This is a genomic window from Enterobacter sp. Sphag1F (assembly GCF_014193275.1).
GTDB classification, from domain to species: Bacteria; Pseudomonadota; Gammaproteobacteria; order Enterobacterales; family Enterobacteriaceae; genus Pantoea; species Pantoea symbiotica.
Genome location: NZ_JACHZD010000002.1, coordinates 630,769 through 687,550, shown reverse-complemented (window position 1 = coordinate 687,550; position 56,782 = coordinate 630,769). Strand labels below are relative to the sequence as shown.

The window sequence follows — 56,782 nt, the reverse complement described above, 5'->3', positions numbered from 1 at the left end:
AGTTCCCCATTAACACGCCGTTAACCTCGATCAGGCAACTCGCCAACCAGGGTAAGGGCACACATAATGTTCAAAACAACACAATCCCGTTTCACCGCGACACTTGTCGCCTTTTTTGCCGGTCTGATGCTGGTTACCGTGCTGGTAATCAACCAGTTCATCGCGCCGCAACTCTCACACAACGAAAGTCGTCTGGTGCGTTACGAAGTGGACGGCCTGGCCGGTCGCATTGTCGAGCAGATGAACCGCGTACAGGCGCAGCAGCGCGCCATTACCGAAGCCGCAGGCGTGATGGACAGCGCAGCCATCGATACCTTGCTGCCCGCCTTAGTTAACCAATATCAGGACAGTAATGTGTTCGGCGGCGGCATCTGGCCGTTACCAAACCGTCGCGATCCGGCCAAAGAGAAAAACAGCTCATTCTTTGCGCGCAACGCCAGCAACCAGCTGCAGGTCAACACCTACTGGAACTCGGATGCCGCCGACAAATACTGGGAGCAATCCTGGTATAAAGATGGTTTAGCCGCGCCTAAAGGCCAGTGCGCCTGGGCGAAAGCCTATCAGGATGCCGCCAGCCCGCAGCCGCGCACCAACTGCGCAATGGCGATCTATCGCGATGGCACCGCGTGGGGCGTGGCGACCATTGACGTGACGCTCGGCTTCTTCAACCAGCTGGCAAAACAGATGGGTGAGGCGATTCAGGGCCGCGTACTGATCGTTGAAGCTGACGGCAAAGTGGTGGGTAACGCCGCGCTGGTGGATGGCGCGCCGAAGCTGGAAAACCTCGCGGATACTCAGCTGCCGATGGCGTCCGCGCTGAAAGGTCTGTTGGCGCAGGCGGGCAGTCAGCCCGCGCAAACCACCTTTGAAGGTGAGGATGGCGAACACACGCTGTTCGTGCAGGCGATTGCCGGCAGCCCGTGGTATCTCGCCAGTGATGTGCCGTCGAGCTTGCTGGATGCACAAACCCACAGCATGTTGACGCGTCTTGGTCTGGTGCAGATTCCGCTGGCGGTGATCCTGCTGCTGGTGCTGCTTGGCTTCGTGCGCGCCATGATGAAACGTCTCGCCGTGCTGAACAGCAACATTGAAGCCTTATCGACCGGCGGTGCCGATTTGACACAGCGTCTGCCTGCCAGCAACAGCCCGGAATTCAACGCCGTGGCGCAGAGCTTCAACCAGTTCATCGCCTATCTGCAAGGCCTGATGCGTCAGGTGGGCGACAGCGCGCTGGCGATTACGGCGGCTTCGCGTGAAATCGCCAGCGGCAACGCCGATCTCTCGGCGCGTACCGAATCGCAAGCCAGTTCGATTGTTGAAACGGCGGCGTCAATGGAAGAGCTGACCGGCACGGTGCGTCAGAACGCCGACAACGCCACGCACGCAAACCAGCTGGCGGACGGCGCATCGCAGGTTGCCGCACGCGGCACCGAAGTGGTGCGTCAGGTGGTCACCACCATGGGCGCGATCAATCACTCATCGCGCAAAGTGGTCGATATCATCAGCGTCATCGACAGCATCGCCTTCCAGACCAACATCCTGGCGCTGAACGCCGCGGTCGAAGCGGCGCGCGCCGGTGAACAGGGTCGCGGTTTTGCCGTGGTGGCATCGGAAGTGCGCAACCTGGCACAGCGCTCGGCTAACTCAGCGCGTGAAATCAAGAAGCTGATTGAGGAGTCGGTGGCGAATATCGATACCGGCAGCCAGCTGGTGGAGCAGGCCGGGCAAACCATGGATGAGCTGATGCAGGGCGTCAGCAGTGTGACCACGCTGATGAGCGAAATCATGTCGGCCAGCCGTGAGCAGAGCATGGGCATCGATCAGGTGAATGTGGCGATTACTCAGTTGGATGGCAGTACCCAGCAGAACGCCGCGCTGGTCGAGCAGGTTTCCGCCGCCGCGCAGTCGATGCAGCAGCAGAGCGTGCAGCTGGAGCAGGTGGTGCAGAGCTTTAAATTGTAAGTTTTGTGGAAGCGGTCGCCATAAATGGCGACCCTACACCAATCCCACGTAAGGCCGTCATTTATGGCGTAATGCATGTCAGATAAGCAGTGCGCTGAAATCGCAGGGATTCCGCCCGCTAAGCATCTGGCAGTTTCAGCATGCCAAAAGCAGGCGGCCGGGCTAAGGTCCGAAGGCGCGGACCTTAGCAATCCGCGCCTTGCGCCGTCCTCGCTGTTCCCTCGCTTATCCCTCCGTCCTACGGACCACGCGGATTCGCCTTCCTGGCTCATACCGCGTTTTCGCCGACGTCCTGTCGGCTCATCCTGGCCGTCACTCTGCGCTCGGCGCTGCGGATGGCGCTCAACACCGCCGCCTGTGATAACCGTGCCCGAATTAGTTTTTTCGTAGGGTGCGCATTCATGCGCACCAGGTTGCCATGAATGGCAACCCTACGGGATTTATAGCGATTTTGAGTTAAGAATACACACGACTGCTGCAGCGCGGGTGTTGAGGCGACATCCTAAACCGCTGAGGGAATGAGGGATTCCAGGGCGAGCCGCATGGATGCGGCGAGAGGTGGCGCTGAGCAGGAGCGAATCGACACCGGTCCGTCAGGAATCGTGAATGAGTGAAGGCACCGCGAAGCGGCGGGTTGGGCTGGCGCAGGGCCCGGGAGTGCAGAGGGCGCGGCCAGGCGTCCTCTGCTCGGTCGCCGCACGGAGGTGCTGCAACTGCCTCAGCACGAGGCGAACGAAAGTCGCTCTGAGCTTAACTGATCGGCATTACGCCATTTATGGCGACCTTCTTACACACCGCACACATCTCCTCCATTAATGCCGTTCCCCGCCTTTTTATGCTGAATTGCCCGCCGGCTGCTACGCTTTAATGTGCCCACTTTAACGCACGGAATGTGCGCTATTTCCTCCATCAACCCTTTGGAGGTTGTGTACAATAGCTGCGAATTTTCCGAAGGAGTTGTCATGCCCGCCATTGAAGTTATTCTCGTTGACCACCTCGATCGTCCTATCGGCAAAATGGAAAAGCTGGAAGTGCATGAAAAAGGATTGCTGCATCGCGCGGTGACGGTTTACGTGTTCAATTCGCGCCATGAAGTGCTGCTGCAGCGCCGTGCCAGCAGTAAATATCACTGTGGTGGCTTGTGGAGTAATACCTGCTGCAGTCATCCCTATCCGCAGGAATCAACGCGCGACGCCGCCGAGCGCCGTTTGCGTGAAGAGATGGGCATGAATGTGGCGTTAACGCCGGTGTTTGAGCTGAGCTACAACCTGCCGCTGAGCAACGGGTTAACCGAGCATGAATATGGCCACGTGTTCTTCGCCATCAGCGACGAGCAGCCGGTATTGAATCCCGAAGAAGCCGATGCGTGGTGTTATCGTTCGATTGCGCAGATTCAGCAGGAGATGCAGGAGAATCCGGCGCAGTTCACGCCGTGGTTTTTGCACACCTTCCCGCGCATTCCCCATACGCTTGGTGAGTTTCGCCTGACGGCGTAATAAGTAGGGTCGCCATTTATGGCGACCTCTGTTAATCCATCACTCAAAATCTTCTGCATCCACGTCGTAACCCGACGGCTCCCAGCGAATCGCCAGCAGCGCCAGTAAGCCAATCAGCGGTGCAAGGAAGATCACCCAGAACACGCCGGTACCAAACGCCGCCACCAAGAGTGGGAAGGTAAACAGCGACACGGTTGAGCTGCCGCGCATCAGCGTCTGGTTGAAGCCGACGCCGACACCGCGCAGAGAAGCCGGATAGCTCAGCGAGGCAAACGTCATGGTGTGTGAGCCGGGACCAAAGCCCTGACCAAACAGGAACAGCGCCAGCATGGCAATCGCCACCGCTGCCTGTTCGCCGCCTTCCGGACGACCAATCAACGCCAATCCCAGCAGCGCCACGCACTGACAGGCGTAACCGGCCACCGACATCTTCCAAGCGCCAAGACGCGGCACCAGTCGCACCGCCAGTAAGCCGCCGACAAAGGCAAACAGCAGATTCAGCGCCAGCGACACCAGAATGGTGGTCAGCATCGATTGCGCAAAGAAGCTGGAGATAATCACCGGCAAACCAAACGCCACCGCGTTATAGGCAAACGACGAGGCAATCGAAGTGACGGTAGCCAGAATCGTACGACGGCGATAAACGCCCTGCAGCAGCGCGCCGTAGTTGCGCCAGCTTGCTTTGCGTACCGCTTTTTGCGGCGTCAGATCGGCGTCATCCGCCACCTGCGCGTTGATGTTGTAGGAGTTGCGCAGAATCTCCGCCGCGCCCTTCAGGTTGCCCTGATTGGCTGCCCAAATCGGTGATTCACTCATGTAGCGGCTGCGAATGGCGATGATCAGCAGCGCAGGTACCGCACCAAATCCCAGAATCAAACGCCACAGCCAATCGGTGTGGCTTTCGGGCAATACCGCATACAGCAGCAGGACCAGCAGATAGGAAATACTGATCGCTGCGTACCACGTCGGACACCACATCGCCACGCTGGCGGCCTTGTTACCTTGCCCGCGCAGCTTCGAAAACTCAGCGAGAAACGCCATTGCCACCGGCAAATCAATCCCCACACCAAGGCCCATCACAAAGCGCGCACCGGCCAGCACATACTCGTTTGGCGCAAACGCACAGGCTAACGCCGCCACCACGAAGAAGAACATATCGGCCATAAACACACGATAGCGGCCGATTTTGTCGGTGAGGTAGCCGCCAATCAGCGCCCCGACAATCGCACCAAAGGTAATCGCCGATGCCACCATGCCGGTGCCCGCTGGCGTAAGCTGGAACTCACGCGTCACGTCTTTGATGCCAAAGGCTAATGCGCCGAGATCGTAGGCGTCGAGGAACACGCCGCCCAGCGCAATGGCGATGACGATGCGCGCGTTGCTGCGCGATTCGTCGCTGTTATTCACTAGCCCGGAGACATCGGCCGCGCTGCGGATCCATTTGGTCTCGCCGGTTGGTGTATTCCCTGCCTGCGCGACGTGCGCCGGAGAAGCTAAGTCGGTCATGATGTTTTGTAATTTATTGTAATGAGTGGGACTGTGAGCATAAGCCGCCACCGAAGCATCGAAAATTCCATTTAATTATATGTGCTGCGTTTTGGTTATAACCGTTGCGATATTGATAGCAAAAAAAGCACGAAGTAAGCCGCTTGACCGCGCCCATCCCGATTCGCCAGGCTACGCTTGATAGTCACACAATGAAAACAAATGAGGGAAGCGAGATGATAAAGCAGGGTTTATTGGGAATGATTGCATTGGCAATGAGCGTGGGTGCAGCGCAGGCGGCGGATCCGGTCAAAGTCGGTTCCAAGATTGATACCGAAGGCTCGCTACTCGGCAACATCATCCTGCAGGTGCTGGACAAACACGGGGTAAAAACCATCAATAAAATCCAGCTCGGTACTACGCAAGTGGTGCGCGGCGCGATTACCGCCGGCGAGCTGGATATCTACCCGGAATACACCGGCAACGGCGCATTCTTCTTCAATGATGAGAAAGACCCTGCGTGGAAAAACGCCCAGCAGGGCTACGAGAAAGTGAAAAAACTCGACGCCGAGAAAAATCATCTGGTGTGGCTGACGCCCGCGCCAGCCAACAATACCTGGACCATTGCGGTGCGCGGCGACGTAGCGCAGAAGAACAACCTCAATTCGCTGGACGATCTCAGCGCCTACCTGAAAAAAGGCGGCACCTTCAAGCTGGCCGCCTCGGCGGAATTTATCGAACGCAGCGATGCCTTACCGGCGTTTGAAAAAGCCTACAACTTCAAGCTGGAGCAGGCACAGCTGCTGTCGCTGGCCGGTGGTGACACCGCCGTGACCATTAAAGCGGCAGCGCAGCAAACCTCTGGCGTGAACGCGGCGATGGCGTACGGCACCGACGGTCCGGTGGCGGCGCTTGGCCTGCAAACGCTGAGCGATCCGAAAGGCGTGCAGCCGATTTATGCGCCTGCGCCGGTAATCCGCGAAAGCGTGCTCAAGCAATATCCGGACATCGGCAACTGGCTGCAGCCGGTCTTCAGCAAGCTGGATGAGAAAACCCTGCAGCAGCTAAATGCGCAGATCGCGGTGGATGGTCAGGATGCCAGCCAGGTCGCGAAACAGTGGTTACAGACCAATAAGTTGCTGTAAGCAGTGTCGTCGTTGTTACTCAGACCGCGCCAGCAGCCGGTGCTGCTGGTGTTAATCACGCTTATTACGCTGGCGCTGTTTGCCTTACCGCTGCTGAGCTTTGCTGCCAATCGGTTGGTCTCCGGCCAGCCGCTAACGTTCTGGCAGGTGACGAACAGCGCACTGCTGTTGATTCCGCTGCTGTGGCTTTGGCAGAGCTTGTGGTGGCAGCCGCGCCGCATTCACGCGATAACGGTGCTGCTGGCGGCTGAGTTGCTGCTGGCCTTGCTTATTTGGCTGGCCGGACAGCAGGCCACGGAACTGGCGAACAGCGGCAGCCCGCTGGCACGTACCGCGTTTGGTAGCGGCTTGTGGTGCGCGGCGGCGCTGGCGCTGCTGCTGGCGGCGGAAGCGATACGGCAAATCACGCGCAGTACGCCGTGGCGCATTGTGCTCAATCTGCAAATCTGGCTGTTGCCGCTGGCGCTGTTACTCAGCAGTCATCTCGATCGTCTCTCGCTTATGAAAGAGTACGCCAATCGCACGGCGGTGTTTGACGCGGCCTTCACGCAGCATTTGTGGCTGCTGGGCGGCACGCTGCTGCCCACGGTAATCATCGGTTTGCCGCTCGGCCTGGCGATTGCGCGCCGTCCGCGCTGGCAAAACGCCGCGTTTAGCGTGCTCAATCTGATCCAAACCGTGCCGTCGGTGGCGCTGTTCGGCTTGCTGATTGCGCCGCTGGCAGGATTGGTGGCGCATTTCCCGGTTCTGGCCCGCTGGGGCATTAGCGGCATCGGCATCGCACCGGCATTGATTGCGCTGGTGCTCTACGCGCTGTTGCCGCTGGTGCGCAGCGTGGTGGCCGGTTTGCAGCAGGTGCCGCAGGAAGTGCGTGAAACCGCGCGCGGCATGGGCATGAGCGCGTGGCAACAGTTCTGGCACGCCGAGCTGCCGCTGGCGCTGCCGGTGTGGCTCTCCGGGCTGCGCGTGGTGGTGGTACAAACCGTTGGCCTGGCGGTGGTCGCAGCGCTGATTGGGGCAGGCGGATTCGGCGCCATTGTTTTTCAGGGATTGCTGAGCAGCGCGCTGGATCTGGTGCTGCTTGGCGTGATTCCGGTGGTGGCGCTGGCGGTGATTTTTGATGCACTGCTGCGTTTACTGTCGGCACTGCTGGAGAGACGTCATGATTGAATTTCACCAGGTGAGCAAAGTGTTCGCCGGCAAAGAGGCGATACGGAACCTGTCGCTGAAGATTGAGAAGGGCAGTTTTACCGTGCTGATTGGCACGTCCGGTTCCGGCAAATCGACCACGCTGAAGATGATCAATCGGCTTGTCGAACACGACAGCGGAGAAATCCGCTTCGCCGGAGAAGCCATCGAAAACATGGATGCGCGCGCGCTGCGCCGCCGCATCGGCTACGCCATTCAGTCGATTGGCCTGTTTCCGCACTGGAACGTGGCGAAGAACATCGGCACCGTGCCGTCGCTGCTCGGCTGGCCGCAGGCGAAGATCAACCAACGCGTCGAGGAGCTGCTGGCGCTGCTCAATCTCGATAGCCATCTGGCGACGCGCATGCCGCATCAGCTGTCGGGCGGACAGCAGCAGCGCGTCGGCGTGGCGCGTGCGCTGGCGGCCGATCCCGAATTGTTGCTGATGGATGAACCCTTCGGCGCGCTCGATCCGGTTAACCGTCTGGCGCTGCAACACGAGATGCTGCGCATTCAGAAAATGTCCGGTCGTACCGTGGTGCTGGTGACGCACGACATCGACGAAGCGCTGACGCTGGCCGATCAACTGGTGCTGATGGACGGTGGCGAAATCGTGCAGCAGGGCAGACCGATCGATCTGCTGACGCAACCGGTGAATGACTTTGCCCGCGAGTTCTTTGGTCGCAGCGAGCTGGGCGTGCGTTTGCTGGCGCTGGGGCGTGCGGGCAGCGCAGCGCGACGCGGTGAATGGCTCGATGCCGAACCAATTGCCGCATCGCTGACGCTGCGTGAAGCGCTGTCGCAGTTTATTGCGCGCCGCACCGACAAATTGCCGGTGATCGATCAGCATCAGCAGCCACTCGGCGTGCTGCACTTCAGCGATCTATTACGTCAGCGGGAGGCGAGTTGATGCGGCTGTTACGCGATCCGCTCTACTGGCTGCTGGCGGCCTTCCTGCTGTTGCTTTGGGGCTTGCCGCACAGCGGTCCGCTGTTTGCCCACTGGTTTCCGCAGTTGGAGCGTCCGCTCTATCAGCAGGAGAGTTTTTGGCGATTGGCGCTGGCGCATCTGGCGTTAGTGGTCAGCGGCAGCCTGCTGGCGATGCTGGTTGGCGTTGGCTGTGCGGTGTTTGCTACGCGTCACGCCGGTCGCGCCTTTCGTCCGCTGCTGGAAACCGTCGCCGCAGCCGGGCAAACCTTTCCGCCGGTTGCAGTGTTAGCGATTGCGGTGCCGGTGATGGGATTTGGCGCGACGCCCGCGGTGATGGCGCTGTTTCTCTACGGCTTGTTGCCGATTTTGCAGGGCACGCTGGCGGGCTTAGATAGCGTACCGGCCAGCAATCGTGAAATCGCGGTCGGCCTTGGCATGGGGCCGTGGCGACGCTTGTGGCAGATTGAGCTGGCGCTGGCGGCACCGGTGATTATGGCGGGCGTGCGAACCTCGGTGATGATCAACATCGGTACGGCAACCATAGCCTCCACGGTGGGCGCGGAAAGTCTGGGATCGCCGGTGATCATCGGTTTGAGCGGCTTTAACACCGCCTATGTGATTCAGGGCGCGCTGCTGGTGGCGCTGCTGGCGTTGATTTGCGATCGCCTGCTAGAGCGCGTGCAGCGCAAACTTAGTTGGTATGCACAATGAGGCTGTAGCCGACCAGCATCATGCCGCCCATGCCGCCAAGCGCCATGATGGCAAACAGGGAACCGATGAGGAGTTTATTCCAGTTCATGTGGAGACCTGAGAAAAGAAATTTAGGGCGGCATGATAACGCGCACACCACGCCAGGCAAAGGCCGTGTGTGCGATTTTTAGTTACGCGGGATCGTGCAGGTGAATGGCAAAACCTTGTGCCTGCCAGTGCTCAAACTGCTCGACCTGACGACGCGTCGGCTTTTTGCCGGTCCAGATAAACAGGTTTTGTCCGGGGAATAACTCAGGGCGCGGCATGTCCAGCGGTTCCGCCAACACGTCCATGCGCCAGCCTTGCTGCGACAAACGCCAGGCTTCCAGCCAGATGCGGGTACGATCTTCCACCGCCCAGCCAATCATCAGCGCATCTTTACCGGCTTTTTTACGCCCACCGGCCAGACAAAACGCCACATAATCAATCAGCGCGCCATCAAGCAGGCTGCACATGGTGCGCGCAGTATTTTGATCTAAACCGAGACGCTGACGAACCGGCACGAACACGTGATCGATCAGCGCATCCACCGGATGTTCCCGGCCGATGGTGGCAATTTTGACGCGCAATTTCGCCGGGCGAACGTGACGCAGCACGCTCATCAACTCTTCCTGCAGCGCCGACCAACCGTCATGTACATTGACGGTGGCGCCTTCCAGCAACGCTTTTACTTTGCCGACGGGCACGCCGCTCTCTATCCAGCGTTTTATCTCTTCGATACGCTGAACATCTTCATCATCAAACTGCCGATGACCACCTTCGGTGCGCTGGGGTTTTAACAGACCGTAACGTCGCTGCCACGCGCGAAGCGTTACCGGGTTGATTCCACAGCGTTCGGCCACATCCCCGATACTGTATAAGGCCATAGACTCCTCGAAAATACTGACCTGCATAACAACACCTTAACCCCCACGCTTGGGTTGTACAACGATTTTTTAGTTGTACAACTTGACCTTGTTGAGGATTCGTAGTGTTATCTCATATGTGAGATTTATTTCCCATAAATGAGAGGTGAAGATGTCTGCTTCTGATACTGACGATCGACTGGCGGCACGACTGGCCGAATTACGCGTACAGCGCGGTTGGTCATTAGATGATTTGGCGATGGCGACCGGCATCAGTCGGGCGTCATTGTCGCGCATTGAACGCGCTGAAACGAGCCCCACAGCCGCTTTGCTTAACCGGCTTTGCGTGGCTTACGGATTGACCATGTCGCGCCTGCTCAGCGAGGTGGAAGAGGAGGCCGCGCTGCTGCTGAAAGCAGAGCAACAGCCGGTGTGGCGCGACGACGCCAGCGGTTTCCAGCGCCGCAACGTATCGCCGCCCGCCAGCCACTTTAAAGCGGAAGTGGTGGAAGGCGTGCTGCGTCCCGGCGCGCGTATTGATTACGACGCGCCGCCGATTCAGGGACTGGAGCAACACATCTGGCTGCAATCGGGCGAGCTGACCATCAGCATGGACGATCAACACTGGACGCTGCAGGCGGGTGACTGTCTGCGCTTCCACCTCACTGGCAAATCCGCGTTTGCCGCCCATGCCGAAGGCGGCGCGCGCTACATTTTGGTGGTATGCAAACCATGATTGAAATCGAACGTCTCAGCGCCACCCAGGCGCAGCCGCTGCTGGCGGCATTATGTGATGTGCTACAGGGCTGCGTCGCCGACGGCGCCAGCGTGGGCTTTATTGATGCCAGCGATCGCGTGGCCATTGAGCGTTTCTGGCAGGACAAAATTTACAGCCTGGCGAGCGGCGATAATCAGCTGCTGGTGGCGTATCAGCAGGGCGTGATTGTGGCGACGGTGATGGTAGGTTTCAGCGCGATGCCGAACGGCCGCCATCGTGCGGAGATCAGTAAGCTGCTGGTGCATCCGCGCGCCAGACGTCAGGGCATTGCGCGCCGCCTGATGCAGCAGGCCGAACAGTTGGCGGCAGAGCAGGGCAAAACCTTGCTGGTGCTGGACACGCGCAGCGGCGATGTGGCGACGGATTTGTATTTGTCGATGGATTGGCAGATTGCTGGGTCGATTCCAATGTATGCCGAGTCAACCGAAGGTGTGCTGGATGCGACCACGGTGATGTTTAAGCTGCTGCGTTGACCTGGTCGGCATAAATGCCGCCCCTACGGTAGGGTCGCCATTCATGGCGACCTGTGCAAAACTCTGCACCAAATCAGTGCGCCGCCCCTGCCTCTGCCACGCCCAGCGCCTGCATAAACAGCCGGATAATCGGGTTTATTTTGCGGCCTTTCTTCATCATCAAACAAAACGGGTTTTCACGGCGAATCGAATCATCGCCCAACTCACACAGCTGACCACGCGCAATAAACGCGGCGGCATAATGATCCGGTAAATAACCAATAAAATGGCCGGTTAAAATCAACATGGCGACAGATTCAACCTGAACCGCCTGCGCACCGCTGTCCTGCAACGGAATGATGCGACGATCGTCGCGCGGCGTCACATATAAATGATTAATGATTTTCTGCTCACGTAATATTTCCAGTGAGATATTTTTATCACACGAGCCGGAATATAAAGGATGTGACATGGAGCAATATAATTTTGAATATTCCTTATAAAGCGGGAAGTAATCAAAATCACTTTTCATTTCATAAACCGGTGCAATACCACAATGAAAACGGCCTTCGCTGATGCCACGTTCAATATCATCTAATTGCGCGGTTTGCAGTCGAATTTGTACCTTTGGCGCTTTCTGGTGCAGCTGTTGCACCGCCGCGGTGACCGGTGATTGCGGATCCGAAATAGTGTTATCCACCACGCAAATCGCAATGTCGCCCAGCAGTTCGTTGCGGCTGTTGTGCAGCCGTTCGCGAAACAGATTCAGCGAGACGAACAGCTCCAGCGTGGCCTGATAGACGTTGATACCGTATTGCGTCAGCTCAAAACCTTCGCGTCCGCGGCTGCACAACGTCATGCCGAGACGAATTTCCAGATCGGAAACCTGTTTACTGATCGCCGCCAGACCAATATTCAATTCGTGACTGGCAGCGGTTAATCCGCCGGCTTCTACCACGCATTTAAATACCCGCAGTAATTTTAAATCGATATTACTCAGTGCCAGAACCGCATTATCGCTGCGATTATTTGCATTGTTTCCGGACTGGGAAACTTTACTTTCCATTTTTGCTATTCAACTCCGGAATAATTGCGGTGAAAGTACAGTGAACCTGAAATAGGCCCTATTTACCAGTGTAGCCATAAAATAAGTTTTTATTATCTCAATTGGCTCACCCATATCTTTTTCATATCGCTGATGATTATCTGTAAGGGGAAATAGCATGTCTGATAATGCCGAACTGTTATGGGGCGCGCGTTTTAAAGCGGCACCGGCGGCGAGTTTAACCGCGCTGTCTCGTAGCCCGGATTATTACTTTGCATTGGCACCTTACGATCTGGCGGGCTGCCGGGCGCATGCCCGTGAACTGGCGCGCGGCGAACTGCTGAGCGCCGAAGAGCTCAGCACCATGCTGGACGCCATTGACGCCTTAGACGCCGATTATCGCGCCGGTCAGCTGCATCCGATTGCCGCCGACGAAGATGTGCACACGTTTATCGAACGCGCGCTGACCGAGCGTTTAGGTGCGCTGGGCGGCAAGCTGCGCGCCGGGCGTTCGCGCAACGATCAAACCGTTAACGACCTGCGACTTTACCTGCGCGACAACGGCCGCAAAGTAGTCAGCGCCTTGCTGGCACTGCAGCAGGCGCTGGTCGAGCAGGCGGCGCAGCACACCGAAAGCGTCGCGCCTGGTTTCACGCATTTGCAGCAGGCGCAGCCGATTGTGTTCGGTCATCAACTGCTGGCCCACGCGCAATCCTTCGCCCGCGATATCGAACGCATGCAGGATTGGGATCGCCGCAGCGCGCGCTGTCCACTCGGTGCTGCGGCAATGGCCGGTTCCGCCATTGCGCGTCAGCCGGAGCAAGCCGCCGCCGATCTCGCTTATCTCGCGCCGTGCGAGAACTCCATCGATGCCGTGGCCAGCCGCGATTACGCCGCTGAATTCCTGTTTGTCACCAGCATGATCGGCATCAACCTGTCACGCCTGTGCGAAGAGGTGTGCATGTGGGCGTCCCGCCAGTTCCGCTGGGTTGAGCTGCACGACAGCTACGCCACCGGCAGTTCCATCATGCCGCAGAAGAAAAACCCGGACATCGCCGAACTGACGCGCGGTCGCTCTGGCCGCCTGGTCGGCAACCTGATGGCGCTGCTCACCACCATGAAAGCGATGCCGCTCTCCTACAACCGCGATCTCAGCGACGACAAACGCAACGTGATTGATGCGGTGGATACGCTGCTGCTGGTGCTGCCAGCGATGGCGGGCATGATGACGACGCTGAAATTCAACACCGACGTGATGCGCGAGCAGGCGCCGGACGGCTTCACGCTGGCGACCGAAGTGGCCGACTGGCTGGCGATGCGCGGCGTGCCGTTCCGCGAAGCGCATGAGATCACCGGCCAGCTGGTGCAGCTGTGCGAGCGCGAAAACTGCGGTCTGTCGGATCTCAGCGATGCGCAGCTGCACGCGGTGGATGCCCGCTTAACGCCGGAGGTGCGCAGCGCCCTGACACTGGAAGCGGCGCTGGCGGCCCGCAGCGGCTACGGCGGTACCGCACCGGCACGCGTGCGTGAGCAGTTGGCACGTCTGCAAACCCTGATGCAGGACCAGCAGCGCTGGACCGAAGATTACGCTGGCCCACGCGCCTGAGGAGAGCTCTATGTCGCAATCAACGCCGATTGAGCCGGGTTTGAACAACAGCCGCGAGCAGACGCATTACGATCTCGATCGTTATCAGGTGGTGCCGCGCCGTTATTACGGCCGCATTACCGCGTCGGCGGTGATTCTGGTGCTGCTGGCGCTGCTGGTGAACGCCTTTGCCCACGGCAATATCGAATGGTCGTTTGTCGGCCAGTTCTTTACCGCTCAGGCGATTCTTAACGGCGTGGTCAACACGCTAATCATGTCGGTGCTGGCGATGGGGCTTGGCGTGCTGTTTGGCGTCATCACCGCCATCATGTACATGTCGCCGAATCCGGTGCTGCACTACATCGCCGTGGGCTACGCGTGGATTTTTCGCGGCACGCCGCTGATTTTGCAGCTGCTGCTGTGGTTCAACCTCGCGCTGGTGTTCCCCACCATCAGCATTCCCGGCGTGTTCAGCGTGCAAACCGTCACCATCATGACGCCGTTCCTCGCCGCGCTGCTCGGTTTGAGCATCAATCAGGGCGCGTACACCTCGGAAGTGGTGCGCGCGGGCTTGCTGTCGGTGGATACCGGACAGTACGAAGCGGCGAAAGCCATCGGCATGCCGCGTTTGCAGGCGCTGCATCGCATCATTCTGCCGCAGGCGATGCGAGTGATTCTGCCGCCGGTCGGCAACGAATTTATCAGCATGATCAAAACCACCAGTCTCGCTAGCATGATTCAGTACTCCGAACTGCTCTACAACACGCAAACCATCTACTTCGCCAACGCGCGCGTCATGGAACTGCTGTTCGTGGCGGGCATTTGGTACCTGATTGTGGTCACGGTGTTGTCGTTTGGACAGAGCCGACTGGAACGTTATTTCTCACGCGGCCATCGTCAGCGTCAGTAATCAGGAGCCCAACATGAGAAACATCGTGCGCGCCGTCAAGGTGAACAAATATTTCGACCAGTTCCACGCCCTGAAGGATGTCAGCCTCGAAGTGAACTACGGCGAGGTGATGTGCATCCTCGGTCCCTCCGGTTCCGGCAAAAGCACCTTTTTGCGCTGCATTAATCAGCTGGAGAAGGTCGATAAAGGCGGAATTTGGGTCGACAACGAGCTGGCGGGCTATCGCATCGCCGGTAACAAACTGCATGCGCTGAGCGACAAGCAGATTGCGCGTCAGCGCCTGCAAACCGGCATGGTGTTCCAGCGCTTTAATCTGTTCCCACACAAAACCGCGCTGGAGAACATCATCGAAGGACCGTGTCGCGTGCTGCTGCGTCCAAGGCGCGAAGCCAGTGAAGAGGCGATGGCGCTGCTCGATCGCGTCGGTCTGGCGCACAAAGCGCACGACTATCCGCAGTCGCTCTCCGGCGGCCAGCAGCAGCGCGTGGCGATTGCCCGCGCGCTGGCGATGAAACCCAAACTGATGCTGTTTGACGAACCCACCTCGGCGCTGGATCCGGAGATGGTGGGCGAAGTGCTGGCGGTGATGCGTCAGCTGGCAAAAGAGGGCACCACCATGCTGGTGGTCACGCACGAAATGGGCTTTGCCCGTGAGGTGGCCAATCAGGTGGTGTTTATGGACGAGGGACGCATTATCGAGCAGGGCGCACCGGAAGACATTCTGCTGAACCCGCAAAATCCACGGATGAAAAACTTTATTAACGCGATTCTTCTTTAACATTACCGGGGTGAATATGAAAAAGCTGTTATTGAGTGCCATCAGTGCCGCCGTTCTGCTGCAATCCTCTGCCTGGGCAGATATCGCCGTACCTGCTGCGATCAAAGAGAAAGGGCTGACCGTGGCGATCATGCCGAACTATCCGCCGATGGATTTCAAAGATCCGGCCACTAACCAGCTGACCGGCGTGGATTACGATCTCGGCCAGGCGATTGGTGAAAAGCTCGGCGTGAAGATCAACTGGCAGGAGATCGCCTTCGAACAGATGGTGAACGCGGTGGTGACCAAGCGCGTCGATCTGGTGATGTCCGGCATGACCGACACCAAAGAGCGTCAGCAGGTGGTTAACTTTATCGACTACTTCAAAACCGGCCCGCAGTTCTACACCCAATCCGCGCGCAGCGATATCAACAGCGCGATGGATCTGTGCGGCAAGAAAGTTGGCACCAGCCGTCGCACCACCTTCCCACTGGAAATTGCCAACTGGTCAAAAGCGCACTGTGAAGCGGCCGGTAAGCCCGCGATCATCGTGGTAGGCGCCGAAGGTACCGCCGATGCGCGTACTCAGCTGCGCCAGAACCGTCTGGATGGCGTGGTGCAGGGCAGCGAAACCCTGCCGTACATCATGGATCTGGAAAAGGGCAAATATAAGGCGCTGGATAAAGCCTTCTCCTTCCAGTACACCGGCATGGCGATTGGTAAAGATGCGGGTGAGCTGACCACGGCGATTCAGGCGGCGATCGACGCGATGATTGCCGATGGCTCTTACCAGAAAATCCTCGGCAAATGGGGCCTGGCAGACAACGGCGTGGCGAAGGCTACGGTTAACCAGGGCTAAGGAGCGCGCAGATGCAACAACCGGGCGCAGTGCGCTGGCCGCAGGGTAAACGCGGCTGTATGGCGCTGGCGTTTGACCTCGACGGTCCCACCGGCGATGCCATGCTGAATGGCAGCCTGTGGTCAACGCCAGAGTATTTTACCTTTGGGGCTTACGGGCCGTACCGCGCGCTCGGGCGTCTGCTTGACCTGCTGCGCGCCTTCAATATTCCTGCCACCTTTTTTGTGCCGGCGTGGGTGGTGGAGCATTGGCCGCAGCAGTGTCAGGCGATTATCGAACAGGGCCACGAAGTGGCCTATCACGGCTATCGTCACGAATCCTTCTGGGCGATTTCACCGGATGAACAGCGTGCGGTGATGGCGAAATCGGCAGAAATTTTCCACAACATTCTCGGTATCACCGCCTGCGGTTTTCGCACGCCGTCGGGCGACTGGCATGCCGAAACGCCACAAATCCTGCGCGATGCGGGCGTGATCTACTCCAGCAGCATGCGCGGCGACGATCGTCCCTACAGCATTCCGGTGGCGGGCCATACGCCGCTGGTGGAGATCCCCGGCAAGTGGGAGATGGATGATTACGCCTCGCTGGCCTACACGCGCCAGCCCGATTTCCCCAAAGGCGGCGACCGCATCGCCAGCTATGCGCACACGCGCGATAACTGGCAGCGCGAGTTCGATGGCGCGATGGATGAAGGCTTGTGCCTCACCACGTTGTTCCACCCGAAAATCTCCGGCCAGCCGGGACGCATTTTGCTGCTCGAACAGCTGTTTGAACATATGACGGCGCGCGACGACGTGTGGTTTGCGCGCTGCGATGCGGTGGCGCAGTGGTATTTGCAGGAGCAACAGCATGACTGAACCTTCACGCTGGCCGCTGGGCTTCCAGTCGGCGGCGATCCTCACCATCGACTTCAACGACATTCACGGCATTCTCACCCAGGCACCGGCGGTAGCGGGGCGCGATAAAACGCTGTCGGTGTGGCGCTACGGCACGCTGCGCGGTGTTGATCGCTTGTTGGCGCTGCTGGCGGAAAAGCAGCTCAAAGCCAGCTGGTGTATGCCGGCGATTGTTGCCGAAGAGCAGCCGGAACTGGTGCAGCGTATGGTGGCCGACGGCCATGAAATTGCCTGCAGCGGCGATACCCATGAAGATTTCTCGCTACTCACGCTGGAGCAACAGATCGCCAGCGTGACGCGCGGATGCGACAAGCTGTCGCACATTACCGGTCGCCCAATAGTCGGCTTCCGCACGCCCGCCGGGCAGTGGAAACCGGGATTGGCCGAGGCGCTGATCGCACGCGGTATTCGCTGGTCATCCAGCTGGCGCGGCGACGATTTGCCGTACTTCCATCCCGGCACGCGCCTGGTGGAACTGCCGATGCACTACACGCTGGAAGATGAGCCTTATTTCGCCTTCAACCTCAGCCCGGCTATTCCGCCAGGGCAATCGCGTATTGCACCTTATGCGGAAACGCTGGCGAATATGACGCAGGATTTCCACGGCTTCCACCGCTTTGGTCTGTGCTACTTGCTGCGCCTGCATCCGGAAATTATCGGCACCGCCGGACGTATTGGCCTGCTGCGGGCGCTGCTCGACACGCTGCAACAGCATAATGTGTGGATCGCCACCGCCGAGCAGGCGGCGGCGCACTGGCAGACGCAGCCGGATAACGATTTCTCCCATCCGGCGGAAGTGTTTACCCGCATCATCGGAGGTGCGCATGGCGAGCACGCTTGATCAACTGGCGGCCTTTATCGCCGATACGCGTTTTGCACAACTGCCTGCGCCGCTGGTGGAGCAGGCGAAACGTCATTTGCTTGATACGCTCGGTGCTTCGCTGGCGGGCTGCGACAGCCCGATTTGGCGCGAATGTCTGGCGCTGGTGCAGGCCGAAGGTGGACGCGAGCAGGCGCAGATTTGGGGCAGCGCGCAACAGGCCAATCCGCGTCAGGCGGCGTGGCTGAACGGCGTGGCGGCGCATATGTATGAACTCGACGACACTGGCGGCTGCGATCACTCCGGCGCAGTGGTGATCCCGGCGCTGCTGGCGGCCTTGCCACTGGCGACGCAGCCGGTGGACGGACAAGCGCTGCTGGTGGCGATGGTGATCGGCTATGACGTCGGCCGCCGCGTGTTAGAGGCCTGCGGCGGTTACTCGGCGCACAACGGCGCAGGCTGGCACTCTACCGCCAGCTGCGGCGTGTTTGGTGCGGCGGCGGCGGTGTGTTCGCTGCTGCAGCTGGATCGCGTGCAGTGTGCGTCTGCGCTGGGCATTGCTGCCAGCTTCAGCGGTGGGTTGTGGGGCTTTATTCATGACGGCTCGCACACCAAAAAACTGCATGCCGCGCGCGCCGCAGAAGGTGGCGTGCAAGCCGCGCTGCTGGCACAACGCGGTATCAGCGGCCCTTCGGCGGTGTTTGAACCGCGCTGGGGCGGCTTCCTGCAAACCTTAGCGGCAGATACTCAGCAGCCGCAGGCCTTAACGGCGGATCTCGGCGACGTGTGGAAACTGGCGCGCTGCTCGATCAAACCTTACGCCTCGTGCCGTGGCACCCACGCGGCGATTGATGCGCTGGGGATCCTGCTACACCAGCATGATGTGCGCGCAGAGCAGATCGCGCGCATCGTGGTGGGCGTGAATCCGTTCCTGCTGGAGATGTGTGGCGGTCGTGAGTTACACAGCCTGGCGGCGGCGCAGATGAGCCTGCCGTATGCGCTGGTGGCGCGTGCACTGTACGGCTCAGCGGAGCTGGCGAGTTATGACGACGCCAAACGGCTGCATCCTGATGTGGAAGCGTTGCTGGCGCGTATTGAGCTGGTGATCGATGCGCAGCAGAGCCGCGACGACGAGCCGTGGGTGCGGCTGGAAACCGAGCAGGGCGCGCAGTGGCAGCAGCATGTGCCGGTGCCGTCAGGCGCGCCGACCAATCCGCTCACGCTGGATGCGCTGCTGGCGAAGTACCGCAGTTTGGCCGCGCGCGTGTTGCCGCTGGAGCAAGTCGAACGGCTCGAGGCGGTGTGTCTGGAGCTGGATGAAGTGGCGGATGTGCGGGAAGTGGTGGGGTTGTTGGCGATAAGGTAAAACCAGGTCGGCATAAATGCCGACCCTACAAAATCCACGCGATTTCGGCGTAGGGTCGCCATTAATGGCGACCGCTATTAAATCCTGCCCGCCAAACCCTCAATCCGCGCCATCGCCGCCAGCTCACGCTCAGTCAGGTCGGCATAAATGCCGACCCTACAAAATCCGCGCATTTCGCCGTAGGGTCGCCATTAATGGCGACCGCTATTAAACCCTGCCCGCCAAACCCTCAATCCGCGCCATCGCCGCCAGCTCACGCTCAGTCAGGTCGGCATAAATGCCGACCCTACAAAATCCGCGCATTTCGCCGTAGGGTCGCCATTAATGGCGACCGCTATTAAATCCTGCCCGCCAACCCCTCAATCCGCGCCATCGCCGCCAGCAACCGCGCTTCGGTCACCGCTTCGGCCATGTTCTCCATATCCGGCGCATGCACCGATTCACGCACAATCAGCGCCAGCTCATGCTCATCCAGCTCGGCAATCTCGCTCAGCGTCAGCGGCACGCCGCAGTCGCGCGCCAGGCGCATCTCATCCAGCACTTCTTCATCGGCGCGATTCTCCAGCGCCAGCAAACACAGGTTGCCGAAGCCGACCAGCAGGCCATGACCAAACTCGCGGGTTTTATCGCAGAAGGTAAAGCCTTCATAAATCGCGTGCGAAGCTGCCGCGTGTGCGCCGTTGCTCATCAGCGAGGTTAATCCTGCCCAGGTGAAAATCGCATCCAGCACTTGATCGAGCGACGCGCTGCTCTCACCGCGCAGCACTGCGGCATAGGCCGCCGGGCCGTGTTCGGCAATCACGTCATAACAAATCTGGCTGTGCGCTAGTGACGAGAGCGCATTGCCATCGCGCGCCGGATGGCGTGCGCTGACCGCGCGGAACTCGTACCACTTCGCCAGCGTATCGCCCAGCCCCGCGGCCAGCCAGCGGGCGGGCGCTTTTGCCAGCAGCTCGCTGTCGATAATTACTGCTGCCGGTGCCTGCGGCAGTGGGAAGATATCGAAGAAATTGCCGTTGTCGTCATAACGAATACTCAGCGGCGTTACCGCTGAACAGGTGGCGGCAATGGTCGGCAGCGTTACTACCGGCAAGCCGAGCTGTGCGCCAACCGCTTTCACCGTATCCAGCGATTTACCGCCGCCTGCGCCAATCAGCACCTCGGCCTGCAGTTCAGCTGCCAGCGCCGCTAAACGGTTGATGTGATTGATCGAGGTTTCGCCGCCAAACCACTCTTGCGCCAGCAGCGTGACGTTGGCCGCCAGCAGCTGCGCGCGAACCTGCGCTTCTACCGCCTGCAACGCCTGATGGCCGCCAATCAGCAGCGCACGCTGGCCCAGCCCGGCGCAGATCGCGCCTAATTGATTGATCACGCCCGCACCGCGCAGCACGCGCGCCGGGAACACCAGATTCTGTTGTGTCATCACTTGTTCTCTGTGTAACGGACGCCGGGCAACACGCACAGCATCTCATAAAGGATATTGGCCGCCAGCTGCGAGGTCATGCCGCTGATGTCATACGGCGGCGACACTTCCACCAGATCGCCGCCCACCAGATTGAGTCCACGGCAGCCGCGCACGATCTCCAGCCCTTGCATCGAAGTCAAACCGCCCACTTCCGGCGTACCGGTGCCGGGCGCCCATGCGGGATCGAAGCTGTCGATATCGTAAGAGAGATACACTGGACCGTTGCCGATACGCGCGCGCACCTCGGCCATCAGCGGCGTCATGGAGCGATACCAGCACTGCTCGGCGGGCACCAGATGGAAGCCCTGATCGACGCCCCACTGAAAATCGTCGGCGGCGTAGCCTTGCGCACGTTGTCCAATCTGTACCACGCGCTGACAGTCGAGCAGGCCTTCTTCCACCGCGCGGCGGAACGTGGTGCCATGCGCGATCTTCTCGCCAAACATCTCGTCGTTGGTATCGGTATGCGCATCAATGTGAATCAGACCCATCGGCCCATGCTTCTTCGCCAGCGCGCGCAAAATCGGCAGCGTCAGCGTGTGATCGCCGCCCAACGTTAACGGGATAATCGGCCAGTTATTCAGCTCGGTATAATAGTTTTCGATGATATCAACCGATTTCAGCAGGCTGTAGGTGTTGATCGGCACATCGCCGAGATCGCCGACGCGCAGCGAATCAAAGGGCGCGGCGCCGGTAGCCATGTTGTAAGGGCGGATCATCACGGAATCGGCGCGAATGGCGCGCGGGCCATAGCGCGTGCCGCTGCGCTGCGAGGTGCCGATATCCAGCGGAATGCCGACGAACGCCACATCCAAATTGGCCGGTGTGTCAGCGGCGGGCAAACGCATCATGGTGCCGCGTCCGGCAAAACGGGGCATCTCGTTGCCGCCTTGCGGCTGGGGGAAATCGGTCATCACGCACTCCTTCAGTCAGGTGAAACCCATCATTACCCAGCCCGCGCGCCGGAAAAATCCTTGACAGCAGATAATCACTTCAGAGATTACTTAACTTTAGTCAGCAATCACTGAAGGAAAATCGGTGCAGACGCTTCCCAATCTCAAACTTCTGCAGGTGTTCGCCAGCGTGGTGGAAAATCAGGGCTATTCGCGCGCGCAGCAGGCGCTGAACATGACCACGCCCGCCATCAGCGCCTACATGAGCGAGCTGGAAACTCAGCTCGGTTTTATCCTCTGTCAGCGCGGACGCGGCGGCTTTACTCTGACCAGCAAAGGCGAGCAGTTTTATCGCTACAGTCAGGAGATGCTGGCGACGCTGGCGGGTTGGCAGGAGCAGGTGGAAACCTTGAAAAGCGCGCAGGGCGGCACTTTTTCGCTTGGCGTGGTGGACGCCACCGTCACCGACAGCACGCTGGATCTGCCCGCTGCGATTGCGCGTTTTAATCAGCGCTTTCCGGCGGTGTTTTTCAATCTGAGCGTGCGCGATCCCAATGAGTTGCAGCAGCAGTTGCTGGAGGATCGGCTGGATTTGGCGATTGGTCACTTCCCGCTGCGCGCCAGCAATCTGGTGACCATTCCGCTGTATGAAGAGCAGCATTGGCTCTATTGCAGCCCGGAGCATCCGCTGGCTGAGGGCCATCCGGATGTGCGCACCGTACAGCAAACTGGCATGGTGACGCGGCGTTACTGGAATCAGCAGGAACTGAACAAGCGTGGCTTCCGCCAGAGCAATGCGTCGGTTGAGAGCATCGAAGCGCAGCTGACGCTGATTCTCTCCGGCCGCTTCATCGGCTATTTGCCTGAACACTATGCGCGCAGCTGGGAACAGCAGGGCGCGCTGCGCCGCCTGCTGCCGCACCATTTCCACTTCCGCGCGCCTTTCTCTTTTGCGTTCCGCCGTGGGCGAGCGCGGGAAACCTTAATCCGCGCGATGCGTGAAATTCTGAATCCAGCGCGAAAAAATAGCAGCGAAAGCTGACGCTGCGCCAATACTGTGTAAAAATACAGGCCAATTCAGCAAACAGTAACGAAAATGGCCCTGACAGCAGCGATAAAAAGCCAGATTGCGCAATGGTATAAGGCGCTGCAGCAGCAGGTTCCTGACTTTATCCCGCGCGCGCCGCAGCGCCAGATGATTGCCGAAGTGGCGAAAAGTCTGGCCGGTGACGAAGGGCGTCATCTGGCGATTGAAGCGCCAACCGGCGTCGGCAAAACCCTCTCTTATTTAATTCCCGGTATTGCGGTGAGCCGCGCCGAGGAAAAACGGCTGGTGATCAGCACCGCCAACGTGGCGTTGCAGGATCAGATCTTCACCAAGGATCTGCCGCTGCTGAAGAAAATCATCCCCGATCTTACTTTCACCGCTGCCTTTGGCCGTGGACGCTATGTTTGTCCGCGCAACCTTGCGGCGCTGGCGGCGACTGAAGATCAGCAGGGCGATTTGCTGCTCTATCTTGATGAAGAGGCGGTCACCGGCTCGAAAGAGGAGCAGAAATTCTGTGCCAAGCTGGAGAAGCAGCTTAGCAGCTACCGCTGGGATGGCTTGCGCGATCACACCGATGTCAACATTGACGACAGCTTGTGGCAACGCCTTTCCACCGACAAAGCCAACTGCCTCGGCCATCACTGCCGCTGGTATCGCGAATGCCCATTCTTTGTCGCACGTCGCGAAATTGAGCAGGCGGATGTGGTGGTCGCCAACCATGCGTTGGTGATGGCGGCGATGGAGAATGAATCGGTGCTGCCGCCGGCGAAAAACCTGATGCTGGTGCTGGATGAAGGCCATCATCTGCCGGAAGTGGCGCGCGATGCGCTGGAGATGAGTGCGGAGATCACGCCAGGCTGGAGCAGCCTACAGCTCGATCTGTTTGTGCGGCTGGTGGAAACCATCATGGCGCAGTTTCGCCCAAAATCACCGCCGCCGCTCACCAATCCAGAACGCCTGAAAGGTCACTGCGATGAAATGCGTGAGCTGCTGCAGATTCTCTGCGATGCCCTCAATCCGCTGCTGCCGGGCCATAATCAGCCGGGCGAGTTCCGCTTTGTGCTGGGTGAATTGCCGGAAGAGCTGCTGAGCCTGTGCGCGCGGCTGTTCAAACTGAGCGATGCGCTGCGTGGCCTGAGCGAAGGCCTGCTCAACGAGTTGGGCGATCAAACCGGTAAAGCTGACATCATGCGGCTGCATAAAGCGATTATTCAGCTCAATCGCCACTTCGGCTGGTTCGAATCAATCAGTAAATTGTGGCGGCTGGCGGCGATGGAGAAAGCCTCGAATGCGCCGGTGTCGAAGTGGATTACGCGTGAGGTCCGTGAAGGCCAGGCGCATCTGCTGTTCCACTGCGCGGGCATTCGCGTGAGCGATCAGCTGGAAAAAATCCTGTGGCGCAAAATCCCGCATGTGGTGGTGACCTCGGCAACTTTGCGATCGCTCAACAGCTTTAACCGTTTGCAGGAGATGTCCGGGCTGAGCGAGAAAGCCGGCGACCGCTTTGTGGCGCTGGATTCACCGTTTAACCATATCGATCAGGGCAAACTGGTGATTCCGCAGATGCAGTTTGAGCCGCAGATGGCGCAGGAAGCGGAGCACATCGCCGAGATGGCGCGTTTCTTCCGTCAGCAGATCGCCGAAGAGAAGCACAAAGGCGTGCTGGTGCTGTTCGCCAGCGGCCGCGCGATGCAGCAGTTTGTCGCGCACATTCCGGAGCTGCGTTTATCAATGCTGGTGCAAGGTGACCAGCCGCGTTCGCGCCTCGTGGCGCTGCACCGGGAACGCGTTGAAGCCGGTAAAACCAGCATTTTAGTTGGCCTGCAATCGTTCGCCGAAGGGCTGGATTTGAAAGGCGATCTGCTGTCGCAGGTGCATATCCATAAAATCGCTTTTCCGCCGGTGGACAGTCCGGTAATTTTGACCGAGGGCGAATGGCTGAAGAGCCTGAAACGCTATCCGTTCGAGGTGCAGAGCTTGCCGAGCGCCTCCTTTACCTTGATTCAACAGGTAGGACGTTTGATTCGCAGCCACAGCTGCTTTGGCGAAATCGTAATTTACGATCGCCGACTGCTCAACAAAGCTTATGGCAGCCGACTGCTGGCCGCGTTACCGGTGTTCCCGATTGAGCAACCGCCGATGCCGGAAGCCAGCAGTGACAAGCCGAAAAAAAGTCGCAGTAAGAAAATCTAACTTTGGCAGCCGCACGGCGGCGCGCCCTGGAAGCGGGAATGCCTGATGGAACTGAATAAAATCATTAAAGAGATTGGGCGCGGTAAAAATCACGCGCGCGATATCGATTTCGACACCGCGCAGGCGCTCTACAGCGCGATGCTGGCCGGTGAAGTGCCGGAGCTGGAATTGGGTGGCGTGCTGATTGCGCTGCGCATCAAGGGCGAAGGCGAAGAGGAGATGCGCGGTTTTTACCACGCGATGCAGCAGCAGATGATGCGGTTGCAGGCACCGGCTCATCGTCCGATGCCGATTGTTATTCCCAGCTACAACGGTGCGCGTCGTCAGGGCAATCTGACGCCGCTGCTGGCGCTGCTGCTGGTGAAACTCGGTTTTCCGGTGCTGTTGCATGGCGTTAGCGACGATCCCACCCGCATCACCACCGAAGCGGTGCTGGCGGCGCTGGACATCGCGCCCGTGACCTCCGCCGCACAGGCGCAGGCGAAGCTGGATAACGGCGAGCTGGCATTTATCACCATTGATCATCTGTGCGCGCCGATGGCGCAACAGCTGTCGCTGCGCTGGCGCATGGGCGTGCGTAACAGTGCGCATACGCTGGCGAAACTGGCGACGCCGTTTGCCGAACGCGCCGCGCTGCGCCTGGCCAGCGTCTCGCATCCGGAATATGTGCCGCGCGTAGGGAAATTCTTCCAGGATATTGATGCACCGGCGATTCTGCTCAACGGCACCGAAGGTGAGGTGTATGCCAATCCGCAGCGCTGCCCGGCGATTAACTACATTCGCGGTGCGGGTGCAGAAGCGGAAGTATGGGTTGAGCGCCAGCCGGAAGTGAGTGTGGAACTGCCGGAAAGCAAAAGCGCGCACGATACCGCCGCGTGGATCAATCAGGTGTTAGCCGGGGAGCGCGCGGTACCGCATGCGCTGCGTTTGCAGCTGGCGTGTTGTTTGGTGGCGACCGGGGAATCGGCCAGCATGGTGGATGCGGAAGGGCGCTTACAGCAAGCGAGAATCTGAGTTCTGCCAGGCGCATCGCAAGGTTTTCGTAGGGTCGCCATTCATGGCGACCGTAAACACGTAATCACGCCTTCGCCAGCACGCTCTCCACCAACCGCTGCCAGAAGGTAATACCGATCGGCAGCAGCTCATCATTAAAATCGTAATGGGCGTTATGCAGCGGGGCGGACGGCGTTGCGCCATCGGCACCGAGCCAGAAATAGGCGCCGGGACAGGCTTCCATCATGCATGCAAAATCTTCCGAAGCCATTGAAGGGTTCACCTGCCAATGCACCTGCGACTCGCCGAGCACATCAACCGCCACCGTACGCACCTGTTCGGCTTGCTCTGCATGGTTGGCGGTGACCGGATAACCGGGATACCAGTGAATCTCGCCGCTGACGCCAAACGGGCGCGGCAACGTAGTGACAAAATCTTCAATCAGACCGCGCACGCGATTGCGCACGTCGGTCTGCAAACATCGCACCGTGCCGCGCAACACAATCTGCTCAGGAATGACGTTAATCGCTTCACCACCGTGAATCTGCGTCACGCTCACCACCGCCGAAGCCAGTGGCGACAGACGACGCGACGGAATGGTTTGCAGCGCCAGAATCAGCTCGGCAGCGACCACCATTGGATCGGCACCGCTTTCCGGCATCGCCGCATGGCAGCTTTTACCGTGCAGCGTAATTTCGAACGAGTCGAGTGACGCCATCATCGCATCCGGGTTCACCGCCAGCGTGCCGACCGGCATGCCTGGCCAGTTGTGCATGGCGTACACCGCATCCATCGGGAAGCGCTGGAACAGACCTTCTTCTACCATCTTGCGCGCGCCACCCAGATTCTCCTCGGCGGGCTGGAAGATGAAGTGAATGGTACCTCTGAAGTTGCGCGTGACCGCCAGCTGACAGGCCGCAGCCAGCAGCATAGAAGTGTGACCATCATGGCCGCAAGCGTGCATGATGCCGGCTTTTTGCGACTTCCACTGTGGCGCGCCTTTTTCGGTGATCGGCAGCGCATCCATATCGGCACGCAGACCAATAACCGGTCCGGGACCGTTCTCTAAGGTGCCGATCACGCCGGTGCCAGCTAAGCCACGAAATACCTGTAATCCGGCATCGGTGAGTACCTTTGCAACGAGCTCGCTGGTCTGCTGCTCCTGGTAACCCAGTTCAGGATGTTGGTGTAACTGACGACGCCAGTCGAGGGCGTTTTCCAGCAGTGCAGCAGGCAGGCTCATAAAGTAAGGCTCTCCATTAGCAGCGTGAGCTGCAAAATAATGTATTTACTGTAGTGGCAAGCGCATGGCGGCGTCTATCGCGGAACGGAATAATTTGGCTATAGGCTATAGCGGAATGGAATATGCGGGTTTTAATAAAAGAGGTCGCCATGAATGGCGACCCTAAGATGATACTGCGCGAGGTGAACGTTATTTCTGCATCGGCAGGTTTAAGCCGTGTTCCTTTGCGCAGCTCTGCGCTAGTTCATAACCGGCATCCGCGTGACGCATTACGCCCGTGGCCGGATCGTTCCACAACACGCGGCCTAAGCGCGCATCGGCTTCTTTAGTGCCGTCACACACGATCACTACACCTGAGTGCTGCGAGAAGCCCATGCCGACGCCGCCGCCATGGTGCAGACTCACCCAGGTCGCGCCGCCTGCGGTGTTCAGCAGGGCATTCAGCAGCGGCCAATCGGATACCGCATCCGAGCCGTCTTTCATCGCTTCGGTTTCACGGTTCGGTGACGCCACGGAACCGCAATCCAGATGATCGCGACCAATGACGATCGGCGCTTTTAGCTCGCCATTACGCACCATCTCGTTGAACGCCAGCGCCGCTTTGTGACGCTCGCCAAGACCCAGCCAGCAGATACGCGCCGGTAAGCCCTGGAAGGCGATGCGCTCCTGCGCCATGTCGAGCCAGCGGTGCAGATTCTGGTGATCCGGGAACAGCTCTTTCAGCTTGGCATCGGTCTTGAAGATATCTTCCGGATCGCCTGACAGCGCCACCCAGCGGAACGGGCCTTTGCCTTCGCAGAACAGCGGACGAATATAGGCCGGCACAAAGCCAGGGAAATCAAAGGCATTTTTCACGCCTTCATCCAGCGCCACCTGACGGATGTTGTTGCCGTAATCCACGGTCGGGACGCCCATGTGATGGAAGTCCAGCATCGCCTGCACATGCACCGCCATTGAGGCGCGCGCGGCTTTCTCCACCGCTTTCGGGTTGCTGACACGCTCTGCTTCCCAGCGCGCCACATCCCAACCGACCGGCAGATAACCGTTAATCGGATCGTGCGCCGAAGTTTGATCGGTGACGATATCCGGCTTCATGCCGCCCGCTTTGGCACGTTTCACCAGCTCCGGCACGATTTCAGCGGCGTTACCCAGCAGGCCAACAGAAATGGCGCGCTTCTCTTTATTCGCCTGGTCAATCAGCGCCAGCGCTTCGTCCAGCGTATAGGCTTTGTGGTCAACGTAGCGAGTACGGATACGGAAATCGATGCGTGATTCCTGGCACTCAATGGCCAGCACGCTGGCACCGGCCAACACGCCAGCCAGCGGTTGTGCGCCGCCCATGCCACCTAAACCGGCGGTGAGGATCCAGCGACCGCTGAGATTACTGTCGTAATGCTGGCGACCGGCTTCGGCGAAGGTTTCAAAAGTACCTTGCACGATGCCCTGCGCACCGATGTAGATCCACGAACCGGCGGTCATCTGGCCGTACATCATCAGGCCTTTTTGATCCAGCTCGTGGAAGTGATCCCAGTTGGCCCAATGTGGCACCAGATTCGAGTTAGCCAGCAGCACGCGCGGTGCATCGGCATGCGTGCGGAACACGCCCACCGGTTTGCCGGACTGGATCAGCAGCGTCTCTTCCGGCTGCAGCGCGCGCAGCGAACGCAGGATCTGCTCAAAGCACTCCCAGTTACGCGCGGCTTTACCGATACCGCCGTACACCACCAGATCTTCCGGGCGCTCTGCCACGTCAGGATCGAGGTTGTTCTGGATCATGCGGTAAGCCGCTTCAATCAACCAGTTGGCGCAGTGCAATTCATTACCGCGCGGCGCACGGATTTCACGGGCTACAGCCTGAGTCAAAGTTTCGCTCATCATCGATTCCTTAATTAACAGTCTTACGCTGGCTTGGCAGCAGCGCGGTAAGGGATTCAGGCCATGCGGATGCGCTGGCCCACAGACGCATGGATTCGATATCCGGCGCCAGTAAACGGTCGTGATCGAGGAAGGCCACGTTCTCGCGAATGCGGCTCATCTCCTGTTCCAGCGTCGGCGAGCTTTGCAGCGGACGATGGAAATCAATGCCTTGTGCGGCGGCCATCGCTTCAATACCCACTACAGCAGCGGTGTTGAAGCACATGCTGCCGAGGCGGCGGGCTGCGTAGGTCGCCATCGAGACGTGATCTTCCTGGTTAGCGGAGGTCGGCAAGCTGTCAACGCTGCCCGGATGCGCCAGCGATTTGTTCTCGGATGCCAACGCCGCTGCGGTAACCTGGGCGATCATAAAGCCGGAGTTAACGCCGCCATCATTGACGAGGAAAGGCGGCAAACCGGAAAGACCGGTATCCAGCAGTAGCGCCAGACGACGCTCGGAGATCGCGCCGATTTCGGCAATCGCCAGCGCCAGAATATCGGCGGCGAAAGCCACCGGCTCGGCGTGGAAGTTACCGCCGGAAATCACATCGCCGCTGTCGCTGAACACCAGCGGATTATCGGAGGCGGCGTTGGCTTCAATCTGTAATACGCGCGCGGCGTGCGTCAGGTTATCCAGGCAGGCGCCCATCACCTGTGGTACGCAACGAATCGAGTAGGGATCCTGCACGCGGCCACAGTTGGTGTGCGAGCCGAGGATTTCACTGCCGGATAATAAAGAGGAGACGGCGGCGGCAACGTTAATCTGTCCCACCTGACCGCGCGCTTCGTGAATACGCGCATCGTAAGGTTTCACCGAGCCTTTAATGGCTTCCAGCGACAACGCACCGGCCATCAGGCCGGCAGCGAACAGGTTTTCCGCTTCGAACAGACCGCGCAGCGCCAGCGCGTTAGAGACCTGCGTGCCGTTGAGCAGCGCCAGACCTTCTTTAGGGCCCAACACTATCGGCTGCAGGCCAACGCGCGCTAAGCCTTCGATCGCGGGTATCAATTCGCCATCGACGCGTACCTGACCTTCGCCCAGCAGCATCAGCGACATATGCGCCAGCGGCGCCAGATCGCCTGACGCGCCAACCGATCCTTTCTCCGGAATGCACGGCATCACGCCCGCGTTGAACAGCGCCAGCAGCGCTTCAATCAGTTCGATGCGCACGCCAGAGTGACCGCGCGCCAGGCTGATAATTTTGGTGGCAACCACCAAACGCGCCACATTGTCCGGCAGCAAATCGCCCAGGCCAACGCTGTGCGACAGCACCAGATTGCGCTGAAGCTCTGCCAGCCGCGCCGAAGGGATCTGCGTCTGCGCCAGCTTGCCGAAACCGGTGTTGATGCCGTACACCACTTTGCCGGATGCGACGATGGCATCGACGGTTTCATGGGCACGGGCAATCGCTGCGCGCGCTTCATCGGCCAACGTGAGCGTTACCTTGCTTTGATAAATGCTGCGCAAGGTCGCGAGGTCCACTTCACCGGGAACGAGGCGAATTTCCTGAACCGAACCTGACATAGTCTACTCCTGTCTATACAAGTGATCTGGCATGAATTGGACGCCAATATTTTGCGATGTGGCTGTCCGATTTGCCGTGGATTGCGATGAGTGAAGCATAAGTGTCTAATCTTGTCTATACAAGTAGCAAGCGCTATGCCAGATTGTTCTTGTTCTGTGAATTGCGGCGCAAAGCGGTGAAACAGGCGCAACCGCAGCGGGATTGCACCGCAATGGCACGAAAGCTGCACCAATGCTGGGCGGATTGCACAATTAGATGTATATACATTTACCGGCTGAGACAGTAAACTTTGGGCATTATTCTTTAAAGGAACAGGAAATGGCGGAGCAAACAGCAGTAGCACAGCTGGCTGCGGCGATGGGCGATGAGCCTGCGCCGATTTACCAGCGGGTGAAGCAGGCAATCGTTAGCCAGATCCGTGAAGGCCACTGGAAAGCTAATCAGCGCGTGCCGTCTGAAAGTGAACTGGTAAACGAGCTGGGCGTCAGTCGTATGACCATTAACCGCGCGCTGCGAGAACTCACCAGCGAAGGTTTTCTGGTGCGCATGCAGGGCGTCGGCACCTTTGTCGCAGAGATGAAGGGCTATACCGCGATGCTCGAAGTGCACAACATCGCCGATGAAATTGCGCAGCGCGGTCATCGTCACAGCTGCAAGATTTTGTCGATTGGGCAGATGAAGGCCGATCCCGAACAGGCGGCGGTGCTGGGATTATCCACCGGGCAAACGCTGTTCCATTCGCTGATTGTACATTACGAAAACGATCTGCCGGTGCAGCTGGAAGATCGTTTGGTTAATCCGCTGGTGGCGCCGGATTATCTCAGTCAGGATTATCATCAGCTGACGCCGTACACCTATTTGATGCGCGTCGCCCCGCTGACCGCCGGTGAGCATATTGTTGAAGCGGTGCTGCCGGATCTGCGCCAGCGTAAGCATCTGGCGCTGGATGAACATGAGCCGTGCCTGTTGATTCGTCGTCAGACGTGGAGCGACAACAAGATTGTGACCTACGCGCGCCTGCTTTATCCAGGATCACGCTATAAGTTGCTGGGTCGCTTTAGAGGACACGGTTAAGCGTGACAAATAACAGTCTGGCATCCGACGTTTGTGGTGCCAGCTGTAACTTTTCATCCAGCCACCACATCCCTTGATCCACCGTCAGCTTTTCTCCGGCCGATGTTTGCCATGTGCCCGCTACCACCCACGCCACGCCGTTTTCACTGCTGACCGTTTCTTGCGCGATGCTCACCGCAGACCGCCAGCTGTCGCGCCGCGTCATGATATTGAAATCCTGACAGCTACCAGAAATCGTGGCTTCAATCGCCCATTCACCGGGGAACGCCCACGGCTGCAGCGGGGTTAAGCGCTGCTGAGCCTGTTCACTCTCAAGTAAAACGCTGTCACCGTGCAGCAAGGTAATCACCCGATCGATGCCGGGGAAGGGCGAAAACGGCCCGTCGGCGGAGATAGTGGCGATGCTGGCGCGCCAGGCAAACTGTGCCTCGCCCGGCGGATAGCTGACGATTTCCCGCGTTTCACCGCCGCCATTGCGCCAGCGGCTGACCGGAAGCTGGTCATAGGCAAAACGGGTTCTCATTGCAACGCCCTCATCGCCTCGGCAAAGTTCGCTGCCGCGTGCTCTTCTGCCGCATGATGGCCTGCGCTAATCACCTGTTTACCCGCCACGAACACGTCGCGGATCTGTTCGCGCTGTCCGCCAAACAGCCAGCGATTCAACAGAGATGTGCTGCTGACGCTGCTGAGGAACGCGTCTTCTGCCAGCACCAGCCAGTCGGCACGTTTGCCAACCGCCAGTTCACCCGCCGACAAACCACACGCCTGCGCACCGCCCTGTGCGGCTTGCTGCCACAGCAGATCGCCGACGGAAGGTTGATTGGGCAAGGTGATGCGGTTGCGACGACGATCGCGCAGTCGCTGACCGTACTCCAGCCAGCGCAGCTCTTCCAATGCGCTGAGCGACACGTGGCTGTCGGAGCCAATGCCCCAGCGACCGCCGCGCGCGATGTAGTCCACCGCCGGGAAAATGCCGTCGCCGAGGTTGGCTTCGGTGGTCGGACACAAGCCCGCCACCGCGCCGCTCGCCGCCATGCGCTGAATTTCATCGTCATCAAGATGGGTAGCGTGAATTAAACACCAGCGCTGATCGACCTTGAAGCGATTGAGCAGCCACGCCACCGGACGTTCGCCGCTCCACGCCAGGCTGTCGTTAACCTCTTTCTCCTGCTCGGCGACGTGAATGTGCACCGGCACATCCTGCGGGCAGGCGGCTAATACCTCTTGCATCTGCGCTTCATTCACCGCGCGCAGCGAATGGAAGCAGATGCCATGATTAAGCAGCGGCTTATCCGCGCTCCAGCTTGCCACGCGCTGCTGCTGTTGCAGATAGGCGTCGGTTTGCTGAATGAAACGGCGCTGGCCGTCGCTGGCCGGCTGCGAACCAAAACCGCTGTAGCTGTAGAGCACCGGCAGCAAGGTTTGGCCGATGCCCGCGGTTTCTGCCGCCGCCATCAACGCCAGCTGCATAGCATCATCGGCGTAGGGTTTGCCGTGCGCATCGTGGTGCAAATAGTGGAATTCCGCCACCTGGCTGTAGCCGCCTTTCAGCATATCGATGTAGAGATGCGTGGCGATGGCGCCAACCTGCTCGGGCGACAGGTGCTGCACCATGCGATACATCAGATCGCGCCATGTCCAGAAGCTGTCCTGCGGATCGCCCGCCACTTCGGCCAGTCCTGCCATCGCGCGCTGGAAGGCGTGTGAATGCAGATTCGCTATCGCTGGAATCACCGGTCCGGCAAGACGCGTGGCCTCGCCGGGCTCGCTGTTGGGCGCGAGTTGTGTGATCTGTCCGGCTGCGTTGGTGGTCATCAGCACGCGCTCATGCCAGCCGTCGGCCAGCAGCGCGCGTGGGGCAAAATAGGTTGTCATGGTTGATCCTGCATGGCGAAAGGTTGTATATACATATACATACTTTGAAGCCTGGTGTAAATCGCCGAACGCGAAGGGGAGTGGGATGGCAGAAACAGAGCAGATCGACAGCCTGTGGCTGGGGGCCGACATCGTGACGATGCGTGACGGACACTACAATCTGATTGCCGATGGCGCGCTGGCGGTCGATCAGGGAAAACTGATTTGGGTGGGGCCGCGCAGCGAATGCCCGGCTTTTGCCGCGCGTGAACAGCACCAATTTTCCGGCGGCATCATCACGCCCGGTTTGGTGGATTGCCATACGCATCTGGTGTTTGGCGGCGATCGCAGCCAGGAGTTTGAGCAGCGCCTCAATGGCGTGAGCTATGCGGAAATTGCTGCGCAGGGCGGCGGCATTCTCTCCACGGTGCGCGCCACCCGCGCCGCTTCCCAGCAAGAGCTGGTAGCGAGTGCGCGCTGGCGGCTGGATCGTCTGCTGGCGGAAGGTGTCACCACGGTGGAGATCAAATCCGGTTACGGTCTTGATGAAGCCAGCGAGCTGACCATGCTGCGCGCCATTCGTGAGCTGGCGGAAACGGTACCCGCCGATGTTCAAGCTACATGCCTGGCAGCGCATGGCTTCCCGCCGGAGTTTAAAGACAACCCGCAAGGCTGGATCGATATCATCTGCCAGCGCCTGCTGCCGCAGGTGAAAGCTGAAGGTTTGGCGGATGCGGTCGATGCGTTTTGCGAGCATTTGGCCTTTTCGCCTGAGCAAGTTCGCACGGTATTTGATGCAGCCAAAGCATTGGGCATGCCGGTGAAACTGCACGCCGAGCAGCTTTCGGCGCTCGGCGGTGCGGCGCTGGCGGCGGGTTACGGTGCGCTTTCCGCCGATCATCTGGAATACGCTACCGAATCCGATGCGCAAGCGATGGCGCAGCACGGCACCGTTGCGGTGTTGCTGCCGGGCGCGTTTTATCTGTTGCGCGAAACTCAGCGTCCGCCGGTGGCGCTATTCCGTGAACACGGCGTGCCGATGGCGCTGGCCAGCGATGCCAATCCGGGCACGTCACCGGCGCTTTCGCTGCGTCTGATGCTGAATATGGGCTGCACGCTATTTGGTTTGACGCCGGAAGAGGCGTTGGCGGGCGTGACCTTGTGGGGCGCCAAAGCGCTGGGATTACAGCACTCGCACGGTTCGCTGGAAGCGGGCAAGGTCGCGAATTTTGTTCACTGGCCGCTGGCGCGTCCGGCAGAGCTGGTTTACTGGCTGGGCGGCGAATTGCCGTGCCAGGTTATTTATCGTGGAGAAGCGCAATGACACCTTTTCATTTCACCGCCGGCAAGATTCCGCTGCTGGTCAGCATTCCGCACGCCGGTACGCAATTAACGCCAGAAGTGGATGCCGGTTTGAGCGACGCCGCGCGCGGCCTGCCGGATACCGACTGGCACTTGCCGCTGCTGTATGACTTTGTGCGCGATCTTGGTGCCAGCGTGTTGATTGGTCACTATTCGCGTTTTGTAATCGATCTTAATCGGCCGGCGGATAATCAGCCGCTCTACACCACGGCGACCACCGGCTTGTATCCGGAAACCTTGTTTGACGGCAGCCCAACCTTTGCTGCAGGTAAAACGCCGAGCGCCGAGGTGCGTCAGGGTTATCTGGACACCATCTGGCAACCGTATCATCAGCAGCTGCAACAGGAGCTGGCGCGGCTCAAAGCACAGCACGGTTACGCGCTGCTGTTTGATGCGCACTCGATCGCTTCGGTGATCCCGCGCTTGTTTGAGGGACGTTTGCCGGATCTCAACATCGGGACTAACGATGGTGCCAGCTGTTCAACGGCGGTTATCGACGCGATTAAGCAGGTTTGTAGCGAGCAGCAAGATTACAGCTGGATCGCGAATGGGCGCTTTAAAGGTGGCTACATTACCCGCGCCTACGGCCAGCCGGAGCTGGGCGTGCAGGCGGTGCAGCTGGAGCTGGCGCAGCTCAATTATATGGATGAAACTCCGCCGTTTGCCTGGCAGCAGGATCGCGCTGCGCAGCTGCAGAAGGTGCTGAAACCGCTGATGCAGGCGTTTCTTGCAGCGGGTAAACCTCAATAAAAACCACATTCGTAGGGTCGCCATTAATGGCGACCAATTAACGCTGTGAGTACATTTTAGACGGTCGCCATTAATGGCGACCCTACTGCACCATCTCAATGCATTCTCTGCTACACCACAGTGCAACATTACGTCCATTGCGTGACAATCCTCCTGATTTTGCGGCTTTGCCGATTTGGCATAGCGCTTGCTAGGTTGTATGTACAAGTAAAGACCACGCAGCGATTATTAATTTTTATACTGGCTGGCTCACAAAAAGCTTATGCCGACAATGATCTGCCGCACGCTAACTTGTATATACATGAAAGGTCATCTGCAAATATTGCACAAGCAGAGACTGACAAACTCGATTAATAGCCAGGAGAAGCCGCATGACGCACCGTGTTCAGATTCGCCGTTTTTGCCTCACGACCCTGTTTGCCAGCCTGATGATGAGCGGCATTGCCGTACAGGCGAAAGAGTGGAAATCGATCACCATCGCTACCGAAGGCAGCTATGAACCCTGGAACCTGACGCTGCCGGGCGGCAAGTTAGGCGGCTTTGAACCGGAACTGATGGAAGACCTGTGCAAGCGCATGGGCATTCAGTGCAAGCTGGTAGTGCAGAACTGGGACGGCATGATCGCTGGCCTCAACGCCGGTAAATATGACGTGATCATGGATGCGATTGTTATCACGCCGGATCGCAAAAAAGTGGTCAACTTCACCACGCCATATGCCTCAACGCCCGCCACCTTTATCACCACCAAAGACAATCCGCTACTGCCGGCCGATCACAACATCATCAAGCTGCATGACGATGAGAAAGAGATCAACGCGGCAATTGCTCCGCTGAAGGCGGCGCTGAAGGGTAAAACCATCGGTATCGCCTCCGGCACGGTTTACACGCCATTTATCGATAAGTACTTCAAAGGCGATGCTGACGTACGCGAATACACCTCGTCGGCGGATGCGATGCTCGATCTGCAATCGGGCCGTATCGATGCGGTGTTCGATGACGTGACCTTTGCGCAATCGATGCTGGCGCGCAAAGAGAACAACAATCTGATCTTTAGCGGTCCTCAGCTCGGCGGCCCAATTTGGGGCGAGGGCGAAGCGATGGGCGTGCGCATGGCGGATAACGACCTGAAGGCCAAGCTGGATGAGGCAATTCATGCCGCGCTGGCTGACGGCACGGTGAAAAAGCTCAGTGAGAAGTGGTTTAAAACTGACGTAACCCCGTAAGTGAGGTGAAAGATGATGAGCCTGCTGAGTTTTGGTGCTGATGGTTGGGGCCGCCTGATCCTGAGTGCCGCCTGCACCACGCTGCTGCTGTCGCTGGTGGCGCTGATGATTGGTGCGGTGGTCGGTTCCGGTGTGGCGGCCGCTAAATTATCGCCTCAGCGCTGGCTGCGCTGGTTGGGTGAAAGCTATTCGGTGGTGTTTCGCGGCATCCCGGAACTGCTGGTGATCTACCTGTTCTATTTCGGGGGATCAGGCCTGATTACGCTGGTTGGGCAGATGTTCGGCGCGGATGGCTTTATCGAAGCGCCGCCGTTCCTGATTGGTGCGCTGGCTATCGGGCTCATCTCTGGTTCGTATCAGGGTGAAGTGTATCGCGCGGCGCGGCTGGCGCTGTCGAAAGGCGAGGTGGAAGCCGCGGTGGCGATTGGCATGCCGCGCTGGCGTATCGCGCAACGCATTCTGCTGCCGCAGGTGGTGCGTTATGCGCTGCCGGGCATGTCGAACGTGTGGCAGATGAGCCTGAAAGATTCGGCGCTGGTGTCGGTCACCGGCATCGTTGAGCTGATGCGCGCCAGCCAGGTTGCGGCGGGATCCACGCGCGATTACTTCACTTTCTATCTGATCGGCGGCGCCTGTTATCTGGTGCTGACGCTGGTGTCTAATCATGCGTTTCGTCGGGCGGAATCGCGCCTTGGTCGTGCGTGGCAAAGTCGCACTGCGGCACAGCATTAAGGAGCAGCAGCATGATCGACTTCGCTTTTCTCTTTGATACCTTTCTCAAGCTGAGCGCCGCGCTGCCGGTGACGCTTGGCCTGTTTATCAGCGCCTTTATCTGCGGCGGCCTACTGGCGATTGGTATTTTGTCCCTGCGCATGAGCCGCTGGCGCGTGCTGAGCGGTTTCGCGCGCGGCTACATTCTGGTGTTTCGCGGCTCGCCGCTGATGATCCAGCTGTTTCTCATCTATTACGGTCTTGGGCAGTTTGGCGTGATCCGTCACAGCTTCGTCTGGCCGTTCCTGCGCGAACCCTTTATCTGCGCGGTACTGGCGCTGTCACTCTGTACAGCAGCTTATACCGCCGAGATCTTGCGCGGGGCGCTGCTCGCCGTGCCAGCTGGACAAGTGGAAGCGGGCCTCGCCTGCGGTATGTCGCGCTGGCTGCTGCTGCGCCGCATTATCGCACCAATCATGCTGCGCTATGCGCTGCCGGCGTACTCCACCGAAGCGATTTTGCTGGTGAAATCCACCGCGCTCGCCAGCCTCGTCACCGTTTGGGACGTGACCGGCGTGGCGCAGCAGATCATTCAGCGTACCTATCGCACCATGGAAGTGTTTGTCTGTGCGGCGGCGATCTACCTGATTCTCAACTTTATTATCGTCCAGCTGTACGCGCTGTTAGAGCGTCGTCTGACCCCGGCGCATCGTGTCGCAAAAAAGCCGTTGCCCGCCGTTAAACCGCTTGCCGGAGAGTAATATGCATTCCACATCACCCGTTACCTTATCCGCCACCGATATCCATAAATCCTTTGGCGCGATGGAAGTTCTGAAAGGCATTTCGCTGCAGGCGCATAAAGGCGATGTCATCTCGATTCTTGGTGCCAGCGGCTCAGGCAAAAGTACTTTGCTGCGCTGCATCAACCTGCTGGAAACGCCGGACGCCGGTGTGGTGAGCGTCGGTGGCGAAACCATTGAGATGAAACGCCATGCGCGCGGCCATCAGCTGGCGGCCAATCCGAAGCAGATTGAGCGTTTGCGTTCACGCCTCGGCATGGTGTTCCAGAGCTTTAATCTGTGGTCACACATGACGGTGCTGCAAAACGTCATTGAAGGGCCGCACTATGTGCTGAAGCGCGATAAGAAAAGCTGCATCGCCCAGGCGGAGCAACTGCTGGATCGCGTCGGCTTACTCAATCGCAAAGATTTCTACCCGGCGCAGCTGTCGGGCGGCCAGCAGCAGCGCGTGGCGATTGCCCGCGCGCTGGCGATGGATCCGGAAGTGATGCTGTTCGATGAACCGACCTCAGCGCTCGATCCGGAGCTGGTGGGCGAAGTGCTAAAAGTAATGCGCAGCCTGGCCGAAGAGGGGCGCACCATGCTGGTGGTGACGCACGAAATGGGCTTTGCGCGTAATGTCTCTAACCGCGTGGTGTTTATGCATCAGGGCACTATTGATTGTCAGGGCGCGCCGGAAGAGATGTTTGGCGCTCAGGGATCGCAGCGCTTTAAGCAGTTTATCTCCAGCCATCACGGCGCGGAGCAGCCAGCATGACTATCGTGTGGGGCGACAGCCTATTAACCTGGCAAGAGCTGGTGCAGGTGGCGCGGCACAACGCGGAACTCAGTTTGAGTGCTAGCGCCTGGCAGCGTATTGCGCAAGGGCGCGCGATTGTCGATGAGATTGTCGCCAGCGGCCAGATTGCTTACGGCATCAATACCGGATTGGGCGCGCTGTGCAACATCACGCTGCCGGAAGATCAGCTCAGCCAGCTGTCGCGCAATACGCTGCTGAGTCACGCCTGTGGCGTTGGCCCGCTGCTGACGCGTGAGCAGGTGCGCGCCATTCTGTGTGCGGCAATTGCCAATTACAGCCACGGCAAATCGGGCGTGTCGGTGGCGCTGGTGCAGCATCTCCTGGCGCTGCTCAATCAGCAGATTACGCCGCAGGTGCCGTCGCAGGGTTCGGTAGGCTATCTCAGCCATATGGCGCATATCGGGCTGGCGCTGATTGGTGTTGGCGACGTCAAGTATAAAAACCAGATCATGCCTGCCGCGCAGGCGTTAACGCTGGCGGGATTACAGCCCTATCGTCCGGGTGCCAAAGAGGGGTTAAGCCTGGTCAACGGCACGCCGTGCATGACCGGCTTGTCCTGCCTGGCGCTGGATGATGCGGCGCGTTTGCTGGATTGGGCCGATGTCACCGGCGCGATGAGTTTTGAGGCGCTGCGTGGACAGCTGGTGGCTTTTGATGCCGAGGTGATCGCGTTGAAAGCCAGTCCTGGCATGCAGCTGAGCGGTCAGCGCTTACGCGCACTGCTGAGTGATAGCCCGCTGCTGGCGACCAGCGTCGGCATTCGCACCCAGGATGCGCTTAGCCTGCGCTCCATGCCGCAGGTGCACGGTGCCAGCCGCGATCAGTTCGATCATGCGGCGCGCCAGATTGAGACCGAACTCAATGCCTGCACCGATAATCCGCTGGTGCTCGGCACGCCGGATAACTGGCGCGTGGTGTCGCAGGCTAATCCGCACGGCGAATCGGTGGCGATGGCGGCGGATCTGCTGGCGATTGCCATGGCGGAAGTCGGCAGCATCGCCGAGCGGCGGCTGGATCGGTTAGTCAATCCACTGGTGAGCGGCTTACCGGCGTTTCTGGTGGCGCAGCCGGGTGTCAACTCCGGCATGATGATTGCGCAGTACGTGGCAGCATCACTCTGTGCGGAGAATCGCCAGCTGGCGCAACCGGCGGTGCTGGATAACTATGTGACCTCGGGTTTGCAGGAGGATCATCTCAGCTTGGGTACCGGCGCGGCACTCAAGCTGATGAAGCTGGTGGGCAACGTGTGGCAGATTTTGGCGATTGAGTATCTGCTGGCGGCGCAGGCGCTGGATTTCCACGGCGAAGAGCAGCTGGCGCAAGGGACGGCGCAGGCATTACGTCGCCTGCGCGCGGTGGTGGCTAACTGGCAGGAAGATCGCTGGCTGGCGCCAGAGATTGCGCGTGCGGTGCAGGTGTTGAAGAGCGGTTTGTAACGCGGTCGCCATGAATGGCGACCCTACAAAACCCGGTCGTAGGGGCGCCATTTATGGCGACCTGGCCGACGATTAGCCGATCAGCGGCGCGCATCCGGGCGCACCAAATCAAAGCGCAGTTCTTCGCTGATGCCGTAATAGGCCGACGGGCCACCGGCACGCAGGATTGGCTGCGCTTTGGCGGTTTGATAGATACCTTCTTCCAGCAGTGATTCATCAATATGAATGGCGACCGCTTCGCCCATCACCAGCCAGCTATCAATCGGCTTGCCTTGCGCATCCTGCAGTTGAATCAGCTGCGTCAACTTACACTCAAAATTCACCGGGCTTTCCGCCACCATGCTGACATTGACGTGTGAAGCGGCAAGCGGCGTTAATCCTGCCAGCGCAAACTCATCCTGTTCAGACGGCACCGACGCGGAGCTCTCATTCATCGCCTCGGCCAGCGGACGCGTCGCCAGATTCCAGACAAACTCTTTGGTTTCCGAGATATTCTGCACGCTGTCTTTCCAGCCACTGCTGGCGAAACCGATAATGGGCGGATGATAGTTGAAGCAGTTAAAGAAGCTGTAGGGCGCTAGATTGCGCACGCCGCTGGCGCTTTGTGAGCTGACCCAACCAATTGGGCGAGGGCCGACGATCGCATTCAAAGGATCGTGTGGCAAACCGTGTCCAGCGCGGGGCTGATAAGAGTAACGCTGACGAGTCATAACTATCCTTATAAAGGAACCTGAGTGTGGTGCACTAATCTCATCTAATACGGTGAATTCGATTAAGCGCATTGTGCGATGCCGCTAGCCAGAGTATCTTACGCCCGCGCTATTTTCCGGAGAAACTATGAACAAGCCAGCCGCCACGTCACCTTTCCATCCGCGTAACCGCCATCAAGGCCGTTATGATTTTGCTGCTCTGACCGCAGCCCATCCGCCGCTGGCGGTGAAAGTGCGTCCCAACGGCTACGGCGAGTTGTCGGTGGATTTCGCCGATCCTGAAGCGGTGATGCTGCTGAATCAGGCGCTGCTGAAGTTGTTCTATAACCTCAACTGGCAATTGCCTGCAGGTTATCTGACGCCGCCGGTGCCGGGCCGTGCCGATTATGTGCACGCGCTGGCCGATCTGCTGGCAGGCGACAACGGCGGCGTGGTGCCACGCGATCTGGATGTGATGGATATCGGCTGCGGCGCGAACTGCATCTATCCGTTGATTGGCAACGCCGAATATGGCTGGCGTTTTACCGGTACCGATATCACCGCCGAAGCGATTACCGTTGCGGGACAGATTGTGGCGAGTAATCCGGGCTTGCAGCGCGCCGTGCGTCTGCGTCGGCAAAAGGATACCTCGGCGATTTTCGCTGGCGTGGTGCATAAGAATGAGCGCTATCACGCGGTGCTGTGCAATCCGCCGTTCCACGCATCTGCGGAAGAGGCGGCCACCGTAGGTCAGCGTAAAACGCGTAACCTCGGCCTGGGCAAAAACGCGCCGCTCAATTTTGGTGGTCATCATAATGAATTGTGGTGTGACGGTGGCGAGCGTAAGTTCGTCGGCCAGATGATCGCTGAAAGCGTGGCGTACTCCGACCATATTATCTGGTTCACCTCGCTGGTCTCGCGCAAAGAGAATTTACCGGCGCTGCGCGATCAGCTGCGCGATCTTGATGCCTATGAAGTACGCATCATCGAAATGGCGCAAGGGCAGAAGCAGAGCCGCTTTATCGCCTGGACGTTCCAGCCGCCGGCAACACGCGCCAAACGGCTGAAACGCTAAGCTTATTGCGCCGGCGGCAACGCCGGTAAGCTGGCAGCAGAGGCAATATCGCTGCCGGTTTGCATCACTTCTACCGTTTGGTGCGGCGCTTTAATGCCGGCCGCATCAAAATGCTTCTTCACCTTATCATCCAGCGCAAAACGTACCGTCCACTGCTTCAGCGGCTGGGTGGTGAATGACACGCGCACGGTAAAGGATTGGTTGGTTAATCCCACTAATCCGGCAAAGCTCGGCTCGCCAATCACCATGCCGCGAATCTCCGGGTTCTCCAGCAGCTCTTTCACTGCGCCCTGCAGCGTTTGGTTAACGCGTTCGGTATCTTCACTGCGATCCACATCGTAGTTCGCCACAAACGATCCGATGCCGCGCACAAAGTTGGCGAAGGTGGTGATCGATGACCACGGAATAATGTGATACGCGCCGGTATCCTGACGCACGCCCACTGAGCGAATCGACATGCGTTCTACCGTGCCGGTGATTGGGCCAATGGTGACTAAATCACCGGTGTTCATGCCGTTCTCAAACTGGATAAAGATGCCGGTGATGATGTCCTTTACCAGCGTTTGTGAACCGAACGACACAGCCAGACCGAGCGCGCCGGCACCGGCCAGCAGCGGTGCAATATTTACACCCACTTCCGACAGCAAAATCATAATGGTGATGGTGCTGATCACCACCGCCAGCGCGTTGCGGAACAGCGTCAGCAGCGTGCGGGTGCGCGCGCTCGGCATCGGGCGGCCGTGCGAATCCGAGGCGAGGCGGCTTTCGATCAGACTCGCCAGCAACGTCCAGCCGATTGCCGACAGCAGCACAATCATCACGATGCGAATCAGGACATCCACCATTTTTTGGCCGGTACCAAGAGTGAGCCAGTGCCAGAGATCAAACAGATTCCATGCGTTGAGCAGTAGCAACAGCGTGGCAAATACCGTGACCACGCGCGCCAGTTTCAGCAGTGCTTTCACCCAATCGTTGACGCGCTTTTGCAGCTCGGGATAGTTGCGGCGCATATCGGGCGACAGCGTGACGGTTTTGCCAATCCAGCGTGTCAGCATGCCGGAAATCAGCGCGGCGATGACCACAATCGCCAGGCTGCGCACCGTGGCGGACATCATAAACTTTAGGCTGTCGCCGGGATTGAAGATCGAGAACAGGAACAGCGCGATAAAGTAGGCGCTGGCCAGCCAGTGCCACACCATGCCGAAGGCGCGGATGAACAGCGCAAAGAAGCTCATGCTGCGATCGGCGAGACGCGACAACTCCTGATGGATGTTGTTTTTGTTGCGGAAAATCAGCCACAGCGCCCAGCCGGTCATGATCCCCATAATCAGCATATTGACCAATGCGGCCACCTGAATGTTGACCTGATTGGAGACAATCGGCACCACCACCAGTAAACCATAACCGATGATGCCGCTCAGCCAGCTCAAACGTGTGTTCCAGTAGCTGGCGCGCGCATCAGTTAAGTGGAAGAAGCGCAGCGTGGAGAAGCGCGGGCAGAAAATCAGACGCAGCACCGCTTTAAAGAATTCAATCAACGCAAAGGCGTTAAGGAACAGACCTTGCTGATAGGCGATGGTGCGGTTGTTGTTGTGATAGTTGTCGCTGATGATCTGCCCGACAAACAGCGTCAGCGCCAGCAGCACAATATCGAGTACAAAGGCCATCAAGATGGTAGCGGGCAGGTGCAGCCACTTGGTGCGCTCAAGGTTTTGATTGCGTCCCCAGCGGCCCATGCGTCGCCAGATCGGCCACATCATACGGCGTGTCAGCCAGTAAAACGCAAACACCGAGGCGGCGAGGGCGGCAAAGTATTTCAGCGCGTTGAGGAAGGTTTGTTGGTTAAAGGCTTTGTGCGGCGCATTGGTGATGTTGTCATGCAGTTGGACAAACTGCGCGGCTACCGCGCCGCCATATTCACGCGTCACGCTGGTGACGCTCTCCAGCACCGTGGGATCTTCTTCATTGGCCTGCGGCGGTGCCAGCACCGGCGGTTCGCTGGTGGATTTACTGTTTGCAGCCTGACGTAACTGATCGATCAGCTCCTGGCGCGAAGCGTTGTTATCCAGAATATTCGCCAATGCGGCATAGGCGGCTTTTTTCTCGTCTAAGCTGGGTTCGCTTTCGGCTGTGCTATTCGTTGCCGGGGTTTGTGACTGCTGAGCTGCAACGGCCGCCTGCGGCAGATTAACCGCCTGCGCCGGGGCAATGACAAACAGAGTGTACAAACTGAAGAGTAACCACATGGCTAAACGCCATGGTGGGCTGGCAGACGACATCGCTTTTCTCCTTTAGCTTCGCGCAGCGGCACAAGAGAGAAGTATAGTCAGTGATGGAAGGTTAGGATTCTGAAAGGAAAATTGTTGGGTGCGGGTAAGAAGAAGGTCGCCATGAATGGCGACCCTACGGATTAGGAGACGTGCTGCAGGAATTCGCGCAGACGATCGCTTGGCGGGTTGGTGATCAGATCGTCCGGGTTGCCATCTTCTGCAATGGTACCTTTATCGATAAAGATCAGACGCGAAGCCACTTTCTGGGCGAAACCGACTTCGTGCGTCACGATGACCATCGTCATGCCTTCTTCCGCCAGATCCTGCATCACTTTCAACACTTCGTGACGCAGCTCGGGATCCAGCGCTGAGGTTGGCTCATCAAACAGCATCATCTTCGGCTTCACCGCCAGCGCCCGGGCAATCGCCACGCGCTGTTGCTGACCACCGGAAAGCTCAGACGGGAAGTGATGTGCGCGCTCGGCGAGGCCAACTTTACCCAGCAATTCACGCGCCAGCTTATGCGCTTCTTCTTTCTTCGCACCGCGCACGCGAATCGGGCCAAAGGCAACGTTGTCCAGCGCGCTCATCTGTGGGAACAGATGGAACTGCTGGAACACCATGCCCGCTTCCTGACGAATCAGGCGCTCATCCACTTTCGGATCATTAACCTTCATGCCATCGACAATCAGGTCGCCGGTGGTGATCTCTTCCAGCTTGTTGATGCAGCGCAGCAGCGTGGATTTACCGGAACCGGACGGCCCGATAATCACCACCACTTCGCCTTGATTGATCTTCAGGTTGATGTCGTGCAGAACCTGAGTCTGGCCGAAATTCTTCGAGACGTTTTTAAATTCAATCACAGAATTTTCATCCTTTTCTCAATACGGCGCAGCACAAAGCTCAACACCAACGTAATAACCAAATAGATAATGGCAACGGCGCTCCAGATCTCCAGCGCGCGGAAGTTACCGGCAATGATCTCCTGACCCTGACGCGTCAGTTCGGCCACGCCAATCACGATAAACAGCGACGTATCCTTGATGCTGACAATCCACTGGTTACCCAGCGGCGGCAGCATACGGCGCAGCGCCAGCGGCATGATCACGTAACGCAGGGTTTCGCGGCGCGACAGACCCAGCGCCAGACCCGCTTCACGGAAGCCTTTGTTGATCGACAGCACCGCACCGCGCGTGATTTCTGCGATGTAGGCGCCGGAGTTGATCATGATGGTGACCACCGCCGCGCTGAACGGATCGATACGCAGATCCGGGAAAGCCATCGGCAGGGCGAAGTAGATAAACATCACCTGAACCACGATTGGCGTACCGCGAATCAGTTCGATAAACACTAAGGCGATGTTGTTGGTGATCCAGCCGCCGTAGGCGCGGGCAAAACCGGCGACTAAACCGATAATTAAACCGCCGACCAGGCCGAGGACCGAGATCAGCAGGGTCATTTTGGCGCCTTCGATTAAAATCGGCAGGGCAGGCCAAATGACGCTCCAGTCAAACTCCATGGTGTGACTCCAAAATCTGTTGCGTGGAAATGTAAAAAGCAGGGAGTGTTAAGCTCCCTGCTGGAAAAATCGGCTTAAGCCGCAATTATTTTGGTTCAGTACCGAACCATTTTTTATAGATGGTGTTGTAAGTGCCGTTGTCGCGCAGGGTTTTCAGTGCGCCGTTCACTTTTTCACGCAGGTCGTCGCTGCCTTTCGGGAACGCGATGCCATACTGCTGCGCTTCAATCGACTCGCCAACCGCTTTGAAGCGGCCTTTACCGGCGGTGTTGATGAAGTACAGAATGTTCGGGGTATCGTGCAGCACAGCGTCAGCACGGTTAGTGCCTAACTCCATGTAAGCATTGTCGATGTTCGGGAACTGACGCAGATCTTTCGATTTGATGTGCGCTTTCGCGTAATCAACCGAACCGGTGCCGCTCTTCACTGCAACCACTTTGCCGTTCAGATCGTCAATGCTCTTCACGTCTTTTTCGTTCTCGCGCACCATCACCAGCAGGCCGCTTTTGTAGTAGCCGTCAGAGAACTCAATGGCTTTTTTACGTTCTTCGGTAATGGTGATACCCGCCAGCGCCAGGTCAATGTTTTTGGTTTGCAGTGCAGGGATGATGCCGCTGAAATCCATTGGCTTAAAGGCGTAATCGAGTTTCAATTCTTTCGCGATGGCATCCCACAGATCGATATCAAAACCGACGTATTTATCGCCTTGTTTGAACTCGAAGGGAACGAATGCGGTGTCGGTCGCGACGATCAGTTTTTTGTCTGCTGCGGTGGAAGAAAGCGAGAAGGCCAGCGCTAACGCGGCCACGGAGACTTTAATCAATGACTTCATCATTTTTTTCCTTATTACCCTTCAGGCCTTGTGGCCTGCTGTACGGCGTATCATATGAAAAAATTATGCCAACTTTTCATTTTGCAGGAAATCAGTAGTTTTAAGCACTTGCTGACACGATTTTGCGCAGAAGAAAAGTTTTGCACCTTATTGGTGCTTCATTTTGGTGCGTGGTGCTGTTGTGGTGCAGGCACAGTGTGCACCAAGGGCGGGGAGAGCGAAAGAAGGGATTAAGGAATTGTTAACGACGTCAAAAAAAGCACCACAATGTTACAGACGTAAAAAAAGGCGGGAATTCCCGCCTTCGTTATAACACTGAGATTTATTCAATATTCGATTCGATAAACCACAGGAATTTATCCAGATCGCGCGATGCCGCAGTGAAGATATCAGCGGTGTCTTCATCGCTCACTTCAGTAATGGCTTTGCGCGTGTCATTCGCCACAATCGCATAACGATCGGCCAGCGCTTTCAGGTGATCCTGCACGCTATGAATGTTCAACGGATAGCTTTTCAGTGGTGTTTTATCGTTAACGATCTGAGTGGTACCCAGCGCTACGCCGCCTAACTGAACTACACGTTCAGCGATAGTGTCCTGGTGATCGGTAATGGCCGCACGGAAACCATCCAGCATCTCATGTACGCCAATAAAGTTAGCGCCACGCATATTCCAGTGCGCCTGCTTGGTGATCAGCGACAGGTCAATAAACTCCACTACCAGACGGTTGAGCACCTCGATGGTCGCTTTTTTATCGCTGTCAGCGACGTCATTACGGGTGTAAATCAGATCAGACGATTTAGTTTTAACCAGTTTTGCGGTACTCATCATTAATGTCCTCTTATTGATGGTTGTCCTAATCAAGCACGGAAATAAGTATAGCAGCAGTTTTTTAATCTGCAGGATTGATTAAATCAATGACAGGAATAGATAAACCTTAATGTTGCTCAGGGATTGTGCGGTTTAAGTATTAGTTGAGGTAAAACAGAAGGTTGCGTGTTTTGTTAATTATTTATTAATCGTGTTGCAAAATAATAACGGAGAAATCCTAACGCCACGTTAAAAATGAAAATGAGAATGCTTCTATATTTAGCCTGCCTTAAAGCAGGCTAACGTGTTGAATATTTATTGCGGATGATTGATATCCACTTCGCTTATTTTTGCGCTTTTTTGTTTCATGGTCAGCGTTGATCCTGCCGAGGCGATGATGATCGCCAGCAGCGCCATCCACTGCTTCAACGTTAACAGTTCGCCGAGGAACAACATGCCTGAAAGCGCAGCCATCGCCGGTTCCAGACTCATTAAGGTGCCGAAAATGCGCGCCGGCAGTCGCGTCAGCGCCATCATCTCTAAAGAATAGGGAATGGCGCTGGAGAGCAGGGCGATCAGCAGCGCTAACGGCAGTACTTCCCAATGCCAGATGCCCGGCGCGGCGAATGTCAGGCCGAGCGGCACAAAAATCACCGAAGCAATCAGCGAACCCATCGCCACCGTTGCCGGGCCATGTTCCGCACCCGCCCGCTGACCCACAAGAATATAGACCGCCCAGCAGGCACCCGCGCCTACCGCTAACAGCGCACCGAGCGGATCGATATGACTCATCCCTTCACCGATTGGCAACAGGAACCACAAACCCACCACCGCCAGCAGCACCCAAATAAAATCAAGCGGACGACGCGCGCCGATCAAGGCCAGCGTAAGTGGACCCAGAAACTCCAATCCAACCGCAACGCCCAGCGGCACGGTGCGAATCGCTAAATAGAAGAGATAGTTCATGCAGCCAAGCGCTAAACCGTACATCAGCAGCGGTTTGCGCTGCTCGCGCGTAAAGCGCAAACGCCAGGGTTTGAAGATGATGCAGAGAATCAGCGTGCCAAGACCAAGACGCAGCGCGGTAATGCCGGGCGCGCCAACGGTGGAAAACAGTGATTTTGCCAGAGAAGCGCCGCCTTGCAGCGAAAGCATGGCAATCAGCAGCACGGCAATAGGGAACAACACCGGGGCCATATTTTTGGTCGTTTGAGGCGCAGACATCCTGTAATCCAGTCCTTTATTTATTAACAGCAGGGTAACAAGCGCTCAGTGTAAAGGAATCTTCGGCAAATAAGGAGACGCGAATCGGGGAATTAAAAAGCGCTAACAGGTCATAATTTGGCCATTTTTAGGGCCATTTCCGTAAAGAAACGTCAGGTTAGTTTAGGAATTTACTTAAAGGCATTTTTTGTGATCGGAATTTATGTTGCAGTAATATGATGGTTTTTATAAGTAAAATGAATGACATAGGAAACTTCATTAACTTTCTGTTACACCAAACAATCTGTTAGACAACAAAATGCGGGCAGAGTTTCTTGCTGTTTTTTGTTATATTTACAGCGTTGTCAGGAGAGAAGTATATTCACATTTGAGGTGGTTATGAAAAAAATTGCATGTCTTTCAGCATTGGCTTGTGTACTTGCAGTTTCTGCAGGTTCTGCCATGGCACAAAGCACCGTTACCGGTGGTTACGCTCAGAGCGATTATCAAGGCGTTGCTAACAAAGCAAACGGCTTCAACCTGAAATATCGTTACGAAGACGGTTCTAACCCACTGGGTTGGATCGGTTCTTTCACCTACACCGAGAAAGATCGTACTGATGCTGGCGTTTATAACAAAGGCCAGTACTACGGCATCACCGGTGGTCCAGCTTACCGTCTGAACGACTGGGCAAGCATCTACGGTGTTGTTGGTGTGGGCTACGGCAAATTCCAGCAGAACGATACCGCAGTACGTTCTAAGTCTGATTCAAGCGACTACGGTTTCTCTTACGGTGCGGGTATGCAGTTCAACCCAATCGAGAACATCGCAGTTGACGTAGGTTACGAGCAGAGCCGTATCCGCAACGTCGACGTTGGCACCTGGATTGCTGGCGTAGGTTACAGCTTCTAAGTTCTTGCTTAGACCAGTTGCACAATAAACGGTCCTTCGGGGCCGTTTTTTTATGGGCGCAAAATATGGTTTACCGGCTACCAGAAACACAAAACCCGCTACGTGAGCGGGTTTTATTAGAAGTCGGGAACGTTAGCCGCGCCAGATCAGGTTTGGGCACGGACGTTCAACCAGCTGTTTGCCGGTGAGCTTTTCAATCAGCATCAAACGCAGCGCAAACGGCGAGCGGGTAAACAGGCACAGCAGCGATTTCAGCTCAAAAGCCGGTTTGCTCTGTTCAGCCTGGAAACATTTGCCACAGTCGAGGCAGTTTTTCATGGTAGTCATGTTCACCTCCCGAGTGAATGACGACAATTTCTTTGTAGCCTTTATAAGCTATTCGCTTACATTATCAACAAAGATAGCACTGGCTATACTCTTTAGCCAACACTATTTAGGAAAAATTTGTGCTTATTTGTGCCTGGTTTACAATGGGCGCAGCCAGCCCGCACCGCAGGTAAAGTGCGGCAGATAATAAAGAGGAAGTTAGATGAGTCGTCGTGCAAAAATCGCCACCAACATGCCCCAGGGCCCGCTAAAAGAGATAGAGGAGCATGTCGAAGGATTTCGTCAGGTGCGCGAGGCGCATCGTCGTGAGCTGATCGATGACTACGTAGAATTAATCTCTGATTTGATACGTGAATTTGGCGAAGCGCGTCAGGTGGATATGGCCGCACGTTTGGGCGTTTCCCAGCCGACCGTGGCGAAAATGTTGAAGCGTCTTGGCACCACCGGCTTAGTTGAGCAAGTGCCGTATCGCGGCGTGTTCCTCACCGCCGAAGGTGAGAAGCTGGCGGAAGCGAGCCGCGTTCGCCACCATATTGTTGAAACCTTCCTGTTGGCGCTGGGCGTTAGCCCGGAAACCGCGCGCCGTGATTCAGAAGGCCTGGAGCATCACGTCAGTGATGAAACCCTGGCCGTGTTCCAGAAATTCTACGAGAGTCGCTAACTACAAGGCCTTCCGCCATCATGCCCAATCTGCTTCGTTCCTTAATGCGCGATCGTATTTTGCATTTGCTGTTGCTTTTAGGTGTGATCATGTTGCCGCTGGCGAATTTCCGCTGGTCGCAACTGCCTGCCGCGGTGGACTGGCACACCATCATGACGCTCACCGGCTTATTGATGCTGACCAAAGGGCTAGAGAACAGCGGCTATTTTGATGTGCTCGGCGCGCGCCTGATTCAGCGCTTTCAGCATGAACGCGCGCTGGCGCTGTTCATGGTATGCGCCGCCGCGTTGCTGTCTACTTTTCTCACCAACGATGTTGCGCTGTTTATTCTGGTGCCACTGACGCTAACGCTGCGCAAATTTTCGCGCTTGCCTATTTCCCGCCTGATCATTTTCGAAGCGCTGGCGGTGAACGCAGGTTCCTTACTGACGCCGGTTGGCAACCCGCAAAACATTCTGTTGTGGAGTCACGGTACGCTCAGCGTGCCAGGCTTCATTGCGCAAATGGCGCCGCTGGCGGCATTTTTAATGCTCACGCTAATGGCGCTGACGTGGTGGAGTTTCCCGGCGCGCGTAATCCAGAAACATGAACAAACCGAAAGCCAAACATGGTACAAGCCGCTGTTCACGATTAGCGTGCTGCTGTACATCGTGTTTATCGTGGCGCTCGAGCTGAAAATGACCGGCTGGGCGTTGCTGCTGGTAGCGGTTTGTTTTCTGATCATGGCGCGTAGCGTGTTGATCAGCATCGACTGGAGTTTGCTGCTGGTGTTCGTGGCGATGTTTATCGATGTCTTCCTGTTGATGCATTTGTCCTGGCTGCAGCCGCATTTTTCCGCTATTGGTCAGCTAGGCGAGGGCGGACTCTATCTACTGGCCATTGGCCTGTCGCAATTCATCAGTAACGTTCCCGCCACCATTCTGCTTTTGCAGAAAGTGCCACCGTCCGACGTGCTGGCGTGGGCGGTGAATATCGGTGGATTTGGCTTATTACCGGGATCGCTCGCCAACCTGATTGCCTTGCGCATGGCGCAAGATGCGCGTGTTTGGTGGCGTTTCCACTTGTTTTCCATCCCGATGCTGGCTTGGTCGATGTTGGGCGGATGGCTGCTGTTACACCTCATACGTTAGCGCGATGCCAATGTCGGCTTGTGTAAAGTTGCATTGGCATTTGTCAATTTCCCATCTAAGGTTATGTTGACCGTTTTTGCCCGGGAATCGGGACAACCGCCTACGATGAAAAATTATGGAAAACCAGAATCAACCGTCTGAACGCGATCAGCAGGATCCGCAAAACACCTCTAATACCCATCAAGATAACAACGAACCAGAACGTAAACGCCCCGGAAAGAAGCCACTTATTTTTCTCGCCATTGTGGTGGTGATCATGATCGTGGTGGGATTATGGTTCTGGCTGACCACGCGCAATATTGAAAGCACTGATGATGCCTTTACCGAAGGCAATGCGGTGACCATCGCGCCGAAAGCGGCCGGTTACGTGGTCAAGCTGCTGGTGCGCGATAACCAGCGCGTAAAGCAGGGCGATTTGCTGGTGGAGATCGATGCGCGCGACAGTGAAGCGCAGCGCGATCAGGCCAAAGCCCAGCTTGGTCTGGCACAGGCGCAGCTGCATCAGGCGCAGGCGCAGTTAGCCTTGTCTCGCGTGCAGTATCCGGCGCAGCGCGATCAAGCGCTCGCCGATCAGGCCAAAGCGCAGGCCAACTTGCTCAACGCTCAAGCCGATTATCGTCGCCAGCGCGGTGTTGATCCGCGTGCGACTTCACAGCGCAATATTGATACTGCCGCCGCGCAGCTGCGTTCGGCTGAAGCGCAACTGCAAAGCGCTAAAGCGCAGGTTGAAGTGGCTTCTCAGGTGAAGCTGCAAATCCGCCAGCAGGAAACCAATGTTGAAGCGCGTGAGCAACAAGTTGAGCAGGCGCAGGCGCAGCTCAACACCGCCGAATTGAATCTCTCTTATACCCAGGTTCGCGCGCCATACGATGGCTTCGTCACCAAGCGTAACGTGCACCTCGGCACGCTGGTGCAGGCTGGCAGCGCGCTGTTCTCGCTGGTTTCGCCTGAAATCTGGATTAACGCCAACTTCAAAGAGTCGCAGCTGGCGCGCATGAAGCCGGGCGACAAAGTGGAAATCAGTGTCGATGCCTGGCCGGATATGAAGCTGGAAGGGCATGTGGATAGCGTGCAGATGGGATCCGGTTCGCGCTTCTCCACCTTCCCGGCTGAAAACGCCACCGGCAACTACGTGAAAATCGTGCAGCGCGTGCCAGTGAAAATCGTCATCGATAAAGGATTGGATCCTAACCATCCGCTGCCGCTGGGCTTGTCGGTTGAGCCGAAGGTCACAGTGGAATGAGTGCGAGCGAAAGCTGGCGTCCGGCCAGCAATCCGTGGCTGGTCGCCATTACGGTGACGCTGGCGGTGTTTATGGAGATCCTCGACACCACCATCGTCAACGTCGCGCTGCCGCACATTGCCGGCTCGCTCTCCTCCAGCTACGACGAATCGACCTGGGTTCTGACTTCTTATCTGGTCGCCAACGGTATCGTGTTGCCGATCTCGGCGTTCTTCAGCCGCCTGTTTGGCCGCAAGCAATTTTTCCTGATCTGCATCGTGATGTTCACCATCTGCTCCTTCCTGTGCGGCATCGCCACGGAACTGTGGCAGATCATTTTGTTCCGCGTGTTGCAGGGCTTTTTTGGCGGCGGATTGCAGCCGGTGCAGCAATCGGTACTTCTCGATTACTTCAAAGCCGAAGATCGCGGCAAAGCCTTTGGCCTGTCGTCGATTGCGATTATCGTTGCGCCAGTGATTGGTCCGACGCTCGGCGGCTGGATCACCGACAACTACAGTTGGCGTTGGGTGTTCTTCATTAATATTCCGGTTGGCATTTTGACGGTGATGGCGATTTATCAATTGCTGGAAGATCCGCCGTGGGAACGCAAGTGGGATAAAGGCCGCCTGAAGATCGATTACATCGGCATCAGCCTGATCACGCTGGGCCTCGGTTGTTTGCAGGTGTTCCTCGATCGTGGCGAAGATGAAGATTGGTTTGCCTCGCACTTTATCCGCCTGTTCGCCATGCTGGCGGTGATCGGCATTATCGGCGCCATTTATTGGCTGCTGTATGCCCGTAAACCGGTGGTCGATCTCACCGTAATGAAAGATCGCAACTTCTGGGTGGCGGGCTTGCTGATGGCGGGCATGGCGATGATTCTGTACGGCAGTTCGGTGGTGCTTCCCCAGCTGGCGCAGCAGGATCTTGGCTACACTGCAACCTGGTCGGGGCTGGTGCTATCGCCCGGCGCGATATTGATTGTGCTGACGATACCCATCGTGCTGAAACTGATGCCGATCGTGCAAACGCGCTACATCATAGCGTTCGGCTTCACCTGTCTTGCCAGCGCCTTCTTCTATTCCACCACGTTAACGCCCAACGTCGATTTCACCACGCTGGTGATGATGCGCAGCGCGCAGTCGATCGGCCTCGGCTTCCTGTTTGTGCCGCTGACCACCATTGCGTTCATTACCGTGCCGCAGCGATTAAACGCCGATGCCTCAGCATTGTTCACCATGTTCCGTAACGTCGCGGGCTCGATTGGCATTTCGCTGTCGACGGCGGGCATTACGGAACGCATGCAGACGCGTTCGGCCAGCATGGTGCACAACATGTCGCCGCTCAACGAGCCTTACAATCTCACGCTGCAACACTGGGCTGATTCGATCCGTAATTTCACCACCGCCGTGGGCGATCCGCTGGTGCTGGCGAGCGGGCAGCTCTATCAGGAGATGATCGCCCAGGCGCGTATTCTGGCGTACATCGACGTATTTATGGGCCTCAGTATTGTGGCGCTACTATTGATTCCATTCTGTTGGTTGCTTTCGCCAATTAAGAGCGAAGGCGGTGCAGGAGCACATTAAAATGAAAATGATTTCGCGGTCTCAGCCGTCACTGACGTTGCTGGCGCTGTCACTGTTGCTGGCCGGATGCGCGGTAGGACCGGATTACCAGCCACCGCAGGCGCACACGCCGGGCGGCTACCATGATTTACCTTCACAGCAAGCGTCTAAACCGCTGGCGGCGACGACCAATCCGCTGTGGTGGAAAAGCTTTAACGACCCGCAGCTCGATAGCCTGATTGAGCGCGCCATTGCCGGCAACTTAACGCTGCAACAATCGGTACTGCGTATTGCCGGTGCGCGTGAGCAGCTGGCGCAGGCGCGCGGTGGCTTATTCCCGTCGCTTAACGGCTCGGCAAAAGTCACACGTCAGCAACTGGGTTTGAAAGGCTTGCTGAAATCCAACGGCGTTTATGATCAGGTTGATAGCGATGTCGCCAGCCAGCTCAACGGTTTAGATCATTCCGTTACTCTTTATCAGGGCAGCTTTGACGCCAGCTGGGAGCTGGATCTGTGGGGCAAAGTACGCCGCCAGATGGAAGTCGCGGATGCGCAGCAGCAGGCGGCTATTGAGCAGCGCAACGATGCGTTGGTCTCGCTGGAAGCTGAAGTAGCGCGCGCCTATCTGCAACTGCGCGGTTCGCAGGCGGTGCTGGCGACCTTGCAACAGCAGATTGAGGTGGCGCAGCAAACCTGGGAACTGACAAAAAGTCAGCAGCAAAATGGCTTAGCGCCGACCACCGATGTTGAAAACGCCCGCGCGCAGCTGGCCTCACTGAATGCGCAGCTGCCGCAATATCAGGCGCAGCAGCAGCAGGCGATGAACGGTTTGGCGGTGCTGCTGGGTAAAACGCCGGGCGCGCTGGATAATGAACTGATGAACATCAAGCCGCTGCCCGATTTGCCGAAATTGGTGCCGGTGGGCATTCCGTCCACGCTGGCGCGGCGACGTCCGGATATTCGTCAGGCCGAAGCGACCTTGCATGCGGAAACCGCGAATATCGGCGTATCGGTTGCCGATCTGTTCCCCAGCTTGTCGCTCACCGGGCAACTGGGTGTGCGAAATACCGATGCCAGCTATCTGGATGACTGGAGCAGCCACTTCTTCAGTGTTGGGCCGTCGCTATCGATTCCTATTTTTCAGGGCGGTCGTTTAGTCTCCAGCGTAAAACTGGCGCGCGCGCAGCAAGCCAGCGCGGCGCTTGATTATCGTCAAACGGTATTAACCGCGCTACAGGATGTGGAGAACGCGCTAGTTAGTTATCGTGCCGATCAACAGCAGGTTATTGCACTGGATGAAACCACCGGCGCACTGCAACGTGCATTTGATTTAGCCAGCGACAGTTATCGTCAGGGTATTTCTACTTTCCTCGATGTATTAGATGCGCAGCGACAACTGGCGCAAGCTAAAGCGCAATCGACGCAGGCGCGCATGCAAAGTGCGCTCGATTTAGTGGCGTTATATAAAGCGCTGGGCGGTGGCTGGGAACCTTATCAAAATGTCAATCTGCCAGACTATTCAGTGTTTGGTCCCGCGACAGAAGTGCATTAATTTCCCTTAGTAGCCGGTTAACCACCGGCTTTTTTATCGGCACGATAAGAAAAAATGAGATTCTTCTCTCATCCTCAGCAATATATTACTCCACAATGAAAATAGGTTTTTCGTTACACCATTAATCCTTGCTTACCTTTATGCTCACTAATGCTGCAGCACGCAATAGCGCCTAAATGGTTGTTTATTACCTGAGAATATCGAGCTGAAATCGATTCCAGTTCCTCCATAAGGAACAACCTTGAGTTGTTAATTCAGGGTTAATTAAAGCAACCTTACCCGTTTTAAAGCTCAATGTAAGAATTAGGTAAGCAAGTTCAGATAAATCCGGACAATAAAATTAATTTATTTTTTTATTTGAATTAGGTAATCTTGCCACTACAGTTTATTTAACCCCCTTAAGCAAGGACATTGTGATGAGTGACGCATTTAAAGTTCTGAACAACATTCGCACATTACGTGCG

52 protein-coding genes (1 of these 52 cut by a window edge) are annotated in these 56,782 nt (G+C 57.5%); 34 read left to right on the top strand and 18 right to left on the bottom strand.

Annotated elements, in window-relative coordinates:
• The first annotated feature begins 66 nt into the window (after positions 1-66).
• Together FHW71_RS08685 and idi are read left to right on the top strand one after the other, a co-directional pair.
• Positions 67-1,962 (top strand): methyl-accepting chemotaxis protein, encoded by a 1,896-nt coding sequence (locus FHW71_RS08685; RefSeq protein ID WP_061717293.1) that lies wholly within the window; start codon positions 67-69, stop codon positions 1,960-1,962.
• 962 nt (positions 1,963-2,924) lie between these two features.
• A complete protein-coding gene (idi, locus tag FHW71_RS08680) occupies positions 2,925-3,458 on the top strand; it encodes an isopentenyl-diphosphate Delta-isomerase (RefSeq protein WP_061717291.1) in 534 nt (177 codons plus the stop codon).
• Positions 3,459-3,497: 39 nt separating this feature from the next.
• Here idi and FHW71_RS08675 read toward each other — a convergent pair whose 3' ends face one another.
• Positions 3,498-4,964, bottom strand: a complete 1,467-nt coding sequence (locus tag FHW71_RS08675; RefSeq protein WP_179451496.1) for an MFS transporter — start codon at positions 4,962-4,964, stop codon at positions 3,498-3,500.
• 215 nt (positions 4,965-5,179) lie between these two features.
• Here FHW71_RS08675 and FHW71_RS08670 point away from each other — a divergent pair, with 215 nt between their 5' ends.
• The 4 genes from FHW71_RS08670 to FHW71_RS08655 are packed head-to-tail and all read left to right on the top strand — an operon-like array spanning position 5,180 to position 8,917.
• Positions 5,180-6,088, top strand: coding sequence for an ABC transporter substrate-binding protein (locus FHW71_RS08670; RefSeq protein ID WP_179451494.1), 909 nt, complete (start codon positions 5,180-5,182; stop codon positions 6,086-6,088).
• 3 nt (positions 6,089-6,091) lie between these two features.
• Complete coding sequence (locus FHW71_RS08665; protein WP_179451492.1) at positions 6,092-7,258, top strand: ABC transporter permease; 1,167 nt, start codon at positions 6,092-6,094, stop codon at positions 7,256-7,258.
• Complete coding sequence (locus FHW71_RS08660) at positions 7,251-8,186, top strand: ABC transporter ATP-binding protein (RefSeq protein WP_179451490.1); 936 nt, start codon at positions 7,251-7,253, stop codon at positions 8,184-8,186. The genes FHW71_RS08665 and FHW71_RS08660 overlap by 8 nt, the downstream gene beginning before the upstream one ends.
• Positions 8,186-8,917, top strand: coding sequence for an ABC transporter permease (locus tag FHW71_RS08655; protein ID WP_179451488.1), 732 nt, complete (start codon positions 8,186-8,188; stop codon positions 8,915-8,917). Before FHW71_RS08660 ends, FHW71_RS08655 begins: the two co-directional genes overlap by 1 nt.
• A 170-nt stretch (positions 8,918-9,087) precedes the next feature.
• Here the strand turns inward: FHW71_RS08655 and FHW71_RS08650 are convergent, their stop codons facing one another.
• Positions 9,088-9,822: a MerR family transcriptional regulator gene (locus FHW71_RS08650; protein WP_008102616.1), complete on the bottom strand. Its 735-nt coding sequence runs from the start codon at positions 9,820-9,822 to the stop codon at positions 9,088-9,090.
• Between the two features lie 151 nt (positions 9,823-9,973).
• Here FHW71_RS08650 and FHW71_RS08645 point away from each other — a divergent pair, with 151 nt between their 5' ends.
• On the top strand, positions 9,974-10,537 hold the full coding sequence (locus FHW71_RS08645; RefSeq protein WP_179451485.1) for an XRE family transcriptional regulator: 564 nt from the start codon (positions 9,974-9,976) through the stop codon (positions 10,535-10,537).
• Positions 10,534-11,052: a GNAT family N-acetyltransferase gene (locus FHW71_RS08640; RefSeq protein WP_179451483.1), complete on the top strand. Its 519-nt coding sequence runs from the start codon at positions 10,534-10,536 to the stop codon at positions 11,050-11,052. Before FHW71_RS08645 ends, FHW71_RS08640 begins: the two co-directional genes overlap by 4 nt.
• A gap of 73 nt (positions 11,053-11,125) precedes the next feature.
• Here the strand turns inward: FHW71_RS08640 and FHW71_RS08635 are convergent, their stop codons facing one another.
• Positions 11,126-12,097, bottom strand: coding sequence for a LysR family transcriptional regulator (locus FHW71_RS08635; RefSeq protein WP_179451481.1), 972 nt, complete (start codon positions 12,095-12,097; stop codon positions 11,126-11,128).
• Positions 12,098-12,254: 157 nt separating this feature from the next.
• Here FHW71_RS08635 and argH point away from each other — a divergent pair, with 157 nt between their 5' ends.
• The 7 genes from argH to FHW71_RS08600 are packed head-to-tail and all read left to right on the top strand — an operon-like array spanning position 12,255 to position 19,269.
• A complete protein-coding gene (gene argH, locus FHW71_RS08630; protein WP_179451479.1) occupies positions 12,255-13,682 on the top strand; it encodes an argininosuccinate lyase in 1,428 nt (475 codons plus the stop codon).
• 10 nt (positions 13,683-13,692) lie between these two features.
• Positions 13,693-14,571, top strand: coding sequence for an amino acid ABC transporter permease (locus FHW71_RS08625; protein WP_008102605.1), 879 nt, complete (start codon positions 13,693-13,695; stop codon positions 14,569-14,571).
• 13 nt (positions 14,572-14,584) lie between these two features.
• On the top strand, positions 14,585-15,349 hold the full coding sequence (locus FHW71_RS08620; RefSeq protein ID WP_008102604.1) for an amino acid ABC transporter ATP-binding protein: 765 nt from the start codon (positions 14,585-14,587) through the stop codon (positions 15,347-15,349).
• Between the two features lie 16 nt (positions 15,350-15,365).
• On the top strand, positions 15,366-16,187 hold the full coding sequence (locus tag FHW71_RS08615; protein WP_008102602.1) for an ABC transporter substrate-binding protein: 822 nt from the start codon (positions 15,366-15,368) through the stop codon (positions 16,185-16,187).
• Positions 16,188-16,198: 11 nt separating this feature from the next.
• Positions 16,199-17,044: a polysaccharide deacetylase gene (locus FHW71_RS08610; RefSeq protein ID WP_179451477.1), complete on the top strand. Its 846-nt coding sequence runs from the start codon at positions 16,199-16,201 to the stop codon at positions 17,042-17,044.
• Positions 17,037-17,924, top strand: coding sequence for a polysaccharide deacetylase (locus tag FHW71_RS08605; protein ID WP_179451475.1), 888 nt, complete (start codon positions 17,037-17,039; stop codon positions 17,922-17,924). Before FHW71_RS08610 ends, FHW71_RS08605 begins: the two co-directional genes overlap by 8 nt.
• Positions 17,908-19,269, top strand: a complete 1,362-nt coding sequence (locus FHW71_RS08600; RefSeq protein WP_179451473.1) for an MmgE/PrpD family protein — start codon at positions 17,908-17,910, stop codon at positions 19,267-19,269. The genes FHW71_RS08605 and FHW71_RS08600 overlap by 17 nt, the downstream gene beginning before the upstream one ends.
• Positions 19,270-19,606: 337 nt before the next feature.
• Here FHW71_RS08600 and FHW71_RS08595 read toward each other — a convergent pair whose 3' ends face one another.
• Positions 19,607-20,692, bottom strand: coding sequence for an iron-containing alcohol dehydrogenase family protein (locus tag FHW71_RS08595; protein WP_179451471.1), 1,086 nt, complete (start codon positions 20,690-20,692; stop codon positions 19,607-19,609).
• A complete protein-coding gene (speB, locus tag FHW71_RS08590) occupies positions 20,692-21,651 on the bottom strand; it encodes an agmatinase (protein ID WP_179451469.1) in 960 nt (319 codons plus the stop codon). Before speB ends, FHW71_RS08595 begins: the two co-directional genes overlap by 1 nt.
• Positions 21,652-21,772: 121 nt before the next feature.
• Here speB and FHW71_RS08585 point away from each other — a divergent pair, with 121 nt between their 5' ends.
• Genes FHW71_RS08585 through ybiB form a run of 3 tightly spaced genes read left to right on the top strand, consistent with a single transcriptional unit; the run spans position 21,773 to position 25,882 of the window.
• The gene (locus FHW71_RS08585) at positions 21,773-22,669 is read left to right on the top strand and encodes a LysR family transcriptional regulator (protein ID WP_008102589.1); all 897 of its coding nucleotides are present in this window, start codon (positions 21,773-21,775) and stop codon (positions 22,667-22,669) included.
• Between the two features lie 54 nt (positions 22,670-22,723).
• The gene (gene dinG, locus FHW71_RS08580) at positions 22,724-24,868 is read left to right on the top strand and encodes an ATP-dependent DNA helicase DinG (protein ID WP_179451467.1); all 2,145 of its coding nucleotides are present in this window, start codon (positions 22,724-22,726) and stop codon (positions 24,866-24,868) included.
• Between the two features lie 45 nt (positions 24,869-24,913).
• The gene (gene ybiB / locus FHW71_RS08575; RefSeq protein WP_179451465.1) at positions 24,914-25,882 is read left to right on the top strand and encodes a DNA-binding protein YbiB; all 969 of its coding nucleotides are present in this window, start codon (positions 24,914-24,916) and stop codon (positions 25,880-25,882) included.
• Between the two features lie 64 nt (positions 25,883-25,946).
• Here ybiB and FHW71_RS08570 read toward each other — a convergent pair whose 3' ends face one another.
• The 3 genes from FHW71_RS08570 to hutH (FHW71_RS08560) all read right to left on the bottom strand — a co-directional run bounded on the left by FHW71_RS08570 (position 25,947) and on the right by hutH (FHW71_RS08560) (position 30,543).
• Positions 25,947-27,104: a M20 aminoacylase family protein gene (locus FHW71_RS08570; RefSeq protein WP_179451463.1), complete on the bottom strand. Its 1,158-nt coding sequence runs from the start codon at positions 27,102-27,104 to the stop codon at positions 25,947-25,949.
• Positions 27,105-27,293: 189 nt separating this feature from the next.
• Positions 27,294-28,979: a urocanate hydratase gene (hutU, locus tag FHW71_RS08565; RefSeq protein ID WP_179451461.1), complete on the bottom strand. Its 1,686-nt coding sequence runs from the start codon at positions 28,977-28,979 to the stop codon at positions 27,294-27,296.
• A 10-nt stretch (positions 28,980-28,989) separates the two neighbouring features.
• Positions 28,990-30,543 (bottom strand): histidine ammonia-lyase, encoded by a 1,554-nt coding sequence (gene hutH / locus FHW71_RS08560; RefSeq protein ID WP_179451459.1) that lies wholly within the window; start codon positions 30,541-30,543, stop codon positions 28,990-28,992.
• A 319-nt stretch (positions 30,544-30,862) separates the two neighbouring features.
• Between hutH (FHW71_RS08560) and hutC the strand changes: the two genes are divergently transcribed.
• Complete coding sequence (gene hutC / locus FHW71_RS08555; RefSeq protein ID WP_008102577.1) at positions 30,863-31,618, top strand: histidine utilization repressor; 756 nt, start codon at positions 30,863-30,865, stop codon at positions 31,616-31,618.
• On the opposite strand, the gene FHW71_RS08550 is transcribed toward hutC, so the two are convergent.
• Together FHW71_RS08550 and FHW71_RS08545 are read right to left on the bottom strand one after the other, a co-directional pair.
• Positions 31,602-32,141 (bottom strand): HutD family protein, encoded by a 540-nt coding sequence (locus FHW71_RS08550; protein WP_179451457.1) that lies wholly within the window; start codon positions 32,139-32,141, stop codon positions 31,602-31,604. The two genes, hutC and FHW71_RS08550, sit on opposite strands and share 17 nt — an antisense overlap.
• Positions 32,138-33,493: a formimidoylglutamate deiminase gene (locus FHW71_RS08545; RefSeq protein WP_179451455.1), complete on the bottom strand. Its 1,356-nt coding sequence runs from the start codon at positions 33,491-33,493 to the stop codon at positions 32,138-32,140. The genes FHW71_RS08550 and FHW71_RS08545 overlap by 4 nt, the downstream gene beginning before the upstream one ends.
• An 85-nt stretch (positions 33,494-33,578) precedes the next feature.
• Here FHW71_RS08545 and hutI point away from each other — a divergent pair, with 85 nt between their 5' ends.
• From hutI to hutH (FHW71_RS08510), 7 genes are all read left to right on the top strand, one after another.
• Complete coding sequence (gene hutI / locus FHW71_RS08540) at positions 33,579-34,796, top strand: imidazolonepropionase (RefSeq protein WP_179451453.1); 1,218 nt, start codon at positions 33,579-33,581, stop codon at positions 34,794-34,796.
• A complete protein-coding gene (gene hutG, locus FHW71_RS08535) occupies positions 34,793-35,584 on the top strand; it encodes an N-formylglutamate deformylase (protein ID WP_179451451.1) in 792 nt (263 codons plus the stop codon). Before hutI ends, hutG begins: the two co-directional genes overlap by 4 nt.
• Positions 35,585-35,955: 371 nt before the next feature.
• The gene (locus FHW71_RS08530; RefSeq protein ID WP_154192011.1) at positions 35,956-36,807 is read left to right on the top strand and encodes a transporter substrate-binding domain-containing protein; all 852 of its coding nucleotides are present in this window, start codon (positions 35,956-35,958) and stop codon (positions 36,805-36,807) included.
• Positions 36,808-36,819: 12 nt separating this feature from the next.
• Positions 36,820-37,539 carry an ABC transporter permease subunit gene (locus tag FHW71_RS08525; RefSeq protein ID WP_036647922.1) on the top strand — a complete coding sequence of 240 codons (720 nt, stop codon included), beginning with the start codon at positions 36,820-36,822 and terminating at the stop codon, positions 37,537-37,539.
• Positions 37,540-37,550: 11 nt separating this feature from the next.
• Entirely contained in the window at positions 37,551-38,279 is a 729-nt protein-coding gene (locus FHW71_RS08520) for an ABC transporter permease subunit (protein WP_008102563.1), read from the top strand.
• A gap of 1 nt (position 38,280) precedes the next feature.
• Entirely contained in the window at positions 38,281-39,075 is a 795-nt protein-coding gene (locus FHW71_RS08515; protein ID WP_061717240.1) for an ATP-binding cassette domain-containing protein, read from the top strand.
• On the top strand, positions 39,072-40,553 hold the full coding sequence (hutH, locus tag FHW71_RS08510; protein ID WP_179451449.1) for a histidine ammonia-lyase: 1,482 nt from the start codon (positions 39,072-39,074) through the stop codon (positions 40,551-40,553). Before FHW71_RS08515 ends, hutH (FHW71_RS08510) begins: the two co-directional genes overlap by 4 nt.
• Positions 40,554-40,633: 80 nt before the next feature.
• On the opposite strand, the gene FHW71_RS08505 is transcribed toward hutH (FHW71_RS08510), so the two are convergent.
• Positions 40,634-41,263: a flavin reductase family protein gene (locus tag FHW71_RS08505; protein ID WP_179451447.1), complete on the bottom strand. Its 630-nt coding sequence runs from the start codon at positions 41,261-41,263 to the stop codon at positions 40,634-40,636.
• Between the two features lie 127 nt (positions 41,264-41,390).
• Here FHW71_RS08505 and rlmF point away from each other — a divergent pair, with 127 nt between their 5' ends.
• Entirely contained in the window at positions 41,391-42,317 is a 927-nt protein-coding gene (gene rlmF / locus FHW71_RS08500; protein WP_179451445.1) for a 23S rRNA (adenine(1618)-N(6))-methyltransferase RlmF, read from the top strand.
• Positions 42,318-42,319: 2 nt separating this feature from the next.
• On the opposite strand, the gene ybiO is transcribed toward rlmF, so the two are convergent.
• The 6 genes from ybiO to rhtA form a co-directional block, all read right to left on the bottom strand.
• The gene (ybiO, locus tag FHW71_RS08495; protein WP_179451443.1) at positions 42,320-44,596 is read right to left on the bottom strand and encodes a mechanosensitive channel protein; all 2,277 of its coding nucleotides are present in this window, start codon (positions 44,594-44,596) and stop codon (positions 42,320-42,322) included.
• Positions 44,597-44,727: 131 nt separating this feature from the next.
• Positions 44,728-45,450: a glutamine ABC transporter ATP-binding protein GlnQ gene (gene glnQ / locus FHW71_RS08490; protein ID WP_061723607.1), complete on the bottom strand. Its 723-nt coding sequence runs from the start codon at positions 45,448-45,450 to the stop codon at positions 44,728-44,730.
• On the bottom strand, positions 45,447-46,106 hold the full coding sequence (gene glnP / locus FHW71_RS08485) for a glutamine ABC transporter permease GlnP (RefSeq protein WP_007887744.1): 660 nt from the start codon (positions 46,104-46,106) through the stop codon (positions 45,447-45,449). Before glnP ends, glnQ begins: the two co-directional genes overlap by 4 nt.
• 85 nt (positions 46,107-46,191) lie before the next feature.
• Positions 46,192-46,938 carry a glutamine ABC transporter substrate-binding protein GlnH gene (glnH, locus tag FHW71_RS08480; RefSeq protein WP_036647919.1) on the bottom strand — a complete coding sequence of 249 codons (747 nt, stop codon included), beginning with the start codon at positions 46,936-46,938 and terminating at the stop codon, positions 46,192-46,194.
• A gap of 322 nt (positions 46,939-47,260) precedes the next feature.
• Positions 47,261-47,764 (bottom strand): DNA starvation/stationary phase protection protein Dps, encoded by a 504-nt coding sequence (gene dps / locus FHW71_RS08475; protein WP_036647916.1) that lies wholly within the window; start codon positions 47,762-47,764, stop codon positions 47,261-47,263.
• 297 nt (positions 47,765-48,061) lie between these two features.
• Positions 48,062-48,970 (bottom strand): threonine/homoserine exporter RhtA, encoded by a 909-nt coding sequence (gene rhtA, locus FHW71_RS08470; protein ID WP_179451441.1) that lies wholly within the window; start codon positions 48,968-48,970, stop codon positions 48,062-48,064.
• Positions 48,971-49,348: 378 nt separating this feature from the next.
• On the opposite strand from rhtA, the gene ompX reads away from it, so the two are divergent.
• The gene (gene ompX / locus FHW71_RS08465) at positions 49,349-49,861 is read left to right on the top strand and encodes an outer membrane protein OmpX (RefSeq protein WP_008102541.1); all 513 of its coding nucleotides are present in this window, start codon (positions 49,349-49,351) and stop codon (positions 49,859-49,861) included.
• A 132-nt stretch (positions 49,862-49,993) separates the two neighbouring features.
• Here the strand turns inward: ompX and FHW71_RS08460 are convergent, their stop codons facing one another.
• The gene (locus FHW71_RS08460) at positions 49,994-50,188 is read right to left on the bottom strand and encodes a hypothetical protein (protein WP_008102539.1); all 195 of its coding nucleotides are present in this window, start codon (positions 50,186-50,188) and stop codon (positions 49,994-49,996) included.
• A gap of 202 nt (positions 50,189-50,390) precedes the next feature.
• On the opposite strand from FHW71_RS08460, the gene mntR reads away from it, so the two are divergent.
• From mntR to FHW71_RS08430, 6 genes are all read left to right on the top strand, one after another.
• The gene (gene mntR / locus FHW71_RS08455) at positions 50,391-50,849 is read left to right on the top strand and encodes a manganese-binding transcriptional regulator MntR (protein ID WP_008102536.1); all 459 of its coding nucleotides are present in this window, start codon (positions 50,391-50,393) and stop codon (positions 50,847-50,849) included.
• A gap of 20 nt (positions 50,850-50,869) precedes the next feature.
• Positions 50,870-51,979, top strand: coding sequence for an SLC13 family permease (locus FHW71_RS08450; RefSeq protein ID WP_179451438.1), 1,110 nt, complete (start codon positions 50,870-50,872; stop codon positions 51,977-51,979).
• A gap of 115 nt (positions 51,980-52,094) precedes the next feature.
• On the top strand, positions 52,095-53,222 hold the full coding sequence (locus FHW71_RS08445) for an HlyD family secretion protein (protein WP_061717217.1): 1,128 nt from the start codon (positions 52,095-52,097) through the stop codon (positions 53,220-53,222).
• A complete protein-coding gene (locus FHW71_RS08440) occupies positions 53,219-54,787 on the top strand; it encodes a DHA2 family efflux MFS transporter permease subunit (protein WP_154153149.1) in 1,569 nt (522 codons plus the stop codon). The genes FHW71_RS08445 and FHW71_RS08440 overlap by 4 nt, the downstream gene beginning before the upstream one ends.
• A 1-nt stretch (position 54,788) precedes the next feature.
• A complete protein-coding gene (locus FHW71_RS08435) occupies positions 54,789-56,318 on the top strand; it encodes an efflux transporter outer membrane subunit (RefSeq protein WP_179451436.1) in 1,530 nt (509 codons plus the stop codon).
• A gap of 416 nt (positions 56,319-56,734) precedes the next feature.
• On the top strand, positions 56,735-56,782 hold the 5' end (the start) of the coding sequence (locus FHW71_RS08430; RefSeq protein ID WP_008102525.1) for an H-NS family nucleoid-associated regulatory protein. It continues 354 nt past the right edge of the window; the window shows 48 of its 402 coding nt (coding positions 1-48); the start codon lies at positions 56,735-56,737; its stop codon lies beyond the right edge, outside the window.

What these genes read in the sequence shown, in the direction of transcription:
- FHW71_RS08685 (WP_061717293.1), top strand. Translation starts at nt 67, where the DNA reads ATGTTCAAAACAACACAATCCCGTTTCACCGCGACACTTGTCGCCTTT.
- dinG (WP_179451467.1), top strand. Translation starts at nt 22,724, where the DNA reads ATGGCCCTGACAGCAGCGATAAAAAGCCAGATTGCGCAATGGTATAAG.
- FHW71_RS08445 (WP_061717217.1), top strand. Translation starts at nt 52,095, where the DNA reads ATGGAAAACCAGAATCAACCGTCTGAACGCGATCAGCAGGATCCGCAA.
- FHW71_RS08650 (WP_008102616.1), bottom strand. Translation starts at nt 9,822, where the DNA reads ATGGCCTTATACAGTATCGGGGATGTGGCCGAACGCTGTGGAATCAAC.
- FHW71_RS08660 (WP_179451490.1), top strand. Translation starts at nt 7,251, where the DNA reads ATGATTGAATTTCACCAGGTGAGCAAAGTGTTCGCCGGCAAAGAGGCG.
- FHW71_RS08640 (WP_179451483.1), top strand. Translation starts at nt 10,534, where the DNA reads ATGATTGAAATCGAACGTCTCAGCGCCACCCAGGCGCAGCCGCTGCTG.
- hutC (WP_008102577.1), top strand. Translation starts at nt 30,863, where the DNA reads ATGGCGGAGCAAACAGCAGTAGCACAGCTGGCTGCGGCGATGGGCGAT.
- FHW71_RS08505 (WP_179451447.1), bottom strand. Translation starts at nt 41,263, where the DNA reads ATGACTCGTCAGCGTTACTCTTATCAGCCCCGCGCTGGACACGGTTTG.
- FHW71_RS08435 (WP_179451436.1), top strand. Translation starts at nt 54,789, where the DNA reads ATGAAAATGATTTCGCGGTCTCAGCCGTCACTGACGTTGCTGGCGCTG.
- FHW71_RS08525 (WP_036647922.1), top strand. Translation starts at nt 36,820, where the DNA reads ATGATGAGCCTGCTGAGTTTTGGTGCTGATGGTTGGGGCCGCCTGATC.
- FHW71_RS08600 (WP_179451473.1), top strand. Translation starts at nt 17,908, where the DNA reads ATGGCGAGCACGCTTGATCAACTGGCGGCCTTTATCGCCGATACGCGT.
- FHW71_RS08515 (WP_061717240.1), top strand. Translation starts at nt 38,281, where the DNA reads ATGCATTCCACATCACCCGTTACCTTATCCGCCACCGATATCCATAAA.
- FHW71_RS08610 (WP_179451477.1), top strand. Translation starts at nt 16,199, where the DNA reads ATGCAACAACCGGGCGCAGTGCGCTGGCCGCAGGGTAAACGCGGCTGT.
- ompX (WP_008102541.1), top strand. Translation starts at nt 49,349, where the DNA reads ATGAAAAAAATTGCATGTCTTTCAGCATTGGCTTGTGTACTTGCAGTT.
- hutH (WP_179451449.1), top strand. Translation starts at nt 39,072, where the DNA reads ATGACTATCGTGTGGGGCGACAGCCTATTAACCTGGCAAGAGCTGGTG.
- glnH (WP_036647919.1), bottom strand. Translation starts at nt 46,938, where the DNA reads ATGAAGTCATTGATTAAAGTCTCCGTGGCCGCGTTAGCGCTGGCCTTC.
- FHW71_RS08440 (WP_154153149.1), top strand. Translation starts at nt 53,219, where the DNA reads ATGAGTGCGAGCGAAAGCTGGCGTCCGGCCAGCAATCCGTGGCTGGTC.
- FHW71_RS08595 (WP_179451471.1), bottom strand. Translation starts at nt 20,692, where the DNA reads ATGACACAACAGAATCTGGTGTTCCCGGCGCGCGTGCTGCGCGGTGCG.
- FHW71_RS08670 (WP_179451494.1), top strand. Translation starts at nt 5,180, where the DNA reads ATGATAAAGCAGGGTTTATTGGGAATGATTGCATTGGCAATGAGCGTG.
- FHW71_RS08655 (WP_179451488.1), top strand. Translation starts at nt 8,186, where the DNA reads ATGCGGCTGTTACGCGATCCGCTCTACTGGCTGCTGGCGGCCTTCCTG.
- rhtA (WP_179451441.1), bottom strand. Translation starts at nt 48,970, where the DNA reads ATGTCTGCGCCTCAAACGACCAAAAATATGGCCCCGGTGTTGTTCCCT.
- FHW71_RS08570 (WP_179451463.1), bottom strand. Translation starts at nt 27,104, where the DNA reads ATGAGCCTGCCTGCTGCACTGCTGGAAAACGCCCTCGACTGGCGTCGT.
- mntR (WP_008102536.1), top strand. Translation starts at nt 50,391, where the DNA reads ATGAGTCGTCGTGCAAAAATCGCCACCAACATGCCCCAGGGCCCGCTA.
- hutU (WP_179451461.1), bottom strand. Translation starts at nt 28,979, where the DNA reads ATGAGCGAAACTTTGACTCAGGCTGTAGCCCGTGAAATCCGTGCGCCG.
- FHW71_RS08545 (WP_179451455.1), bottom strand. Translation starts at nt 33,493, where the DNA reads ATGACAACCTATTTTGCCCCACGCGCGCTGCTGGCCGACGGCTGGCAT.
- argH (WP_179451479.1), top strand. Translation starts at nt 12,255, where the DNA reads ATGTCTGATAATGCCGAACTGTTATGGGGCGCGCGTTTTAAAGCGGCA.
- FHW71_RS08615 (WP_008102602.1), top strand. Translation starts at nt 15,366, where the DNA reads ATGAAAAAGCTGTTATTGAGTGCCATCAGTGCCGCCGTTCTGCTGCAA.
- ybiO (WP_179451443.1), bottom strand. Translation starts at nt 44,596, where the DNA reads ATGTCGTCTGCCAGCCCACCATGGCGTTTAGCCATGTGGTTACTCTTC.
- hutH (WP_179451459.1), bottom strand. Translation starts at nt 30,543, where the DNA reads ATGTCAGGTTCGGTTCAGGAAATTCGCCTCGTTCCCGGTGAAGTGGAC.
- idi (WP_061717291.1), top strand. Translation starts at nt 2,925, where the DNA reads ATGCCCGCCATTGAAGTTATTCTCGTTGACCACCTCGATCGTCCTATC.
- rlmF (WP_179451445.1), top strand. Translation starts at nt 41,391, where the DNA reads ATGAACAAGCCAGCCGCCACGTCACCTTTCCATCCGCGTAACCGCCAT.
- FHW71_RS08620 (WP_008102604.1), top strand. Translation starts at nt 14,585, where the DNA reads ATGAGAAACATCGTGCGCGCCGTCAAGGTGAACAAATATTTCGACCAG.
- ybiB (WP_179451465.1), top strand. Translation starts at nt 24,914, where the DNA reads ATGGAACTGAATAAAATCATTAAAGAGATTGGGCGCGGTAAAAATCAC.
- hutG (WP_179451451.1), top strand. Translation starts at nt 34,793, where the DNA reads ATGACACCTTTTCATTTCACCGCCGGCAAGATTCCGCTGCTGGTCAGC.
- FHW71_RS08550 (WP_179451457.1), bottom strand. Translation starts at nt 32,141, where the DNA reads ATGAGAACCCGTTTTGCCTATGACCAGCTTCCGGTCAGCCGCTGGCGC.
- FHW71_RS08530 (WP_154192011.1), top strand. Translation starts at nt 35,956, where the DNA reads ATGACGCACCGTGTTCAGATTCGCCGTTTTTGCCTCACGACCCTGTTT.
- dps (WP_036647916.1), bottom strand. Translation starts at nt 47,764, where the DNA reads ATGAGTACCGCAAAACTGGTTAAAACTAAATCGTCTGATCTGATTTAC.
- FHW71_RS08675 (WP_179451496.1), bottom strand. Translation starts at nt 4,964, where the DNA reads ATGACCGACTTAGCTTCTCCGGCGCACGTCGCGCAGGCAGGGAATACA.
- FHW71_RS08460 (WP_008102539.1), bottom strand. Translation starts at nt 50,188, where the DNA reads ATGACTACCATGAAAAACTGCCTCGACTGTGGCAAATGTTTCCAGGCT.
- FHW71_RS08450 (WP_179451438.1), top strand. Translation starts at nt 50,870, where the DNA reads ATGCCCAATCTGCTTCGTTCCTTAATGCGCGATCGTATTTTGCATTTG.
- FHW71_RS08645 (WP_179451485.1), top strand. Translation starts at nt 9,974, where the DNA reads ATGTCTGCTTCTGATACTGACGATCGACTGGCGGCACGACTGGCCGAA.
- FHW71_RS08635 (WP_179451481.1), bottom strand. Translation starts at nt 12,097, where the DNA reads ATGGAAAGTAAAGTTTCCCAGTCCGGAAACAATGCAAATAATCGCAGC.
- glnP (WP_007887744.1), bottom strand. Translation starts at nt 46,106, where the DNA reads ATGGAGTTTGACTGGAGCGTCATTTGGCCTGCCCTGCCGATTTTAATC.
- FHW71_RS08605 (WP_179451475.1), top strand. Translation starts at nt 17,037, where the DNA reads ATGACTGAACCTTCACGCTGGCCGCTGGGCTTCCAGTCGGCGGCGATC.
- FHW71_RS08520 (WP_008102563.1), top strand. Translation starts at nt 37,551, where the DNA reads ATGATCGACTTCGCTTTTCTCTTTGATACCTTTCTCAAGCTGAGCGCC.
- FHW71_RS08625 (WP_008102605.1), top strand. Translation starts at nt 13,693, where the DNA reads ATGTCGCAATCAACGCCGATTGAGCCGGGTTTGAACAACAGCCGCGAG.
- hutI (WP_179451453.1), top strand. Translation starts at nt 33,579, where the DNA reads ATGGCAGAAACAGAGCAGATCGACAGCCTGTGGCTGGGGGCCGACATC.